Source organism: Spirillospora sp. NPDC048824, assembly GCF_043198455.1.
Lineage (GTDB): Bacteria > Actinomycetota > Actinomycetes > Streptosporangiales > Streptosporangiaceae > Spirillospora.
In genome coordinates this window covers 1-55,730 of sequence record NZ_JBICUS010000014.1, presented here as the reverse complement: position 1 = coordinate 55,730, position 55,730 = coordinate 1, and the positions used below count along the sequence as shown (strand labels likewise).

The following is a 55,730-nucleotide window of genomic DNA, read 5'->3' as shown; positions in this document are numbered from 1 at the left end:
GATCGAGCTGAGGCCGCGGCCGGTGCGGTGGCTCGGGGCGATCGCCCTGCCCGCGCTCGGCGCCGCCGGGGTCGCGCTGGGCTTCTTCGTGCGGCGACGGATCTTCGCGCTCCCCGCCGCGGGGCTCGCCGTCGCCGCCGCCGGAGCCGCCCTCGCTGTCCCGGTGGGACGGCAGGGCGACAACCTCGGCGTCGCGGGCCTGCTCGGCGGGACGGCACTGGACGTCGCGACCGCCGCGCCCCTGGCCGCCGTGCCGCTGGGGCTGCCCGCCGCGATGCTCCTGGCGACGATGCTCGCCCGCCCGCGCCGTCGGCCGGACGCCCGCGCCGGCCACGAGAGCCGGCCCCGGGACACCGGCGTGTTCTGGTGATGGTCCCCGGCGCGATACACAGGGTCGATTGATCGTAAACTGACGGTCATGTCCGGCGATCGCCCCTCATGCACCTGTGTGATCTGCCGTGACTACGGTGACCGCGACCGGCTCGACAACTTCCAGCTCCGCACCATCGTGCACATCACGCAGTACGGCTGGAGCGTCGTCCTCGTCCACCCCGACGGCGACGGACCCGGCTGGGCGTACACGGTCGGCCTGTGGCACAGCCACCGGTCGCCGGAACTGGCGATGTTCGGCGGCGACGTCTACGAGACGGAGGAGATCCTCAACACCCTCGGCCGGCACACCGCCGAGGGGCGCGCCCCCGCGGACGGCGAGCGCCGCGACGGACTCGTGCGCGGACAGGCCGCCGCCTTCCGGGAGATCGACCCGCGCTGGTACGACGCGCTGTTCGGCGGCGCCGTCGCGTTCTACCGGCGCCCCCCGCTGCCGATGCTCCAGGTCGTCTGGCCCAACCGGCAGGGCCTGTTCCCCTGGCAGCCCGGCACGGAACTGCCGTTCCGCCACTCCCAGCCGTGGCTGTGGCTCGACCCGAAACAGCACTCCACCGGCGTCTGGACACGCCGCCTCTGACCGGGCCCCGGCGGGCACGGGGCGCATACGATCGGCGGGTGTACGGGCCGCTCGCCGAGACCATCCGGACCCAGCGCCTCGTCCTGGAACCGCTGGCGGTCCATCATGCCGACGAGATGGCCCCCGTCCTGGACGACCGGCGCCTGCACCGCTACCTCGGCGGCGAGCCCCTCACCCGCGACGAACTGCGCGCCCGCTACGCGCACCTGGTCGCCGGGCCGGCGCCGTTCCACCAGGAGTACTGGCTGAACTGGATCGTCCGCCGCGGCCGCGACCGGCAGGCCGTCGGCTACGTTCGGGCGACCGTCACTCCGGCGGCGCGCGGCTTCACCGTGACGCCGCCCTCGACCGGCTCGACCGTCAGGCCGGGCCCGCCGCGCCGCATCGCGTCCGTCGCCTGGGTCATCGCGATGCCCTACCAGGGGTTCGGGTTCGCCACCGAGGCCGCCCGCGCCCTGCTGGACTGGCTCCTCGCCCACGGCGTCCACGACATCGTCGCCACCGTCCACCCGGACAACCGCCCGTCCGCGACCGTCGCCGCCAAGCTGGGCCTGTGCCGCACCGGCGAGACGACGGGCGACGGCGAAGACGTCTGGCGCCTCCCGCACGGAGCGTCGCCGACGTGACACCCTGATGGGGCCCAGTGGGTGGGGGCTGGAGGACGGTAGGTAAGCCACAATCGACGGGCGAGGATGGACCGGCCGAGGAGATGGAACATGCGGGAGGTTTGGCCCGGGGAGCCCTATCCGCTGGGCGCCACCTGGGACGGGACCGGCACGAACTTCGCGCTGTTCTCGGAGGTGGCCCGGCGGGTCGAGCTGTGCCTGTTCGACGCCGGCGGGCGCGAGACGCGGCGGGAACTGCCCGAGGTGGACGGGTTCGTCTGGCACGGCTACCTGCCCGGCGTCGGCCCCGGCCAGCGGTACGGGTACCGGGTGCACGGGCCGTTCGACCCGCGCGGCGGGCACCGCTGCAACCCGTCCAAGCTGCTGCTCGACCCGTACGGCAAGGCCTTCGAGGGCGAAGTCCGCTGGCACGAGTCGCTGTTCTCCTACCGGTTCGACGACCCCGACGCGCTCAACGAGGACGACAGCGCCCCGTACATGCCGAAGAACGTGGTGATCAACCCGTTCTTCGACTGGGCGGACGACCGGCCGCCGCGCGTCCCGTACCACGAGAGCGTCATCTACGAGGCGCACGTGAAGGGCCTGACGAAGCTGCACCCGGGCATCCCCGAAGAGCAGCGCGGCACGTACGCGGGCCTGGCGCACCCGGTGATGATCGACCATCTGCTCGACCTCGGCGTGACCGCCGTGGAACTCATGCCGGTGCACCAGTCGATCCCCGAGCACGCGCTGGTGGCGCGGGGCCTCGACAACTACTGGGGCTACAACACGATCGGGTTCTTCGCCCCGCACAACGCCTTCGGCTCGTCCGGGCAGTACGGCGAGCAGGTGCTGGAGTTCAAGGCGATGGTCCGCTCCCTGCACGAGGCGGGCATCGAGGTCATCCTGGACGTCGTCTACAACCACACCGCCGAAGGCGACCACCTGGGGCCGACGCTGTCGTTCCGCGGCATCGACAACGCGTCCTACTACCGGCTCCGCGATGACGACAAGCGCTACCACCTCGACTACACCGGCTGCGGCAACTCCCTGAACGTCCGCAACCCGCACGCGCTGCAGCTCATCATGGACTCGCTGCGCTACTGGATCCTGGAGATGCACGTCGACGGCTTCCGCTTCGACCTCGCCTCCGCGCTGGCCCGCGAACTCCACGACGTCGACCGGCTCGCCGCGTTCTTCGACCTCGTCCAGCAGGACCCGGTCGTCTCGCAGGTGAAGCTGATCGCCGAACCGTGGGACGTCGGCGAGGGCGGCTACCAGGTCGGCAACTTCCCGCCGCTGTGGACGGAGTGGAACGGCAAGTACCGCGACACCGTCCGCGACTTCTGGCGCGGCTCCTACGCGACGATGCCGGAGTTCGCGTCCCGCCTGACCGGCTCGTCCGACCTGTACGAGCACAGCGCGCGGCGCCCGTTCGCGTCCATCAACTTCGTCACCTGCCACGACGGGTTCACGCTGACCGACCTGGTCTCCTACGACCACAAGCACAACGACGCCAACGGCGAGGACAACCGCGACGGCACCGACGACAACCGGTCGTGGAACTGCGGCACGGAAGGCCCTGCCCGCGACCCGGCGATCCTGGCGTTGCGCGCCCGCCAGCGCCGCAACTTCCTGGCGACCCTCTTCCTCTCCCAGGGCGTGCCGATGCTCTCCCACGGCGACGAGCTGGGCCGCACCCAGAAGGGCAACAACAACGCCTACTGCCAGGACAACGAGATCGCCTGGGTGCACTGGGAGGACTCCGCCGACATGGAGTTCGTCCGGACCCTGTCGCGGCTGCGGCACGACCATCCCGTGTTCCGCCGCCGCCGCTTCTTCACCGGGAGGGGCACCGGCGCCGCCGCCGACATCGCGTGGCTGACGCCCGCCGGCGAGAGCATGACCGACCACGACTGGAACGTCGGCTTCGCCAAATCCCTCGGCGTCTTCCTCAACGGCGACGCCATCACCGAACCCGACCCGCGCGGCCGCCGGGTCCGCGACGACTCGTTCCTCCTCCTCATCAACGCCGGCTCCGACCCCGTCGAGTTCGCCCTCCCCGGCGGCGAGTACGGCGAACGCTGGGAGTTCACCCTCGACACCGCCGAACCCGGCACGGTCGGGGAACGCCCCCGCGTCAAGGCCCGCGACACGGTGACGGTCACCGACCGCGCCCTCACCGTCCTCCGCAGACTCCCCTAGCCCTACGCCCGGTGCGGTGGCGTCGGCGGGATCCGTCCAGGCGGCCGAGGCCGGACGGCTGCTCGGTGCGTCCGCCGCGGCGCGGCGGACGGTCCCGGTGCCTCTGGCCCGTCCGAACAGGCGGAGATCGACCGCATCGCGGCGGCGACCCGGTTCGGCGGCCGGCGTTAGGCGCGGGTCACTTCGATGGCGCTGAAGAAGACCAGGACGAACGTCGTGACGGCGAGCGTGCCGTGGACGGCCACGGCGGCGGCGGGGAAGTCCTGGTCCGCGCCGCGGGCGTGGCGGCCGTGGCGGCCGCCGCGTCCGACGAGCCAGCGGGTGAGCAGCATGAACCCCTGGACGGTGACGACCAGCAGCGCGGCGAACGCGAGCCAGGCGTACGCGGCCCGCCCGGTGACCAGGTAGGCGATCCAGATGACGAGCCCGGCGGTGCCGGCGAGGGGATGTCCCGCCACGACCAGGGCCGGGAACCGTGTCACCTTCGCCGAAGGCCCCCCGCCGGACATCCAGTTGATCAACAGGTAGGCGCCCGCGCCGGCGGCCAGGACCCACGCGCCCAAAGCGGCGAACTCCAACCCCCGCTCCTTCCATGAGATTCTCATCCCCGTCCCCGGCCCCAGTGTGGCCTCCGGACCCTCCCGCCATGACGAATTCGTCCAGATTGATGCGCGGACCGTCGTCCGCGTGGGGCGGCCGGGGCTGGAGTAGCTTGGGTCTCCTATGCGGACCCTTTCCCCGGAGGCCGGCGACGCCGACCTCCGCGAGCGCTACGCCTACCCGCCGGAGGGCCTGTGGCTGCGGGCCAACATGGTCGCCAGCCTGGACGGGGCGGCGCAGCGCGACGAGCGCAGCGGCGGTCTCGGCAATCCCGCCGACCGGCACCTGTTCCTGCTGCTGCGCGGCCTCGCCGACGTGGTCATCGTCGGCGCCAACACGGTGCGCGCCGAGGGCTACGGGCCGGTCAAGCCGAGCGAGGGCTGGGACGGCGTCCGGGACGGGCGCACCCCCGTCCCGCCGCTGGCGATCGTCTCGCGCACCCTCGACCTGGACTTCGACGCGCCGATCTTCACCGAGGCGAAGGCCAGGACGATCGTGCTGGCGACCGCCACCGCCGACCCGGCCCGGCTGGAGGCCGCACGGGAGCGCGCCGACGTCATCCTCGCCGGGGAGGACTCGCTCGACTTCGCCGCCGCCGTCGGGGAACTCGCGGCGCGCGGCCACAGGCGCCTCCTGTGCGAGGGCGGTCCGGGCGTCCTCGCGCAGGTGGTGGCGGCCGGGCTGCTCGACGAGCTGTGCCTCACGCTGAGCCCGCTGCTGCTCGGCGGGCATCCGACGCGGATCCTGGACGGGCCGCCCGTCCCCGTCCCGCCGGAGCTGACCCTCGCCCACGCCCTGCAGGACGAGGATTTCCTCTTCCTGCGTTACAGCCGCAGCCGGTAGCGGACGAACAGCACGCCTTCGTCCAGGTACAGGGCCGTGGGGTCGAGCGGCACCTCGGTTCGCAGGCCGTCCAGGAGGCGGGTGTGGCCGGGGCCGCCGAGGAGGGTCGGGGCGATGTTGAGGCACAGTTCGTCGACGAGGGACGCGCGGATCAGCGCGGTCGCCAGGGAGGGGCCTCCCTCGCAGAGGAGACGCTCGTAGCCGAGGTCTTCGCGGAGCGTCCTGACGGCGGCGGGAAGGTCGACGTCGTCCTCGCCTGCATCGACCACCTGGATGTGGCTCGGAACCCTGCTCCGGACGTTCTGTGATGTCACGACGATGGTGGGGGTCTCGGCCTGGGTGAAGAGCGGGAGCGTCCAGTCGAGGTCCAGGGAGCGGCTCACCACGACTATGGGGGCGGGCGGACCGCCGCGGCGCGCGCGCAGATCGGCGCGTAGGCGGGCGGGTCCGAGTCTTCCCGTACGGACGGTCGCGGCCCCCACGAGGATCGCGTCGGCGAGGGCCCGCAGGGTCCGGAAGACGCGGAAGTCGGCGTCGCCGCCGAGGGCGTCCGTCCAACCCTCGGCGTCGGTGACGGAGCCGTCCACGCTCATCACCATGCCGAGGCGGAGCGCCGGCGCGTCCCCGTAGGCGTCGAACGGGTCGATGCCCGCGACGGCGGGCTCGGGCAGCAGACGGCGCATGACCTGCACGCTATCCAACGGCCGTTTTGCGCCCGCGGGATGTCCTTTTGTCGGTGCCGGGGCGCAAGATGGGGGCATGGACCTGCCGATCAGCCCGCCGCTGCCGCCGATGCTGGCCAAGGCGGTCAAGACCATGCCCAAGGGCGACCTGCTGTACGAACCGAAGTGGGACGGCTTCCGCTGCATCGTGTTCCGCGACGGCGACGAGGTGGAACTGTCCAGCCGCGGCGAGCGGCCGCTCACCCGCTACTTCCCCGAGCTGGTCGAGGCGGTGAAACGCGAGCTGCCCGAGCGGTGCGTGGTGGACGGCGAGATCGTCCTGCCGAAGGGGGCGCGCCTCGACTTCGACGGCCTCCAGCAGCGCATCCACCCGGCCGCGTCGCGCATCAGGCTGCTGTCGGAGCAGACCCCGGTGTCGTTCGTGGCGTTCGACCTGCTGGCCCTCGGCGACGAGTCGCTGCTGGAGGTGCCGCTCGGCGAGCGGCGGCGGCGCCTCGTCGACACCCTCTCCGGGGTGCGGGCGCCGGTCTACGTGACGCCGGCGTCCGACTCCTACGACCTGGCGCTCCGGTGGTTCGACGAGTTCGAGGGCGCCGGGCTGGACGGCGTCATCGCCAAGCCGCGCGACACCGCGTACGAACCCGACAAGCGCGTCCTGTTCAAGGTCAAGCACGAGCGGACCGCCGACTGCGTGGTGGCGGGCTTCCGCTGGCACAAGTCCGGGCCGATCATCGGGTCGCTGCTGCTCGGGCTCTACAACGCCGAGGGGAAGCTCCAGCATGTCGGGGTGGCGGCCTCGTTCACGATGAAGCGCCGCGCCGAGCTGGTGGAGGAGCTGCAGCCGTACCGGCTGGAGGATCTGGCGGAGCACCCGTGGGCGGAGTGGGCGCAGCAGAGCGAGGCGACCGTCGACCGGATGCCGGGCGCGGTGTCCCGGTGGACGGGCAAGAAGGACCTCAGCTGGGTGCCGCTGCGTCCCGACCTGGTCGTCGAGGTGGCCTACGAGGCGATGGAGGGCGAGCGGTTCCGGCACACCGCCCGCTTCCGCAACTGGCGGCCCGACCGCAAGCCCGGCTCCTGTACGTACGAGCAGCTCGAAGTCCCGGTGGCCTATGACTTGAGCGACATCTTCAGCGGCGGAGCAACGAACGCACGGGTCGACCTCTGAAGACCAGGACGGCGCCGGGGGGTGCCCACGCGACTGCGGGGCACCCCCCGGCGTGTGCGGGGAGCACCGATGAGCTCACTCACCATGGCCGGGACATGAGTCGGGGCGTCAGGGCTGGGTCTCGTTCTCGATGGTCTGCCGGATGATCTCCTGGTCCGGCCGGGCCGACATCTTCGCCGACGCGTAGGGCCGCAGGTAGGTCTGGTTGACGCCGGGGACGCGGTCCTCGATGACGAACGTCGCCTTGACGGACGCCTCCGCGCCCGGCGTCCGGACGTAGGGCAGCGTCGTGAAGTCGGCCTTCATCTCGTCCTTGCCCATCTTCGTGATCACGTAGCCGCGCTGGTTGTTGTAGAAGCGCAGGTGCGGGTTGATCTCGAGGAAGGGGTGGTCGGCGGGGTCGGAGTCCCGGCCGTCTCCGGTGCTGCTGATGGACGTGCACACCAGCTCGGCGCCGACGGTCCTGGAGTCCGGGTCGTCATAGTCGGCCTTCAGGTCGCTCGCCCAGTGGGCGTGGACGTCGCCGGTGAGCACGACGGGGTTGCGCACCCCGGCGTCCAGCCAGCCCTTGGTGATGCGGTCACGGGACGCGACGTAACCGTCCCACCCGTCCATCGACGTCTTCTTCACGGGGCCGGCGGTGTTGTCGCGCTGCGCGAAGAACACCTGCTGGCCGAGGACGTCCCAGCGGGCGCGGGACCGGCGGAAGCCGTCGAGCAGCCACCTCTCCTGCGCGTCGCCGGTGATGGAGCGCTTCGGGTCGGCGGCCTCCGGGCAGTCCTTGTAGCCGTCGCCGCAGCTCTGGTCGTCCCGGAACTGGCGGGTGTCGAGCATGTGGAAGTTGGCGAGCCGGCCCCACTGGATCCGCCGGTAGAGCTGCATGTCCGGGCCCTTGGGGAGCGAGCGGCGGCGCAGCGGCATGTTCTCGTAGTAGGCCTGGAACGCGGCGGCGCGGCGTGCGCGGAACGCCTCGTGGGACGGGGTGTCGGAGTTGTTCTCGGGGATGTCGTCGGCCCAGTTGTTCTCGATCTCGTGGTCGTCGAACACGACGAGCCACGGCGCGGCCTCGTGGGCGGCCTGCAGGTCGCGGTCGGACTTGTACTGGGCGTGCCGCTGCCGGTAGTTCGCCAGAGTGACGGTCTCGGGGCCGTCGTGGTCGCGGACGTTGCCGCCGGGGCTGTTGTAGACGCCCTTCTTGTACTCGTACTGGTAGTCGCCGAGATGCAGGATCAGGTCGGGGTTCTCCTCGGCGAGCCGCCGGTATGCCGTGAAGTAGCCGTGTTCGAACTGGGAGCACGACACGAAGCCCATCGCCAGGGCGGGACCGAAGGTGGCCGGGTGCGGGGCGGTGCGCGTCCGTCCGGCCGGGGAGACGTGGTCGCCGGCGCGGAAGCGGTACCAGTAGTCGCGGCCGGGGCGCAGGCCGTTCAGCTCGACGTGGACGGAGTGGGCGCCGCTCGGCCGGGCCGCGGCGGTGCCGCGCCGTTCGATGCGGCGGAAGCGCTCGTCGGTCGAGACCTCCCACCGCACCGGGATCGTGCGGTCCGGCATCCCGCCGAGGCCGTCCTCGGCGAGGGGGTTCAGGGCGAGCCTGGTCCAGAGGACGAACCCGTCGTGGTCGGGGTCGCCGGACGCGACGCCGAGGGTGAACGGGTCGCCGGGCAGGGGCCGCGGGCGGGGGGCGGCGTTGGCAGGGAGGGGGGCGGCGGTCACGGCGGCGGCGGTGGCGAGTCCACCGGCGACGAGCAGCGTTCGCCGGTTGATCGGGTGTGCGGTGTCGGCCATGGAGAAAGCGACCTTTCGGAGGTTCCGGCAACGACTGCCGGAAAGCCTCACCACGGCCGGTGACCCCCAGGTACCGCGCGGGTGACATCCGCTACAACAACGATGATCTTTTGGGAGCGAGCTAGAAGATCATGCGCGGCGAGAAGAACGGATGGTAAGGTAGCGACTTACGAGTTGCGCACAGAAATTCCATCCTGAAAAGGAGTGTACCCGAGGCATGGGACTCCGTCAAGCCGACGCTGTCAACCCGGAACGGGATGAAAAAGCGCGTAAGTCCGCGATGCTCGCCGAACAGGAGTACGTGTCCCGCGTGTACGCACGGCTCGACGTCGAACGGGCGAAGGCCGAGGCCGCGCTGCGCGAAGGGCCCGCCACGGGCGGCGGCGGCGCGTTCCAGGCAAGGGTGGAGAGCGCCGTCGCCACCGACGAGGCGGCCCGCCGCCTGGCCGGGCTCGGCGGCGTCGAGCACGGCCTGTGCTTCGGCCGCGTCGACCACCGCGCGGACGCCGACGGCCCCGGCGACACGTTCTACATCGGCCGCATCGGCCTCCGCGACGAGGACCGCGAGCCGATGCTGATCGACTGGCGCGCCGCCGCCGCCCGCCCCTTCTACACCGCCACCCCCGGCGCACCCGGTACCCTCGCACGCCGCCGCCACCTGCACCTGCGCCGCCGCGAGGTCGTCCGGCTGGACGACGAGGTGTTCGACCTGGAGGGCCTGGACGAGTCCGAACGCGGCGGCATCGTCGGCGAGGCCGCCCTCCTCGCCACCCTCCGCCGCGGCCGGACGGGCCGCATGAGCGACGTCGTCGCCACCATCCAGGAGGAACAGGACCAGGTCATCCGTTCAGGCCTGCAGGGCGTCCTCGTCGTCCAGGGCGGCCCGGGCACCGGCAAGACGGTCGCCGCCCTGCACCGGGCCGCGTACCTCCTCTACACGCACCGGGACGTCCTCGAACGGCGCGGAGTGCTCGTCGTCGGCCCGAACGCCACGTTCCTCCGCTACATCGAGCAGGTACTTCCCGGCCTGGGCGAAACAGACGTCGCCCTCGCCACCGTCGGTGAGCTCTACCCCGGCCTCAAGGCAACCGCCACCGAAACCCCGGCGGTCGCCGTCGTCAAGGGCGACCTGCGCATGGCAGACCTGGTGCAGGCGGCCGTCCACGACCGGCAGCGCGTCCCCGCTGAGGGCCTCCACATCGAAACCGACGGCCTCACCCTGGTCGTGGACGCCGAAAAGTGCGAGGAGATCCGCGACCGTGCCCGCGCCATGCGCCTCCCCCACAACGTCCAGCGGCGCCGCTTCGTCCATGACGTCCTGGAGGCCCTCGCCATCAACAGGGCCGAGCAGTACGACCGCATCATGGACGAGCCCCTGGAAGAGATCGCCAAGAACGGCGGCCTCCCCGGCTGGCTCCAGGAACTCATCGACGAGGCCGAAGACGAACCCCTCCTGGACGAAACAGACCTGCGCCTGGCCAAGGAGGCCCTCTGGCAGGATCCCGCCGTCCAGTCCGCCCTCAACGAGCTCTGGCCCGAGCTGACACCCGAGCAGCTCCTGACCGACCTCTACGCCGCACCAGACGCCCTGGCCCGGGCGGGCGCGCAGGCCGGCCTCGACGGCGCGCTCCTTCACCGTCCCCCCAACGCCCCGTGGACGATCTCGGACATCCCCCTCCTGGACGAGGCGGCCGAACTCCTCGGCAAGGACGACTCCGCCGACAAGGCCCGCCTGCGCGCCGCCGAAGCCGCCCGCGCCCAGGAGGAGCTGTACGCCCGCGAGGTCATCGAATCCGCCGGCCCGGCGGAACGCGACAGGCTCTCCGCCGCCGACCTGCTCTCCGCCGCCGAACTGGCCGAACGCCACCACGACGACGGCCCGCCGCTCACCACCGCGCAGCGCGCCATCGCCGACCGCGAATGGGCGTACGGGCACGTGATCGTGGACGAGGCCCAGGAGCTGTCCGAGATGGCCTGGCGCACCGTCATGCGGCGCGTCCCGACCCGTTCCCTCACCGTCGTCGGCGACATCGCCCAGACCGGCAGCGCCGCCGGCGCCGCGTCCTGGGGCCAGATGCTCGACCGGTACGTCCCGGGCCGCTGGCGCGAGCAGCGTCTCCTGGTCAACTACCGCACCCCCGCCGCCATCATGAGGGTCGCCGCCGACGTCCTCGCCGCCGTCGCCCCCGGCCAGACCCCACCCGAACCCGTCCGCGACGACGGCCCCCCGCCCGCGGCGATCGCGATGCCGGTCACCGGACTCCCCACCCTCATCGAATCCGAACTGTCCCTCGTCACCGGAGGGACCCCCGACGACATCGGCGGCGCCTTCAAGGAGGGCCGCCTCGCCGTCATCACGTCCGCCGCCCGCCACGCCGCCGTCCTGGACGCCCTCCCGGACGCCGCCGCCGGCGCGACCCCGGAGGCCCTCGACTCCCCCGCCGTCGTCCTGACCGCCGAAGAGGCCAAGGGCCTGGAGTTCGACTCCGTCATCGTCGTCGACCCGTCCGGCATCCTCACCGAGTCCCCCAAGGGCGGCCAGGACCTCTACGTGGCCCTGACCCGGGCCACCCGCCGCCTGACCCTCATCCACGACAACGACCTCCCGCCCCTCCTCGCAGGCCTGGAGCAGGCGGGCCGGGAAGGCAACGGCAGGAGATGACCAAATCCGGCGCGAGTTCGTCGCGCGCCGCTCTTTACCCGGAGTCCGGGGGCGAGGAGCGTGTGCCCCCGTAGAGATCATTTTCCGATTTCCGGGAGGTGCGGGTTGGCCAGGCGATCCCTGAGACGAACCCGGCGGACGATGACGGTGGCCGTGCTGACCGGCGCGGCGATGACCGCGGCGGGCGGCGGTGCGGCGGCGCTGGCCCAGACGTCCCCCAAGATCGTGGTGAAGGGCGGCGCGACCCAGCCGGTCTTCTCCTACGAGGACGCGATCCGCGAGCACGTGTACGTCGAGTCCAGCGTGGACAGCGACCGTGACGGCGAACTCGACCGCGTCAACGTGGACATCATCCGGCCCAAGGAGACCGAGAACGGCCTCAAGGTGCCGGTGATCATGGATGAGAGCCCGTACTACGACAACGCGGGACGCGGCAACGAGAGCGAGCGCAAGACCTACGACGCCGACGGGAACCCGGTGAAGTTCCCCCTGTTCTACGACAACTACTTCGTCCCCCGCGGCTACGCGTTCCTCGCCGTCGACATGGTGGGGACGACCCGTTCCGACGGCTGCCCCGTCAGCGGCGGGCCGACCGACGTCCTCGGCGGCAAGGCCGTGGTGGACTGGCTGAACGGCCGCGCGAAGGCGTACCGGGCGGACGGCAGCCCGGTGGAGGCGGACTGGACCACCGGCCGCACCGCCATGATCGGCAAGTCGTACGACGGCACCCTGGCCAACGGCGTCGCCGCGACCGGGGTCGAGGGGCTGGAGACGATCGTCCCGATCGCCGCGATCAGCAGCTGGTACGACTACAGCCGCATGAACGGCGTGCGGTACTGGACGGACGAGCAGCCCTGGCTCGCGGGCTACGTCGACACCGACCCGCCGGAGAAGTGCGCCGCCGTCAACGCCGGCCTCGACGAGGGCGAGGACGACGCGACCGGCGACTACAACGCGTACTGGAAGACCGCCGACTACCGGCGCGGCACGATCGCCCGCGCGTCCCGCGTCCGGGCGAGCGTGTTCGCGGTCCACGGCGTCAACGACCTCAACGTGAAGGACAACCACTTCGCGCTGTGGTGGGACGCCCTCGTCCGGCACGGCGTGGAGCGCAAGGTGTGGCTGACGCAGCGCGGCCACGTCGACCCGTTCGACTTCCGGCGCGACCACTGGGTGGCGACCCTGCACAAGTGGTTCGACCACGAGCTGCACAAGATCCGCAACGGTGTGATGGACGAGCCGCGCGCCGACATCGAGACCGGCCCCGAACGGTGGACCACCCAGTCGAACTGGCCGTCCCGCGACGCCCGCGACATCACCCTGCGGCCCGGCGAGGACGGCACCCTCGGCCTGAAGCGCGCCCCGGAGGGGGCGACCGCCGCGTTCACCGACGCTCCCGGCCCGCGCGGCTGGGGCCACCCGGAGAGCGCGATGGTGAGCGACCCGACGGTGGAGCAGCCGTTCCGGGCCGCGTTCGTCTCGGGCCCGCTGCCGAGGACCGGACGGCTGTCCGGGACGCCCGAGGCGCGGCTCAGGATCAAGCTGGACAAGCCGACGTCCAACGTCACAGCGCTGCTCGTCGACTACGGCGAGGACACCCGCGTGGACCATCTCGGCCCGGGCTCGGGCATCCGCACCCTCGACACCGAGGACTGCCACGGTGAGAGCACCCCCGCCGACGACGCCTGCTACCGGCAGACCGAGGTCACGACGGTCACCTCACCGGTGAACGTGGTCGCCCGCGGCTGGCTCGACGCCCAGAACCACCGGTCGCTGAGCCACCCCAGACCGCTGGAGCCGGGCCGGTACTACGACGTCCGGTGGGAGACGCTCAGCCAGGAGTACCTGCTGAAGAAGGGCCACCGCCTGGCGCTGGTCCTGGCCGGCACGGACGCCGACTACAACACCGAGACGCCCACGGGCAGCAAGGTCACGGTGGATCTGCGCGGCAGTTCCATCAGCATCCCCGTGGTCGTCGGCGCGGAGGAGCCGGCCGCCATGGTCGCCCCGCCGCAGCCCGAAACCACGTGGCGCGGGCCGTCCGACGTCACCCTCCCCGTCCAGGAGCGCAGGTTCTACTGATCCCGCGCCGGGCCCGCCGCTCCACCCGAGCGGCGGGCCCCTGACCATACGGCGCCGGGGCCTTGTCAGGGATGGTTGTCGGTGTCCTTGCTGGGCTGGACGCGTTTGGGCTCGCCGGGCATTTTCGGATAGTTCGGCGGGTACGGCATGTCGCCGAGGCCGTGGTCCTGCTCGTCACGGTCGGCCAGGTCGAGGAGGCCGTCGAGGGAGAACGACTCGTCGTCGATGGACGCGTGCAGGTCGCCGAGTTCGGCGAAGCGGGCGGGCATCGTGGCGATGGTGAAGTCGCGGGGGTCGACGTCGGGCAGCTCGTCCCATGTCACGGGGGCCGAGACGGGGGCGTGCGGGGCCGGGCGGACGCTGTAGGCCGACGCGATCGTCCGGTCGCGGGCGTTCTGGTTGTAGTCGATGAAGATCTGCTCGCCGCGTTCCTCCTTCCACCATTTGGTGGTGACCTCGGCGGGAGCGCGGCGCTCCACCTCGCGGCCGAACGCGAGGGCGGCGCGGCGGACCTGGGTGAACGTCCAGCGCGGCTCGATGCGGACGTAGACGTGCACGCCGCCCTTGCCGGACGTCTTGACGTAGCCGGTGTAGCCCAGCTCGGACAGCAGGTCGCGGGCCGGGCCGAGCGCGACGCGGACGGCGTCGGAGAAGTCGGTGCCGGGCTGCGGGTCGAAGTCGATGCGCAGCTCGTCCGGGTGGTCGACGTCGCCCTTGCGGACGGGCCACGGGTGGAACGTCAGCGTTCCGAGGTTCGCGGCCCATGCGATCACGGCGGCCTCGGTGGGGCACACCTCGTCGGCGGAGCGGCCGCTGGGGAACGCGATCCGGGCGGTCTGCACCCAGTCGGGGGCGCCCTTGGGGATGCGCTTCTGGTAGAACGCGTCGGACTTGCCGGCGCCCGCGCCCATCTGGCCGCGGGCGTAGTCCTCCCGGGTGGCCATGCGGGCGCCCTCGAACACGCCGGCGGGCCAGCGCTCCAGCGTCGTCGGCCGGTTCCGGGTGGCGCGGACGATGCCCTCGCCCACGGCCAGGTAGTACTCCACCAGCTGCCGCTTGGTGTAGCCGTGCTCAGGGAAGTAGACCTTGTCGGGGTTGGTCACCTTGACGAGCCGATCCCCGACCGGGATCTCGATGAAGGGCGAGGCCATGACGGCACGTTAACCCACGGGCACGACAGTCCCCCGGAACGCCCCCGCCGGGTACCTTCGAAGGCATGGACAAGATCCGCAAAAGCGAGGATGAGTGGCGGGCCCGGCTCAGCCCGGAGGAGTTCCACGTGCTGCGGGAGGCGGGCACCGAGAAGCCGTTCACCGGCGAGTACACCGACACCAAGACCGTCGGGGTGTACCGGTGCCGCGCCTGCGGGACGGAGCTGTTCCGTTCGGCGACGAAGTTCGAGAGCCACTGCGGCTGGCCGTCGTTCTTCGAGCCGTCCGACTCCGAAGCGGTCACGCTGATCGAGGACCGCTCGCTCGGGATGGCCCGCACGGAGGTGCGGTGCGCGGTGTGCGACTCGCACCTGGGGCACGTGTTCCACGGCGAGGGCTACGACACCCCCACCGACGACCGCTACTGCATCAACTCGATCTCGCTCACCCTCGAACCCGCCGAGTAGGCAACCGGTACCGGCCCTCGGACGTCTCATGGACGACGCCATACCGCATGGGGGTCTCCATGAGCGAGTCCGGTCCCGACGAGTTGGGTCTCTACGAAGTCGCCCTGCTGTGCGGCGGGCGAGAGCGGGTCGCGCAGACGGCGCTGCTGGCCCTGTACGAGGCGCGCCGCATCAGAATCGGCCGGGGGACCCGGCGGGTCAGGGTCGTCCGGGATGAGTCCGACGACGCGGTGCAGGCCGCCGTCCTGGCGGAGATCCCCGACGTCGGGCGGCTGCTGGGCCAGGTGATCGCCGCGGCCGCCAAGGCGCCGCAGACGCGTGCCGCCGGGGACGGGCTGCGCGCGGCAGGGCTCCTGCGCGGCGGGCGGCTCCGTCCGACCCGCCGGGGCCGGGCGCTGCGCCGCCGCCTCGCGGACGAGCCCGGTACGTCCGGCCCCGAGCGCCTCGCCGCGCTCGGGCCGGCCGGAGTCGAGGACGCCTGGATCCGGGAGATCCTGGAGGCCGGCGACCCGAAGCCGATCAAGCTTCCGCGCAGCCGGGTGCGCGGCCACCGGTACAGCGGCAGCACGGCCGGCCATTACTACGGCGCGGAAGGCGCGGCCGACGGTGACGGCGGCGGCTACGACAGCGGCGGCTTCGACAGCGGCGGGGGCGGGGGCGGGGGCGGGGGGTTCTAGCGGGTCTCGCCGACCTCGCAGTCGTCCTTGTCGCTCTGCTTGTTGGCGAGGACGACGCTGCCGTTGCCGTCGCTCGTGCCGTGGACGAAGACGCGGGGCTCGTCGTCGCCGCCGTCGCGCAGGAACTCGGTCGTCCACTTGCACAGGTCGAGTGCCGGTTCGGAGTTCTCGTCCCCCTCGCCCAGGTCGGTGTAGACGCGGACGAACCGGCCGCTGCGGCGGACGTCGGTGACGTGCTTGACGACCTCGTCGTCCGGGTCCCTGGTCTCCAGGTAGGGCACCGCGTCGGGGATCTCGTCCGGGTCGCCGGCGGCCGCGGCCGTCTCCTGCGGTGCCGGTGAGGCGGCACCGGTGCGGGCGATGGCGGCGCGGGAGCCGGCGCCCGAGCCGCCGGTCAGCGTCAGCGCGGCGCCCGCGAGCGCCGCCGCCACCGTGAGCGCCGTCGCCGCCGCGGCCAGCCGGCGGCGCCGCGACTCCCGCAGCGACGCGGTCAGACGGTTCCAGCGGATCTCGATCCGGGACGGCGGCCGCGCGTGCCGTCCACGGGAATGCCTGGCGGGAGACTTGGTCACGGACGGCACCCTACTCAGGTTCCACCTCGTCCCAAGGCGGGTTGGCGATGTCCTCGGACAGGCTTGACGCCGTCCGAGGACAGGCGGGCCCTAGACGAGGTCGGCGACGAGTTCGGCGACCGGCTTGCGGCGGCCGGTGTAGAACGGGATCTCCTCGCGGGTGTACAGCCGCGCCTTCGCGCCGCGCAGGTGGCGCATCAGGTCGACGATGCGGTGCAGTTCGTCGGCCTCGAACGCCAGCATCCACTCGTAGTCGCCGAGCGCGAACGACGAGACCGTGTTGGCCCGGACGTCGGGATAGTCGCGCGCCATCTTGCCGTGCTCGGCGAGCATCGCGCGGCGCTCCTCGTCCGGCAGCAGGTACCACTCGTAGGAGCGCACGAACGGGTAGACGCACACGTAGGCGCGCGGCTCCTCGTCGGCGAGGAACGCCGGGATGTGGCTCTTGTTGAACTCCGCCGGGCGGTGCAGCGCCATCTGCGACCACACCGGTTCGCTGGCGCGGCCCAGCGCCGTGCGGCGGAACCGGGTGTAGACCTCCTGCAGGTCGTCCGACGTGGGCGCGTGCCACCAGAACATGTAGTCGGCGTCGGCGCGCAGCCCGGCGACGTCGTAGACGCCGCGGGTGGTCACGTCCTTCTGGCCCGCCTGGTCGAGGAGGGCCTGGACTTCGGCCGCGTCCTGCTCACCGAGCGTGCCCGGGTTCGCGACCCGGAAGACAGACCACATGGTGTAGCGGATGACGTTATTGAGTTCGCGTGCCTTCGGCTTGCCCGCCGGCTGCGTCATGGTCTGCTCCTTCTCGGCTGCGCAGATGGTCCAGTACCCGGGCGGCCGCCGCGCGTGCCGAGGCGATGCACGCGGGGATGCCCAGGCCGTCGTAGGCCGCGCCCGCGACGGCGAGCCCCGGCTCCCCGGCGACCGCGGACCGGACCCTGGCCACGCGGTCGGCGTGGCCAACGTTGTACTGCGGGAGGCCGCCGCCCCACCGGGTCACCCGTGTCTCGGCGGGCAGTTCGGTGACGCCGCACGTCGCGGCGAGCTCGGCCATCGCGGCGGCGGTCAGCTCCGCGTCGGTCCGCTGGAGCAGGTGCTCCTCGCCGAACCGCCCGATGGAGCAGCGCACCGCGATGACGTCGGGGTCACGGTCGCGCAGATGAGGCCATTTTACCGAGCTGAACGTGACGGCCTTGACCCCCCGCCCGCCGTTCTCCGGCGCGCTCTCCACGGCGGGGACGAGGTAGCCGCTGCCCTTAGGGAGCCGCGGGAACGCGGTGGCCCGGTAAGCGAGCGTGATGATCGCCATGCCGGCGTACTCGATGCCCTCCAGTTCCCGGGCGGCGGCCGGGACGTCGTCCTTGAGCAGCCGGGACGCGGGCGCCGCGGGCACCGCGATCAGCACGGCGCCGGCGTCGAGGTACTCCGGGTCGCGGGTGGGGCCGATGGTCAGCCGCCATCCGTCCGGGCCGCGGCGCAGTTCGCGGACCATGGCGCCGGTCCGGACCGTCCCTCCGGCGGCGGCGACGTCGTCGGCGACGAGGTGCGGGAGCGCGCCGAGGCCGTCCGGCAGGGTGGCGAACACGGGGCCGGGGTCCTTGGGCGCGGCGTCCCGGATGCCCTGGACGGCGTGGAGCAGCGAGCGGTGCGTGCGCGCGGAGGCGGCGACGGCGGGCAGCGTCGAGTCGAACGAGAGCCGCTCGACGAGACCCGCGTAGACGCCGCCGAGCAGCGGTTCGACGAGGCGGTCGACGACCTCGCGGCCGACGCGGGCGCCGATGTAGTCGGCGACGGACACGTCGGCGCCGCGCGGCGTCCCGGGCAGGACGAGGTCGAGCGGGACGCGCGCCAGCCCGGCCGGGGACAGCACCCGGGAGGCGGCCAGCGCCCGCAGGTCGGACGGGACGCCCATGACCTGCCCGGACGGGATCGCGCGCAGTGCGCCGCGGCTGAAGATCGCCGAGGAGGTGGTGCCGGGGTTGACGAGATCGCCGAGGCGGCCGAGGTCTCCGACCAGGTCCAGGCCCTCGGGACGGCGGGCGAGCATCGACTCGGCGCCCTCGTCCACCGGGATCCCGGCGATCTCACTGACCCGCAGCTTGCCGCCGATGTGGGGAGAGCCCTCCAGGACGGTCACCCGCACGCCGGCGCGGGCGAGGACGCGCGCGGCGGCGAGACCCGCGATGCCGGCCCCGACGACGACGGCATGGGACCTGTTCATGCCCACCAGCCTCCCAGACGCTCCAGGAAACCGTGCACCGGGTCGGGGCGACGCGGCGGGCTTCGGGTGCGGTCTCCCCGCCGGCTCCCGGTCGCGGAGTTCGTGGCCGGATTGACAAGACCTCCCGCACCGCGCCAGTGAATACTGGCATACATGATCTCCTGGAAGTCTCCACTCCTGGGCGCCGGCGCGATCGCCGCCGCCACCGTGCTGGCCGCCGGACTCGCCGCCCCCGCCTCCGCCGCGGCGCGGGGCGGCTTCGAGCGGGTGCCGCTGCCGTTCTTCTGGCCGAACAACAACCTCTACGACGTCGCGGCCGCCTCCCCCGACAGCGTGTGGATCGCCGGAAACCAGGGCGAGCTGGTCATTCCCGGCCCCATCCCGGGGACGGGCACGCTCATCCACGGAAACCCGGTCGTGCGCCGGTGGAAGAACGGCGGCTGGACGGAGTACGACCTCCAGGGCCTGGCCGGTCGCGGCACGATCATGGACGTCGACGCCGTCGGCCCCGAGGACGTGTGGATCACCGGCCCCGCGTACGGCTCCGGCGACACGGCGACCACCTACCTGGCGCATTTCACCGGCTCCGCCTTCACCCGGGTGGCGCTGCCCCCGGGCACAGACCGCGCCGACCTGCAGGCCCGCGCGTCCGGTGTGTGGCTCAGCACGGCCACCGACGTCCACCGCCGGACAGGCGGCACGTGGACGCACGTGACCGCCATCCCCGAAATGGAGCAGGACACCACCCATATCCGCGCCGATGACGACATCTGGGTCCTCGGCTCCGCCTCCCGGGAGGACCGGGCCCTCATCGCCCGGCACTGGGACGGGCGGTCCTGGCGGACCGTCCCGATGAACCTGCCGTCCGGGAACGATGCCGGCATCACCGACATGGTCGCGGTGTCACCCATGGACGCGTGGGCCATCGGCTTCGCATCTCCCGGCGCACCCGGCTCGCCCGTCCTGACGCACTGGGACGGAACCGCCTGGACGACCGTCACACCGCCCGCCGGCCTCAACAGCTTCAACAGGATCGTCCAGGGAGAGGACGGGACGCTCTGGATCATCGGGCACGCGGCCGACGAGCCCGCCAAGCCCGGCCTGCTCCGGTACAGCGGCGGGACCTGGGAGCGGGTGCCGACCACCGCCGTGCCGAACCGGAGCACCATCAACGCGACGGCGCTGGCCGTCGTCCCCGGCACGGGCGCCCTGTGGACGCTCGGCCCCGTCAACATCGGCGGCCCCGTCGTCCTCACCGACGGCTGAGCTCCCACGGTGGATCACGGCCCGAGCAGGGGCCGGGCCGTGACCCCCGCGTGCCTTTTTCGTGCCCGGATCGCGATGGGCCCGGGGAACGGTGATTTGTATCACCACGTCCAAGCCTCATGCGGATAGCGAGAAGCGTCAGGCACGCGACATGCGCGTTCATCGTCCTCCTGCTCGCCGGAATGCTGGCCGCCTGCGGGGGAAGTGACGGCGCGTCCGACGAATCCGGGTCCGCGGGCGGGACGGCCGCCCGGGCGCCGGCCGCCACGAGCGACGGCCGCGGCCAGGCGGGAGAGACGGCCGACGAGCGGGGGTCCGGAGGCGGCCGGGAGCCGGGGACCCGGACGAAGCCGCAGGCGCCCCTGGCCGCCGCGCGCGAGGTCATCCACTCGGCGGAGCTCCGGGTCAGGGCCGATGACGTCGACGCGTCCGCCGCCAAGGCCAAGCAGATGGTCACCGGGGCGGGCGGCTACATCGAGCGCGAGTCCAGCAGCACCGAGCCGTCGCCCCGCGCGGAGATCGCGCTGAAGATCCCGTCCGACCGCTACACCGACCTGCTGAACCGGCTCGGGACGCAGCTCGGGACCAGGCTGTCGCTGCGCCAGGAGGCCGAGGACGTCACCGGCGAGGTCGCCGACGTCGAGGCGCGGGTGCGCTCCGCGGAGGCCGCGCTCACCTCGTTCCGCAAGCTGTACGAGAAGGCGAACTCCATCGACGAGATCATCAACCTCGAAGGGGAGATCGCGGAGCGGGAGTCCGACCTGGAGTCGCTCCAGGCGCGCCAGAAGTCGCTCCAGCACCGCACCCGGTTCGCGACGGTGACCGTGACCCTGGTGGGCAAGTCCGCGCCGGCCGAGGAACCCGACGACGAGTCCGGCGGGTTCCTCGGCGGACTGCAGAGCGGCTGGGGGGCCTTCACGGCGTTCGCCGGAGGCGTCGCCACCGTGGTCGGCTGGCTCCTGCCGTTCCTCGTCACCGCCGCCGTGCTGGGCCTTCCGGTGCTGGCCTTCCGGCGTCGCCTCCGCGGCCGACTCCGGCGGGGAACCGCCCCGGCGGGCGGCGGCACCGGGCCGCACCCGGAGCCCGAGCCTGAGAGGGCCGCCGTCGGCGCAGCCGGGAACCCCGCGGAAGCGGGCCGGCCGGCCCCCCCGCCCGAGTAGGGCGTCCGGCGCGGCTAGCGCGTGTCCTCGGTGCTCGCCTCGTGGACGAGGTCCGCGAGGCGGGCCAGCACGTCCGGGTCCGTGGACGGCAGGACGCCGTGGCCCAGGTTGAAGATGTGCCCCTCGGCGGTGCGGCCCCGCGCCAGCACGTCGCGGGCGCGGCGCTCCACCGTCTCCCACGGCGCGAACAGGATCGCCGGGTCGAGGTTGCCCTGCAGCGCCTTGCCGGGCTCGACGCGGCTGACCGCCTCGTCCAGCGGCACCCGCCAGTCGACGCCGACGACGTCCGCGCCGGCCTCGCCCATCAGGCCGAGCAGCTCGCCCGTCCCGACGCCGAAGTGGATGCGCGGGACGCCGAGCGGCTCGATCTCGTCGAAGATGCGGCGCGCGTGCGGCAGCACCGATTCGCGGTAGTCCTGCGCGGAGACCGCGCCGGCCCACGAGTCGAAGACCTGCACGGCGCTCGCCCCGGCCGCGACCTGGACCTTCAGGAACGCGATCGTGAGGTCGGCCAGGCGGCCCATGAGGTCGGCCCACAGGTCGGGCTCGCCGTACATCATGGCCTTGGTGCGCTCGTGGTTCTTGGACGGGCCGCCCTCGATCAGATACGAGGCGAGCGTGAACGGGCCGCCCGCGAACCCGATCAGCGGCGTCGGCCCCAGCTCGCCGACCAGGCCCTCGACGGCCTCGGTCACGTACGGGACGTCGCCGGGTTCGAGGGGGCGCAGCGCCGCCATGCCCTCGGCGTCCCGGATCGGGTCGGCGATCACCGGCCCGACGCCCGGCTTGATGTCGAGGTCCACGCCGATGGCCTTGAGCGGCACCATGATGTCGCTGAAGAAGATCGCGGCGTCCACCGAGTACCGGCGCACCGGCTGCATCGTGATCTCGACGATCATCTCGGGGCGGGCGCAGGACTCCAGCATCGGGACGCCCTCGCGCAGCCGCAGGTACTCCGGCAGCGAACGCCCCGCCTGCCGCATGAACCACACGGGCGTGTGCGGCACCGGCCGCCGGCGGCAGGCCAGCAGGAACGGGCTCGTGGCGAGGCCGCCGTTGTCAGGCGGACTCGAAGCGACGTCGTCGGGACGGGCAGCGTCAGCGGTCACGTTGTGATGGTCCCACGAAACCCCGGTGACAGGGCACGGGGGTGGCACAGGACGGAAGCCGAGCGGAGCTCGTCGATTGAATGGTGGCGGGTGGTGGGTGGTGGGTGGGGGCTGGAGGACGGTGGCACGAACTTCCGGACACGCCGAGCGAAGTCCCGCATTCTGTCACCGGCGCGTGCGAACGTGATGCGTGTCATAGCCGAGGGAGGTCCCCCTTGTACTGCTCCACCTGCGGTGATGAACGTGTGTTCGAGCAGCCGCCATGTCCGGACGGTCACGGTGAGGAGTGCCCTGAGCGAGCGTGCATCGAGTGCGGCGCGGCCGTCCTGATCGGTTCGCCGCCACCCGCCCTGGCCGCCGCCCCGGCCATCACGACCGCCGCCGCCCCGGCGCGCGGAGCGGCCGCCGGCCGCGCCGCCAACGTGCGGGCCGTGGCCTGACCGGCCCGGCCCCCGAAACGAAACCTGTGCTGTGCCTGTTTCCCCTCCGCATCCTCTCGCCGCCCATGGCGGCGCCCCGCACCGGCATACCCGACCCGAGTCACACCCCCGCACCCAGGCCGGTCCACCTATGAACCCACCTGCCTTCCAGCGGGCCCAGGACACGCTGCGCGAGATCCTCGACGGCCCCGGCTTCCGGCCGGAACTCGACCTCGAGGACATGCCCGCGCCGCAGAGCCTGGCCCCGTACGCGGCGGCGATGTCCGGAAGCGTCTACCGCGACGACGACACCGAGGTCGCCATGGGCCGCCTCATCGTCCTGTACGACCCGGACGGCCGCAGCGGCTGGACGAACGGCTTCCGCATCGTCGCCTACATCCGCGCCGACCTGGAGCCCGACATCGCCGCCGAAGAGCTGATCGGCCCGGTCGCGTGGGACTGGCTCCTCGAGGCGCTGGAACCCGCCGGCTACGCGGACGTGTCCGGGACGATCACCCGCGCGGTGTCGGAGAGCTTCGGCGACAAACGCGGCGAGCCGTCCACCACCGAACTGGAGCTGCGCGCCTCCTGGTCGCCGACCGGCGAGGATCTCGCCGGGCACGTGACGGCCTGGTGCGAGGTGATGTGCACCACTGCGGGGCTGCCGCCGTCCGGTGTCGCCGCGCTGCCGAACGGTCCGGGCGGCTGAGCGACGTACGGTAGGGGACGTGAGCAGAGCGTCCGAAACCGAGGCGGCGGGGGAGAACACGGAAGAAGCGCACCTTTCTCGCCGGCCCGTGTCCCCGAGGCCCCGGTCGGACCGCCGACCCGAGGATGAAAAGGGTTCAGCAGGAGTGTCCGAAACGCGCGCCACCGGCCCCCAGGGGGATACCGGTACGGAGAAGACCACCGCCACGGGGCGGCCCGGGACCGTTCCAGCACAGCCCGCGGCAGCGCCCGGCCCGGCAGCGCCCCGCCCGGCGGAGCCCGGCACGGCGGAGGAGGAGGCCGGCACCGGTCCCCCGCCCGTTCCGCTGCTGGAACCGCGTGAGGGCGTCCCGTCGGTGGTCACCGAACCGGCCGAACTGGAACGTGTCATCGCGGCGTTCACCGCGGGCGGCGGCCCCGTCGCGGTCGACGCCGAGCGCGCCTCCGGTTACCGGTACGGCCAGCGCGCCTATCTGATCCAGCTGCGCCGCGCCGGCGCGGGCACCGCGCTGATCGACCCGATCGCCTGCCCCGACCTCTCCGTCCTGGACGCCGCGCTCGCCGACACCGAGATGGTGCTGCACGCCGCCAACCAGGACCTGCCGTGCCTGGCGGAGGTCGGTCTCCTCCCGCGGCGGCTGTTCGACACGGAGCTGGCCGGGCGGCTGCTCGGCTACCCGCGCGTCGGGCTCGGCTCCATGGTCGAGAACGTGCTGGGCTTCCAGCTGGAGAAAGGGCATTCGGCGGCCGACTGGTCGACGCGCCCCCTCCCGGAGGACTGGCTCCGCTACGCCGCCCTGGACGTCGAGCTGCTGGTCGATCTTCGCGACGCGCTGCAGGAGGAGCTGGAGTCGGCGGGCAAGCTGGAGTGGGCGCTGGAGGAGTTCACCGCGATTCTGGCGACGCCGCCGAAGCCGCCGCGTCCCGACCCGTGGCGCCGCACGTCCGGCATCCACCGCATCCGGAACCGGCGGGCGCTCGCCACCGTCCGCGAGGTGTGGGAGGCCCGCGACAAGATCGCCCGTGAGCGGGACCTGTCCCCCGGCCGGGTGCTGCAGGACGCCGCCATCATCGAGCTGGCGCAGAAGACCCCCAAGACGCCCGCCGAGCTGCAGGCGCTGCCCACGATGCGGGGACGCGGCGCCCGCCGGCACCAGTCGGCGTGGCTGCGCGCCGTGGCCCGCGCCCGCGACCTGTCCGACCGCGGGCTGCCCGAGTCCAACATCCCCGGCGACGGGCCGCCGCCCGCGCACCGCTGGGCAGACCGCGACCCGGAGGCCGCCAAGCGCCTCACCGCCGCCCGCGCCGTCGTCGCCGCGCTCGCCGACGAGCATTCGATGCCGTCGGAGAACCTCATGCAGCCCGACTCCGTCCGCCGGCTGGCCTGGACGCCGCCGGACGAGGCCTCCGCTTCGGCGATCGGCGCCGCGCTCCGCGACCTCGGCGCCCGCCGCTGGCAGGTCGAGCTCACCGCCCAGCCCATCGCCAGAGCGTTCTACCGCCTCGAATCCAAAGGCGACCTGTGAGCCGCCGGACGAGTCGCCCCGGGGAGTACGCCGTCCGCGGACGGGAGCGTGGTCCGCGAGCGGCGGCTACAGGTCAGCGCTCGCCGTAGAAGTCGGCGTACTCCTCGCGCAGGACCTTCTTGTCGAGTTTGCCGACACTGGTCATCGGCAGGTGGTCGACGACGAGGATCTCGTCGGGCAGCTGCCACTTGGCGAACGTGGCGGCCAGGTGGGTCCTGAGCCGGTCGAGGTCGACGTCGTGGCCGGGCTCGGGCACGACCAGGGCGACAGGGCGTTCTTGCCACCGGGGGTGCGGGGCGCCCACCACGGCGGCTTGGCGGACCGCGGGATGGCCCGCCAGGGCGTTCTCCAGGTCGATGGAGGAGATCCACTCCCCGCCGGACTTGATCACGTCCTTGAGCCGGTCGGTGATCTTCAGGTACCCCTCGGTGGTGATCACTCCCATGTCGCCGCTGCGCCAGTAGCCGCGGTGGAACTTGTCCGCGTCGTCGGACTTCCAGTAGCTCTCGGTGATCCACGGGCCCCGGATGCAGATCTCCCCCACCGACGTCCCGTCGTGGGGCAGGAAAGAGCCGTCGGCGCCCAGCAGCCGGACGTCCACACCGGCGACCGGCAGGCCCTGGGAGCGTTTGAGGTCCCAGAACTCCCGCTCACTCAGGCGCCCTTCCAGCGAGGGCTTGGGCCGGTTGGACGTGACCAGCGGCGTGGTCTCGGTGGCGCCGTACCCGTGGATGATCGAGGCGCCCGTCAGGTCGTGGTAGCCCTTGATCAGGCTCAGCGGCGGTTCGGTGGATCCTGAGATCATCCGCGCCCGGGACAGGTCCGGCGGCTCGGGCAGGGAGCGCAGGTACTCCAGCATCGGCGCGAAGATCGCCGGTGCCCCGTTGGTCACCGTGACCTCGTAGTCCACCATCGCGCGGGCCAGCACCCCGATCTCCTCGGCGGTGTAGCGCCCCGGCAGGACCACCCGCGCCCGCGCGTACACCGCCACCTGCGGCAGGCCCCAGCACTGGGCGTGGAACATCGGCGTCGTCAGCAGCACGTTGTCGTGGTCGCCCACCGCCTGGTCGGCCGCCCACATCATCGTGTGCAGCACGATCCCCCGATGGGAGTAGAACACCCCCTTGGGACGCCCCGTGGTGCCGGTGGTGTAGCACGCGCTGTAGGCCGAGGTCTCGTCGATCACCGGCCAGTCGAACTCGTCGCCCTGCCGGGCCAGCAGCGCCTCGTGGTCCACGGGATCCGGCAGCGAGGTTTCGATCTCCGCCAGCGGCCGGTCGCTCATCACCACCCAACGCCGCACCTGCGGGCACCGTGCCGCCAGCTCCTCGGCCTGCCCCAGCAGCGACTCGTCGACGCACACCACCGTGGCGCCCGCGTGGCGCACCACGTACGCGAGGTCGTCGGCGGCCAGCCGCAGGTTCATCTGCAACATCACGGCGCCGACCCCGGGGATCGCCCAGTACAGCTCGAAGTGCCGCAGGTGGTTCCAGTCCAGGACGCCCACCACGTCACCCGGACCCACGCCGATGCCGGCCAGCGCGTGCGCCGTTCGCGCCACCCGCCGCCACGTCGCCGCGTAGGACGTACGGTGCCAGTCGCCGGCCGCGTCCCGGAAGACGATCTCCTGCTCCGGATGGGTCACCACCGCCTGGCGGAACAGGTGCGTGGTGTTCAACTGGTAACTGTCCCCGTGCGTCGACGGGTGACCGGTCACGAGCTCGGACAAGGTGACACCTTCCTCCCCGGCGCGCGCCGGAACTGGAACGGGGGTCGTCCTGGACTTCGGACAGCAGCGCGAGTTCTCTTGATATCAGAAACGTTCTCCTTGACACGGGAAGACCCCGCGGCCAGAATACATTTCTGGCTTACAGAAAGAGGTCTCCGTGTCCGTCCCCCCCGACGTCGTCGGCCATGTGCGCAACGGGATGCTGCCGGCGCACATCTACAACGACTCCGAGATCTTCGCCGCCGAGCGGGACGCGATCTTCTCGCGGTCCTGGGTCTTCCTGGCGCACGAGTCGGAGATCCCCCAGGTCGGTGACTACGTGGTCCGCCGCGTCATGGAGAACTCGTTCATCGTCAGCCGCGCCAACGACGGCGCGGTGCACGCCATGTTCAACATGTGCCTGCACCGCGGCATGCAGGTGTGCCGCGCCGAGCAGGGCAACGCCTCGCACTTCCGCTGCCCCTACCACGGGTGGTCCTACCGCAACGACGGCCGCATCGTGGGCCTGCCCTTCCACCGGGAGGCGTACGGCGGCGAGGCCGGCTTCAACAAGCGCGGGCAGCGGCTCCTCCCCGCACCGGCGATGGACACCGTCAACGGCCTGATCTTCGTCTCCCTGGATCCCCAGGCGCCTCCGCTGCGCGAGTTCCTCGGCGACTTCGCGTTCTACCTCGACTACTACACCCGGCAGAGCCCGAGCGGGGTCGAGGTGCTCGGGCCCCAGCGGTGGCGGATCAAGGCCAACTGGAAGATCGGCGCGGAGAACTTCGCCGGGGACATGTACCACACCCCCCAGACCCACGCGAGCGTCGTGGAGATCGGACTCTTCCGCGAGCCGAAGGCCGAGAAGCGCAAGGACGGCGCGACCTACTGGGCCACGAGCGGCGGGGGGACCACCTACAAACTGCCTCCGGGGACGCTTGAGGAGCGCCTCCGCTACGTCGGCTACCCCGACGAGATGATCGACCGGATGAAGCGGTCGTGGTCGGCGCGGCAGCTCGACCTGATCGGCCGCGACGGTTTCATGGTCTCCGCGGCGTCGCTCTTCCCGAACCTCAGCCTCGTCCACAACTGGCCCAGGGTGGCCGACTCCGACGACGTGCTCCCCTTTGTGTCCCTGCGCCAGTGGCAGCCGATCAGCAAGGACGAGACCGAGGTGCTCTCCTGGTTCGTCGTCGACAAGGAGGCCCCGGAGGAGTTCAAGGCACTGTCCTACAAGGCCTACCTGATGTGCTTCGGCAGCAGCGGGATGTTCGAGCAGGACGACGTGGAGAACTGGGTCTCACTGACCGCCACCGCCGCCGGCACCATGGCGCAGCGGCTTCTCCTCAACGGCCGCATGGGCCTGCTGCCCGACGGTTCGACGATCGCCCCGGCCCTGGGCGTCGACGAGTGGTCGGGCCCGGGCGAGTCCCGGGTCGGGTACGGCGAGTACAACCAGCGCCACCTGATGAACCGCTGGGCCGACCTCATCGAGGCGGGGCCCGTCGAGGCGGCCGACGTCACGGTCGGCGTTCCGGGGCGGGAGGACGCCCGATGACCGCGCACATCCCCATCGACTCCGCCGACAGCCCCCTCGGCGCCCGGGCGACCCCGGCCGTCCCGGTGGGCGGTCCGCTCCCGTTCTCCGATCCCGTGCATCTGGCCGCCCACCAGTGGCTGGTCGACGAGGCCTACCTGCTGGACCGGCGGGAACTCGACAAGTGGCTCGCCCGGATGACCGAGGACGTCCACTACTTCATGCCGATCCGGGTCACGACCTCCCTGGGCAGCGGCTACGACACCGCCCGGCGCATGGCGCACTTCGACGAGGACCTCTACTCCCTGGAACGCCGGGTCGCCCGGCTGCGCACCGAGCACGCGTGGACCGAGGACCCGCCGTCACGGCTGCGCCACCACCTGTCCAACGTGCGCACCTTCGCCACCGACGTGCCCGGCGAGATCCTCGTGGAGTCGGCGGTGCTGCTCTTCCGCAGCCGCGGCGACGTCAACGAGCCGTCCCTGCTCTCTGCGGGGCGCAGCGACGTACTGCGGAGCGTCGACGGCGCCTGGCGGCTCGCCCGCCGCCACATCGCGGTCGACGAGTCGGTGCTCCGCACCCAGAATCTGGCGGTCTTCCTGTGAGCCTGCACTGGGAGGGCGAACTCCGGGACCAGGACCGCGCCCAGGCGGCCGCGGACGAGTTGGCGGCCCTGCGGGCGGGGCAGGTCGGCGAGCCCCTGATCCTGGGCAACGAGTTCTCCGAGATCCGGGTGAGCCTCGTCCGGACCCGCAACGGCGTGCGCCTGCTGGTCGAGGCGGCCAAGTCCGGGCAGTGGGTCACCCTGGACCCGCTGGAGCTCGAGGCCCTCACCTGGCAGGGGCCCGCGACGTTCTCCGCGATGGTCGGCCGTCCGTTCTCCTCCCTGTTCCCCGAGCAGGACGACGCGGGGGAGCCGGCCTCATGAGCGCCCCCGTGCTCGACGGCCGGCGAGCGCTGGTCGTCGGCGCCGGGTCGGGCATCGGCCGTGCGGTGGTGGAACGGTTCATCGCCGAGGGCGCGGCGGTGGTGGCCGTGGAGCGCGACGAAGCCAAGTGCGATGACCTGCGCAGCGCGGTCCCCGGCATCGAGGTCGTCCACGGCGACGCCTGCGAGGCGTCGGTCAACCACGACGCGGTGAGCCGGTGCCGGGAACTGCACGCCGGGCTGGACGTGCTGGTCCACTGCGTCGGCATCTTCGACTTCTACCGTCCCCTCGACGCCGTCGCCGAGGACGCCTTCGACGACGCGTTCGACGAGATGTTCTCGGTCAACGTGCGAGCGGCCATGCACGGCGTCCGCGCCGCGCTGCCGGAGCTGCGACGCAGCCGCGGGAACATCGTCCTGACGGAATCGACCTCCGCCTACCAGCCGGGCCGGGGCGGCGCGCTCTACGTCTCCACCAAGTTCGCGATCCGCGGACTGCGCATCGCGCTGGCCCACGACCTCGCCCCCGATGTCCGCGTCAACAGCGTCGCCCCCGGCGGCACCGTCGGCACCCGGCTGACCGGCGCGCGATCCCTGGGGCTGGACCAGCAGCGTCTCGACGGCCCCGGTCGCGCCGCAGGCATCGCCGCCCGGGTCCCTCTGCAGGTGGCGCTCTCCGGCGAGGACCACGCCTGGAGCTACCTGTTCCTGGCGTCACCGATGTCCCGAGGGATGACGGGCACCGTCCTCCACAGCGACGGCGGCGCCGGCGTCAAAGGCTGACAGCGACACGAGAACGGGGAGTGCCGAGTGCACATCGTGAAGGCGAACACCGAGGCCTGCCAAGGCTATGCCAGCTGCGTCATCGCGGCTGACGACTACTTCGACATCGACGACGGCGGCCTCGTCGTGCTGCTGGCCTCCGAGGTGCCCGAGGCCGACCGCGAGCGCGTCGACCGCGCGGCCCGCAGCTGCCCCGCCGCGGCTCTCCGGCTCGAGGGAGCATGACCGGCGACCTGGTGATCGTCGGCGCCTCGGTGGCGGGAGTCACCCTGGCCCGGACCCTGCGCTCCCGCGGCTTCACCGGCCGCGTCCGGCTGGTCGACCGGGACGCGGAGGAGCCCTACGACAAGCCGCCGCTGTCCAAAGGCCGGCTGGAGGAGCCCGTCCGGCTCCTCACCCGTCCGGAGGCGGAACGGCTCGGGCTCGAACTGCTGCTCGGCGTCGAGGCGACCGGCCTGGACACCGGGGCCCGCCGCCTCGCCCTGTCCGACGGAAGGCGGCTCCACTACGGCGCGCTGGTGATCGCCACCGGGGTGCGGCCGAGGTCGCCGGCCTGGACCGGATCCGGTGTCCACGTGCTGCGGACGCTGGCCGATGCGCGTGCACTGAATGCCGCCCTCGCCCGTGGCGGTGACCTCGTCGTGGTCGGCGCCGGCTTCATCGGGGCGGAGGTCGCCAGTACCGCGATCTCCCAGGGGTGCCGGGTCACGCTGGTGGATCCGCTGCCCAACCCTCCTGCCCGGGTCGTCGGCCGGCGCGTGGGCGACCGGATCCTCACCTGGCACGACCGGGCAGGCGTGAACCTGAGGTTGGGCAGGGTCGTCGAGGCTCTGGACCATCTCGCCGACGGGATCGGGGTCCGGCTCGACGACGGGGAGGTGCTCCGCGCCGATCACGTGCTGGCGGGCATCGGAGCAGAGGCCGACGTGGAATGGCTGGCCGGGTCGGGCCTGCACCTGGAGGACGGCATCGCCTGTGACCGGCACGGCCGCGCCCTGGGGGCCGACCACGTCTTCGCCGCCGGCGACATCGCCGGGTGGGCGACCGCGGACGGAGGTTCCGGCCGGCGGATAGAGCACTGGAACTCCGCCCAGGAGCAGGCCAGGTGCCTCGCGGCGACCCTGCTCGACCCCGAGCGCCCGCAGGCCCCCGGCGACGTACCCATGGTGTGGAGCGATCAGCACGGCCGCACCATCCAGATTCTCGGTGCCGTGGACCCCGCCGTCGAGCCCCGGCTGGTGGAGGACGCGGACCGGCTGCTCGCCCTGTGGGACGCCGACGGACGCGTGATCGGCGCGGTCTCTCTGGCGTGGCCGCGCGGCTCCCTGGCCGCCCGCCGGGCCATCGCGGGCGGCGCCCCGGTGACCGCGGTCCTCGACGCCCTGGCTCCCCTGGAGGCCGCCCGATGACGGCGGACGTCCACGACGGCGACCTCTGGGAACTGCGGGACCGGCTGGCGGCGGGATGCCGGGTGCTGGCGGCCCGCGAACTCGCTCCGGGGTTCCTCGGCCACATCAGCCTCCGCCTCGACGACGAGCGGATCCTGGTGCGGTGCCGCGGCCCCCGGGAGTCGGGCCTGGCCCACACCACTGCGCAGGACGTGCGGGTGGTGACCCTCGACGGCGAACCCGGCCTGCCCGGCGAGCTGGACGGCTGGACCGTCCCGCACGAACTCCCGCTGCACACCCGGATCCTGCGCCGGCGTCCCGACGTCCGGTGTGTCGTGCACGCGCACCCCCGGCGCACGGTCGCCGCCGATCTGGCCGGCCTGGTCCTGGAGCCGCTCGTGGGGGCCTACGACATTCCGGGCTCCGCACTGCTGGAGAGCGGCGTCCCCGTGTATCCGCGCTCGGTGCTGGTGTCCAGCGACGCGCTGGGGGACGAGGTGGCCGGGCACCTCGGCGGCCATGCCGCGGCGCTGCTCCGCGGGCACGGCGTGGTGGTCACCGGCGGCTCGGTCCCCGAGGCGGTGCTCCGCACCGTCTCCATCGACGAGATCGCCCACCTCTGCCTGCTCGTCGCCTCCGCCGGGGGACGCCCCCGTCCCATCGACGCGGCCGACCGCGCCGAGCTCCCCGACCTCGGGGAGAGCCTCAACCTGGACGTCGCCTGGCGCCACGAACTCTCCCGGCTGCCCGAGCCTCCCCACCGTCCTCCAGCCCCCGCCCACCGCCATTCACCGGACGAGCCCGGCTCGGCCGGGCATTCCTGATCCGACCGACCGGTTCCACGAGGAGCGTCCCGTTGTCCGACCACATCACCGCCATCACCCAGCTCTACGCGCGCTACAGCTTCGCCATCGACGCCGGGGATCTGGAGTCCTTCCGCGACTGCTTCACCGCCGACGGCCGCATGGAGATCACCGGCGGACCCGTCTTCGCCGGCGCCGAGGGACTGGCCAAGGTGATCGCCGGCCGTACGGCGGAGTCGCCGCGCCACGAGAACAGCAACGTCCTCGTGGACCTCGTCGACGACGCGCGCGCCACGGGCCGGGCCTACTTCGTGCTCCGGGGAACCGACGGCCGACCGGCCGGTGCGGGAGATTACGTCGACCGCCTGGTCCGCCTCGATGCGGGATGGCGTTTCGCCTCGCGACACATCACGTTCAGCTGGCGAGCCTGACGCGACCTCGCTCCAACGCTGTGACCCGCAACGATGCCGCAGCAACGCCCCGAATCGGGTTTTCTCCAACTTGCAGAGTCCCTCTCTTCTATTTCTGTTTAGTCTGGTCTAATCTTTGTGAGCCGTGTCACCGAAGCACGGGTCCCCCGACCGAGAGAGACACAACCCCATGCTCAAGAAGTCCATGACCGCGCTGGCGGTCGCCTCCCTGATGACCCTGGCCGCCTGCGGCAACGGCTCGGGCTCCGGCAAGGCCGACACAGGGGCCGACGGCGTCGCCATGGGCCCCGGGGTCACCGACGACGAGATCAGCGTGACCGTGATCAGCGACTTCTCCGGGCCCATCGCCCAGGGCGGCATCGCCGGCTCGCTCGGTGTCGAGGCCAAGATCGACCAGGTCAACCGGGCGGAGGGCGGCATCTGCGGACGCAAGGTCGTGGTCGACAAGCGCGACACCAAGTACGACCCGCAGATCACCACCCAGCAGTACCGCGCCGCGGCGCCCAAGAACCTGATGGTGGCCCAGTTCGTGGGCACCGCCGGCCTGAACGCCGTCCAGGCCAACATCAAGCGGGACGACATGCCGACGCTCTCGGCGTCCATCAACACCCAGACCCTCGATCTCCCCAACGTCTACGTCGCCATGCCGCCCTTCGAGGTCGAGCTCATCAACGGCCTGGTCTGGGCCGCCGAGAAGGCCGGCGCCTCGTCCGCCAAGACGGTCAACGTCGGTTTCGTGACGTCGGCCGACGAGACCGGCAAGATCTACCTCGACGCCCTCAACCACGCGGCGAAGGCCACCGAGGGCGTGAAGGTCGTCGCCCAGCCGACCTACACCAACGCCGACACCGACTTCACGGCCCAGATCAACGACCTCAAGAACGCCGGGGCCGAGATCGTCATGCTGGGCGTCACCCCCGCCCAGACCGCCGGCATCATCGGCCAGTCGGCCCAGTTCGGCTACAAGCCGACCTTCGTGTCCAGCTCGGGCGCCTGGGCCTCCAGCCTCGGCAAGCCCCTGGACGGCCTGCTGGGCAACTACTTCATCTCCGGCGGCTACGGCACCCTCAATGACGACAACGCGGGCATCCAGGCACTGACCAAGGCGCGCGACGCCTACGCACCCAACGCGAAGCCGGACAACTTCCAGGTCGGCGGCTGGATCAACGGGACCGTGGTCGTGGAGGCGCTGCGCAAGGCGTGCAAGGCCAAGGACCTCACCCGCGAGGGCGTGAAGAAGGCGATGGTCGACCTCAAGGTCCCCTTCGACGGCATCCTTCCGGCGATCGACCTCGGTGACGGCGACTCGATCGTGAGCTACCAGTCCCGCATCAACAAGATCGGGAAGGACGGCGTCCAGGAGCCGGTCGCCGAGTTCTTCGAGTCCGGGGCCGCGAAGTCCTGGGACGCCTCCAGGGGCAACTGACGACGCGGGGCGTGTGCGGGCTCAAACGGGCCCCACACCCCCCGCTCCATTCCCACCACCCCGACCCAGGATCTCCAGATGACCCTCTTCCTCCAGCTCGGCTTCCAGGGCGTCGCCCTGGGCCTGGTCTACGGGCTGATCGCGCTCGGGTTCGTGATCATGTTCAAGGGCTCCCACACCTTCAACTTCGCGCACGGCGGGTTCGTGGCCATCGGCGCCTACGTCGTCCTGACCCTGCTGCCCCGGATGCCCTACCTGTTCGCCTTCCTCGGAGCCGTGGCGATCACCGTCGGCCTCGCGCTGGTGGTCGAGCGGATGCTGATCCGCGGCCTGATCGGCCGCTCGGTGACCGTCGTGGTGCTCGCCACCCTGGGCATCTCGACCATGCTGCACAACGCCATCCTGATGGTGTGGGGCGTCGGCAGGCACGACTCGGTGGGACCGGTCGGCTCCGGCACCACCACGGTGGGCTCGGTCGTGCTGCCCAACAGCGCCCTGGCCACCGTGGTCGTCTCCGTCGTCGTCCTGGCCGCCGTCGCGTTGTTCTTCCAGCGGACGCGGCACGGGCTGGCGCTGCGCGCGACCGCGAGCAGCCAGGAGGCGGCCCTGGCCCAGGGCATCGACGTAGGGCGGATGTTCGCGCTCTCCTGGGCCCTGGCGGCCTTCCTCGCGGTGACCGCGGCGATCTTTCTCGCCTCGTTCCCCCGCGTGGTCTCCCCCAGCATCGGCGACCTCGCACTGATCGCGATCCCGGCGATCGTCATCGGAGGCATGGACTCACTGATCGGAGCCGTGGTCGGTGGCCTGGTCGTGGGGCTCACCCAGGTCCTGGGCTCCAACTACCTCAGCGACATCGGCGGCGGCCGCCTGCACGACGTACTGCCCTATGTGCTCATGCTCCTGGTCCTCCTGGTCCGGCCGTACGGCCTGTTCGGCAGCCGCAGCATCGAAAGGGTCTGAGCCTTGTCAGTCCTGACCAGCCCCCCGGGCGCCCCCGGCGCCGCGGCTTCCCGGCCGCGCCCGCGCCGCCTCCTCACCCGCGGGCGGACCGGCGTCGGCCTGTGGGTCGCCGCCATGCTCGTGCTGCCGCTGGTGCTCCGCTCCGAACTGTGGCTCGGCATCGGCATCTTCACCCTGATCGTCGGCGTCGGCGCCTTCGGCATGCAGGTGATCACCGGGCTCGCCGGCCAGATCTCGCTGGGCCACGCCTTCTTCATGGGCATCGGCGCGTACAGCTCGGCCTGGCTCGGCGCCGACAAGGGCCTGCCCTGGTGGCTCTGGTTGCCGGCGGCCGGCCTCGTGGCCGCCGTGGCCGGCGCCCTGGTCGCGCCCGTCGCCGTCCGCATCCGCGGCCTCTACCTGGCCGTCGCCACCCTCGCCCTGGTCTTCATCGGCCTCTACGTGTGGGAGACGTGGACGGGCCTCAGCGGTGGCGTGAACGGGCGTCCGGCGGCACCGGTCCTCTTCGGCGACCAGGACCTCAGCCTGGGCGTCATGGCCGGGGACCAGATGATCCTGGACGCCTTCCAGGCATGGTGGTACTTCGCACTGGCGATCCTGCTGGTGGTCATGCTCCTGACCCACAACCTCAAGCGTTCGCGGCTCGGCCGCGCCTTCATGGCCGTGCGGGACAAGGACGTGGCGGCCGCGGTGGTGGGCGTCCCGGTGACCCGGACCAAGACGATCGCCTTCGTCATCTCCTCCTTCTTCGCCGGCATCTCCGGGGCGCTGCTGGTGTCCTACATGGGCTACTTCACCCCCAGCCAGTGGCACCTGATGCTCTCGGTCGACTTCATCGCCATGATCGTGATCGGCGGTATGGGCACGGTCTCCGGGGCCTTGCTGGGTGCTCTCTTCGTGCGCGCGATCCCCGAGGTCGTGAACCAGACCTCGGGCTTCCTGCCCTTCGTCCGCAAGGGCATGAGCACCGACGGCGGCATCACGGCACCGCTCCTGTCCGGGTTCCTCTACGGGTTGGTGATCGTGTTGATCCTGCTCTTCGAGCCCAACGGGATCCGGGCGCTCGCGCTCCGGGCCTGGCGGCGCCTGCCCGGACCGCTGGGCGGCCCACGCGAAAGGCGGAAGACGTCATGAGCCGCAAGGCCCCGAAAGCGTCCGACGGTGCGCCCGCCCTGCAGGCGACGGACGTCAGCGCCGGCTACGGCGCCGCCGGAGACGCCGTGACCGAGCTGACCCTGCGGGTCCCCCAGGGGCAGGTCGTCAGCCTGCTCGGCCCCAACGGGGCGGGCAAGAGCACCACGATGCGGGCGGTCTCGGGCCTGCTCGGGCTGCACCGCGGACGCCTCACCGGCGGGCGGGTGGAGCTCTTCGGCAAGGACATGACCGGGTCCCGCCCGTCGCAGCGCGTCCGCGCCGGGCTCGCGCAGTGCCTGGAGGGCAGAATGGTCTTCCCCGGCCTCAGCGTCGCCGAGAACCTCGCCAGCGGGGGGCACACGCGCCGCTACCGCCGTGCCGCGCTCACCGAGGCCCGCGACGAAGTCCTGACGCTGCTGCCGCCCCTGCGCGGCCTGCTGGACCGCAAGGCGGGCTACCTGTCCGGTGGCGAGCAGCAGATGCTGGCGATCGCGCGGGCCCTGATGTCACGGCCGAAGCTGCTGCTCATGGACGAACCGAGCCTGGGCCTCGCGCCCCGGATCGTCGAACAGGTCCGGGACATCATCGTGTCCATCAACGAGCGGGGCACCTCGATCCTGCTCGTCGAGCAGAACGCGCGCATGGCCCTGTCGATCTCCGGCTACGCCTATCTCCTCGAAGGCGGACGGATCTGCGCGGAGGGCACCCCGGCAGAGCTGGAACAGGACAACGACATCGCTGCGGCCTACCTCGGCGCCGCACCCGCCACCGCCCCGGGAGCCGACTCGTGAGCCCCGCACTCCTGGAGGTCGAGGACCTCACCCTGTCGTTCGCGGGAGTCCGCGCACTGGACGGGGTCACCTTCACCATCGACGAGGGCGACCTCTTCGCCGTGATCGGCCCCAACGGCGCCGGCAAGTCCACGCTGTTCAACTGCATCTCCGGCATCTACCGCCCGGAGTCGGGGAGCATCCGGTTCGCCAGCAGGGAGATCCTGGGCACCGCCCCCCACCGGATCGCCGGCGCCGGGATCGCCCGCACGTTCCAGAACGTCGACGTCTTCCCGGCCATGACGGTGCAGGAATGCCTGCTCCTGGCCCGGCACCGGCATCTTCGCTCCGGGCCGGTGGCCGGCATGATCCGATGGGGCCGCAGCGCGCGTGAGGAGCGCGCGGCGCTTCGGCACGTCACCGAAGTGGCCGACCGCCTCGGGCTCGGCGGCCTGCTGCAGCACACGGTCGGCCCGCTGCCCCACGGCGTGCAGAAACGGGTCGAGCTCGCGCGCTCGCTGTGCATGGAGCCCCGGCTGCTGCTGCTCGACGAGCCGGTGGCGGGGATGAACCACAAGGAAACCGCCGAGATGGCGGCGACCCTGAGCGAGGTGAACTCCGACCTGGGCATCACCATGCTCCTGGTCGAACACGACATGTCGATGGTGATGGGCATCTCGAGCCGGGTCTGCGTGCTCGACTTCGGGCGCCGCATCGCCCTCGACGTCCCGGCCAACGTCGTCCGCGACGAGGCCGTCATCGACGCCTACCTGGGAGGAGCACTGTGAGCACGGCGGACATCACCGTCTACGGGATCGTCGGGAGCCTGCGCGAGCGCTCGTGGAACCGGCTGCTGCTGGAGTCCGCGGCGCGTCTGGCACCGGACGGGGTCACCGTCGCCATCAGCGACCTGGTGGGGCGGTTCCCGCTCTTCAACGAGGACCTGCTCGGCCAGGAGCCGTGGGCCGTCACCCGGATGCGCGAGGAGATCGCCGCCGCGGACGCGTTGATGATCGCCACGCCGGAGTACAACGGCGGGGTCCCGGGCGTCCTGAAGAACGCCCTCGACTGGATCTCCCTCCCCCTGGGCGCCTCCGTCCTCCAGGGCAAGCCGGTCGCCCTGATCGGCACCTCTCCCGGACGGCTGGGCACCGCCCGGTGCCAGTTCGAGCTGAGGAACATGTTCGTCTTCTCCCAGTCCCCGGTGATGCCGGGACCCGAGGTGGTCATGCCCTTCGCCCACGAGTGCTTCGACGAGGCCGGGCACCTCACCGACCCGGTGGCCACCGAGCGCCTCGGGATCCTCTTCGAGAAGCTCCGCAGCCATGTGGCCGCGAGCCGGATCGAGGTGGCGGCCCAATGATCACCCGCACCTTCGTCTCCCGCCCCTCCGCCGACGCCCCGCGGGCGGGCGCCGGCGGACATCCCTGCCAGGGCCTCTACCACGCGCCGGAGGGCGTCCGCCCGAGAGTGGCGCTGATCGCCACCCATTATCAGATCGACTTCGCCGAGCACTATCTCGCCGGTCTGATGGCCGAGCGCGGCATCGGCTTCCTGGGATGGAACACCCGGTTCCGCGGCTACGAGTGGAACTTCCGGCTCGACCAGGCACTGGTGGACATCGGCGTCGGCGTGCGCTGGCTGCGCGAGGAGGCCGGGGTCGACTCGGTCGTCCTGCTGGGCAACTCGGGGGGCGGCTCCCTGATGGCCGCCTACCAGGCCCAGGCCGTCGACCCGGCCCTGCGGCCCCCGATCGGCCACGGCCCCGTCCCGGGCGTGGACGAGCTGCCCGCCGCCGACGGCTACGTGTCCCTGGCGGCGCACCTGGGCCGTCCCGACGTCCTCACCGCCTGGATGGACGCCGCGGTGGTCGACGAGTTCGACCCCGTGGCCACCGACCCCTCCCTCGACCTGTTCAACCCGGAGAACGGTCCGCCGTACAGCGCGGAGTTCATCGAGCGCTACCGGCGGGCGCAGGTCGACCGCAACCATCGGATCACCGCGTGGGCCAAGGCCGAGCTGGCCCGGCTCACCGAGGCCGGCTACTACGACCGCCACTTCACCGTGCCCCGGACCTGGGCCGATCCGAGGATGGTCGACCCCGCTCTGGAGCCCACCGATCGGAAGCCGAACAGCTGCTACCGTGGTTCCGTCGAGGCCGCTAACCGAGGCGACCGAGGGATCGCCGGGGAGACGACGGTGCGCAACTGGCTCAACATGTGGAGCCTGAGCGAGTCGCCCTGCCGCGGTGAGGCCAACCTGACCAAGGTCACGGTCCCGTCACTGATCATCAATCCGACCGGGGACACCGGTGTCTTCCCCAGCGACGCCGACCGGATCGCCGATGCCCTGGCCGGCGAGGACAAGACCCGTCGCGACCACCTCGGTGACCACTACTTCCTGGAGCCCGAAGGCGCCCGCGACGCGGTCGCCGACACGATCGCCGACTGGCTCGCCACGCGCTTCGGGAGTGAGAGCACGCCATGACGGCGTTCGCGGCGATCCAGGGCGCTCGGGCCGCGAGATGGAAGGATCGATGAAAGCGTCCACGGATAAGGTCCGCTGGGTGGACAGCTCCTCCCCCGCTCAGCCTCGCAAGCCGCAGTATCCGATCGAGTCGGTCGACAACGCGCTGCGCATCCTGCTGCTGCTGGGCGAGCGGAAGAGCCTTCGCCTCACCGAGGTGAGCGAGTACCTCTCGGTGGCGTCGTCCACCGCGCACCGGGTGCTGGCGATGCTGCAGTACCGCGGGTTCGTCCGCCAGTCGGGCAGTTCGCGGGCCTATGAGCCGGGTCCCGCGCTCACCGAGATCGCCTTCTCGGTGCTGCGGCGGATCGACGTCCGCGAACAGGTCCGTCCGATGCTGGAGGACCTCGCCAAGCACTACGGCGAGACCGTCCACCTCGCGCGCCTCGACGGCTCGCTGGTGTCCTTCGTCGATGCCGTGGAGAGCAGCCGGGCCGTGCGGGTCGGGTCGCGCATGGGCAAGACCCTTCCGGCCCACGTCTCGGCCTCGGGCAAGGCGCTGCTGTCGCTGCTGCCCGACGAGGCCGTGGTCGCGCTCTATCCCCAGGAGGAACTGGAGCAGCTGACCCCCCAGTCACTGAGCACCCGGACCGCGCTTCTGGAGGATCTGAAGCGCATCCGGAAGCGGGGCTACGCCACCGGGCTGCAGGAGAGTGAGGACGGGGTCATCGCGGTGGCCGCACCGCTCGGCACCCATGCCGGCGCCCGGTACGCGGTGAGCATCTCGGCGCCCAGCCACCGCAGGCAGGATTTCACCGAGGTGTCCGTGGCGGAGGACCTGCTGCGCTTCGCCGAGGAGAGCCGCAGCTTCTTCTCCTGACCGGAGAGGCGGACCCGGGTCCGCCTCCCGGCTCAGGCCGCGAGGACGACGGCGAGCTGGCTGCGATCGAAGTACTCCTCGATCCGCCGGATCCTGCCGTCCTCGACGTACACGCGCAGGATCGCCGGGATCGCGGCCGACCGGCCGTTGCGCTCGACCTCGATCACGTGTTGGCGGAGGAAGCCGTCCTCCAGGGCGACGTGCCGGGGCTGGGCGTAGCCGAACCTGTCGTAGCGGCTGGAGATGCTTCCCAGCGTCGCGAGGTTCTCTTCCTTGGACTGGTCGACGTCGTCATAGTTGTGCCAGACGGTGACGTCGTCGTGGTAGAGGGCGGAGACCGCTTCGATGTCACCGGCTTCCACGAGCCGGAAGAACCTTTCGGCGTACTCCACCATCGGCTCCCCGCTCATGCGGAGGCGCTCTGGGTGGCAGGGATCCCCGCGGCGGTCATCGGCGCGAGGTTGACGTCGTCTTCGTTCAGCTCACGCGTCCAGGCGGCGAACTCCAGCAGGACCCCGTCCGGGTCGAAGAAGTACATCGAGCGGACGTAGACGCCCTCGTGGAACGTCTCCGCCACACCGCGCGGGCTGTCGTCGTGCTCGAGGACGGGACCGGTCTCGACGCCCTTGGCGTCCAGCTTGGCCTTGTACTCCTCGAACCTGTCGAGCGGGATCTTGAACGCGACGTGGTTCATCGAGGCGTGGGCCGTGGCGATGTCACCGAGACCGGGCAGCACTGCGGAGGAGGCGATGCCGGGGGCGCGCTTGGGCGCATCGGGGAACCAGAAGAAGGCCAGGAACTGGTCACCGCCCATGTCGAAGAAGAAGTGCTGCCCGCCGTTGGGCATGCTGATCGTCTTGCTCAGCTTCATGCCGAGGACGTTGGTGTAGAAGTCGACGGTGCGCTCCATGTCCTCGCAGACCAGCGCGAGGTGGCAGAGCCCCTGGAGCTCGAACTCGGAGTTGGCGCCCATGGTGATCCTCCCGTGAAGTGACCCGGCCCACGTTATAGGAAAGTGTTTCTGTCCACCAGACTTTTTCTTGAACGGTCTGGACAATTGGACTGAGGCGACACACCCGTCCCCGGTCTCCGCAGACTACGTCAGCCGCGGCCGCGCTCCAGGTCAACCGCATACTCGAACCGATCGGCGGGGTGCACCGAGACCGTGATCTCGAACGGGTCCCCGGCGCGATCCAGGTACCGCCGCATCATCTGCAGCACCGGCGAACCGGCGGTGGTGCGCAGCAGATCGACCATGGCGTCCGGCACCGTCGCCGCCCGCATCCGCTGCTCGATGGTGTGCACGGTGCGGCCGGTCGCCTGCTCGACCATGTCCGAGATCAACCGCTTGGGGTCCAGGACCTGGTCGCCCACGGCCTCGGCGATGCCGGGCTCGAGGTAGACGTCGGTGCAGCACAGCGGCCAGCCGTCATCGGCCGGATCGATGCGCAGCATCCGGATCTTGGTCCAGCGCTGCCCGGGCCGGCAGCCCAGGACCAGGGCGTCGACCTCGTCGACCACCACATCGGCGATCGACAGCACCTGGCGGTCCGTCTCCGCGGAGTACTGCATCAGGTCGCCCACCGAATGCACGGAACGGGCGAAGACCGAATGCGGCTTGAGGCGTTCGACGCGGGTGCCGCGCCGGGGCCGGCGGGAGACGAGCCCCAGATCCTCCACGATGTCGAGCGCGGCTCGGATCGTGCCCCGGCTGACGTCGAACTCCGCCGCCAGGTCCACTTCGGGCGCGAACTGCCCGCCGATCGGCCAGCGTCCCGACTGGATCTGCCGGACCAACTCCTCCGCGACTTCCTCATAACGCCTCATTGCCCTCTCCCGTCCTCGGGTCCACCGTCCGCAGGACCGAAAAACATTGTGACCTGTCGCACCAGGGCGAAGCCCCCGCAGAGCCGCCCGCGCCGGGCTCCTGCCGGCCACCGGGCAGACGGGACCCCGGGGGCAGGGGACGGTGATTAGACTAGACAATTCGAACGGTCTAGATCATAGTTTGAGGGCCATGCGCATCACCGACATCCGCGAGGTCGCGATCCCCCTCCGCGGGGACATCAACAACTCCGTGGTGAACTTCGCCGAGCACACCGTGTCCCTGGTGGCCGTCCGGACCGACGTCCGCCGCGACGGGGCCCCGCTCACCGGCATCGCCTTCAACTCGATCGGACGCCATGCCCAGGGCGGCATCCTACGGGAGCGGATGATCCCGCGGCTGCTGGCCGCCGACCCCGGCGCCCTCCTCGACCCGTCCACCGGGCTGCTCTCCCCCGCCCGCGTACTCGAACGCGCCATGCGGGACGAGAAGCCCGGCGGCCACGGCGACCGCGCCGCGGCGGCCGGCGCGGTCGAGCTCGCGGTGTGGGACCTGCTGGCCAAGCACCGCGACGAGCCGGCCCATGCCACCATCGCCCGGGCCTTCGGGCGCCGGCCCGCGACCACCGGTGTGCCGGTCTACGCCGCGGGGGGCTACTACCACCCCGCCGACTCCCTGGACCGGCTCCGCGACGAGCTCACCGGCTACGCCGACCAGGGCTACCGTACGGTCAAGATCAAGATTGGCGGCATGCCGCTACCCGAGGACGTCGCCCGGGTCGAGGCGGCCATCGACGTGATCGGCGGCGGGGACGGGGTGGCCGTCGACGCCAACGGACGCTTCGGCCGGGACCAGGCCCTGGCCTACGCCGCGGCTCTGGCCGGTCTCGGCCTGCGCTGGTACGAAGAGCCGGCCGACCCCCTGGACTACGCACTGCACAAGGAACTGACCGAGGCCTACCCGGACGCCGTCGCCACCGGCGAGAACCTCTTCTCCTACCAGGACGTGCGCAACCTGCTCACCTACGGCGGAGTGCGGCCCGACCGGGACGTCTTCCAGATGGACGCCGGCCTCAGCTACGGGCTGACCGAGTACGCTCGCATGCTCGAGGCCATGGAGTCGTGCGGCGTCGACCGGTCCCAGGCGTTCCCGCACGGCGGGCACCTGATCAACCTGCACATCGTGGCCGGTCTGGGGCTGGGCGGCTGCGAATCCTATCCGGGGGTCTTCGAGCCCTTCGGCGGTTACAGTCCGGACTGCCGGCTCTCCGGCGGGCTGGTCCACCCCGGCCAGGCGCCCGGGTTCGGCCTGGAGGCCAAGCCGGGCCTCGGTGACGAGATCGCCAAACTCCTCAAGGAGATGGGCTGATGAGGATCTGCGTCGTCGGCTGTGGAGCCATGGGCTCGGTATACGCCGCACGCCTGGGCCGCGCCGGCCACGAGGTGTCGGTGGTCGACGCGTGGCGGGCCCACGTCGAGGCCATCGCCCGCGACGGGCTGCACGTCCACGGACCGGACGGGGAGTTCCGCGCCGCGGTCGCGGCCCACGCCGCCGTGCCCGCCGAACCCGTCGACCTCGTGGTCCTCGCCGTCAAGGCCGCCGACGTGCCCGGGGCCGCAGCCGGACTCGCACCGCTGCTGGAACCGGGGACCACCGTGCTGACCATCCAGAACGGCCTCGGTTCGGCCGATGTCGTGGCCGGCGCGGTGGGCGCCGGACGCCTGGCCGTCGGTATCGCCAGCGGCTTCGGCGCCGGCCTGCGCGGGCCGGGCCGCGTGCACCACAACGCGATGCGGGCCCTGAGGTTCGGCGCCTACGGCTCCCTGCCCCCCGAACGGGTCGAGGAGGTCGCGGCGGCCTGGCGGACGGCCGGGTTCGACGCGGAGGCCGTGCACGACATCATCGCGATGCAGTGGGAGAAGCTCATCTGCAACGTGGCTTACAGCGCTCCGTGCGCCCTGACCGGGCTGACCGTGGGCGAGATCCGCGACCACCCCGAACTGGGCCGGACGAGCCGGGCCGCGGCGACCGAGGCCTGGGAGACCGCGCGGGCGCGCGGGGTGGCCATCGACGTGCCGGACCCCGTGGAACTCGTGCGCGAGTTCGCCGCCCGGATGCCCGGTGCCGAGCCGTCGGCGCTGCTGGACCATAAGGCCCGCCGGACCAGCGAGATCGATGTGATCAACGGGGCGGTCCCGCGGGAAGCGGCCAAGGTGGGCCGCACGGCACCGGTCAACCAGGCGCTGACCGCCCTCGCCCGCCATCGCGAGGCCGCCTGGCGGCGGTGACGTCGCCCCCGCCGGGCAGACGAGCGGCAGGGCGTCGTCCTCGTCCGGAAATCGCCTAGAGATCCGGCAGGGGGTCCTTGGGCAGGCTGTCGCGGTCGAAGATCTCGGCGTCGGCCGCGTTGACGACCGCGGCGTACTCGTCGTCCACCTCGAACACCGAGCCGGCGAACTCGAACGACGCGCCGACGCCGGTCTCCACCGGCCCGATCCGGGTGCCGCGCGGGTAGCTGCCCCAGACGGACTTCGGGGTGGTGCGGCTCATCACGCCGGTGGAGACCACCGCGATCTGGTCGTCGGTGACGACGAAGATGAAGCTCGCCCCACCGCCGTAGGCCATCGCGGGGAAGATGTAGCCGATCTCTCCGTCGATCCCGAGGAACTCGCGGCAGCGTTCGCGCAGCGGGCGTGGCACCGGCATGACTGTTGGGGCACCTCCCAGAAGGAACGTTGTCTGCCCTCACAATCATGCCCCGGTTCGTCACGGCGTGGCCAGAGTCAGGCGGTCGCGAGAGCCGTGGTCGGCGGCAGCCGCGCCGCGCGCATCGCCGGATACAGGCCCGCGACCGTCCCGATCGCCAGGGTCGCGGCGAGCGCGCCGCCGAGCGCCCAGGCGGGCACGACCGGCGGCCAGCCCTTCCACAGCGCGAACCCGGCGGTGACCGCCGCGCCGAGCACGACGCCGGCGGCACCGCCGAACGCCGACAGCAGCAGCGACTCGGCCAGGAACTGCACCCGCACCTGCCCCCGCGTCGCACCGAGCGACCGGCGCAATCCGATCTCACGGCGCCGCTCCAGGACCGAAATGACCATGGTGTTGGCGACGCCGACCCCGCCGACCAGCAGCGCGACGGCGCCGAGCCCGAGCAGCAGCCCGGTGAACGCCCCGTCCGCGGCGGCCTTCGCCTCCAGCGCGTCCGAGGGACGGCTGACCTCGACCTCCTCGGGACGCTCGGGGCTGACCGTCCGCGCGAGGACGTTCCGGACGTCGCCGACCGAGGCGTCGGCCGACCGCTCGTAGATCGTCGTCGGATGCCCGCCGAACCCGAGGTACTTCTCCGCGGCGTCCCAGCCGACGAGCGCCGACCGGTCGATCTCGGGCGCCAGCTCGGCGGGCCGCAGAACACCGAGGACGGTGAACCACCGCCCGCCGATCCACACCTGCCCGCCCGCCCGGTCCAGGCCGAGCCGCCCGGCCGCCTGGTCGCCGAGCACGACGCCCGGGTAGCGGCCGGTTGCCGCGTTCAGCCACCCGCCGCTCGCCGTCTCCACCTCCAGGGTGCCGAGCAGCCCGACGGTGGCAGCCTGCACCGCGATCCCGTGCGTGACCTCCTCGGGGATCCTGTCGGTGCGGCGGACGGTCGCGTCCACCGACCCGGTCGCCCCCACCGCCGTGACGGGCCCGATCCTGCCGACCATCTCCGGCGCCGCCTCGGGCAGCTCGGCCTTCGCACCGAACAACGTGTCACCGGGCCCGGCCGTCAAAAGGTTCGTCCCGAGATGATCGAGTCGCCGCAGCAGATCCTCCTTGCTGGACGACGAGATCCCGATGACCGCGACCATCGTCGCGATCCCGATCGCGATGCCCAGCGCGGACAGAACGACCCTCGCCGGACGCGCCCGCAGCCCGCCGAGACCGACACGCAGCACATCGCCCACGCCGAGCCGCGCGGGCACCAGCGCGGCCCTCACCGGCTTCCCGCCCCCGCCCGCTCATCGGCCACGACCAGGCCGTCGCGCATCCTCACCCGGCGCGGCGCCCTGCCCGCGACCTCCAGGTCATGCGTGATGATCGCGACGGTGGTGCCCGCGCGGTTCAGCTCGTCCAGCAGGGCCAGCACCTCGGCGCCCGCATTCGAGTCGAGGTTCCCGGTCGGCTCATCGGCCAGCAGCAGGTCCGGCTCCCCCACCACGGCCCGCGCGACCGCGGCCCGCTGCTGCTCACCCCCCGAGAGCTCATGGGGCCGGTGCCCGGCCCGCTTCCCGAGCCCGACCCGCTCCAGCGCGGCCCGCGCCCGCTCCCGCCGCTCGTCCAACCCCGCACCGCTGTAGAGGAGCCCGTCGGCGACGTTGTCGAGAGCACTCACCCCCGCGGCCAGATGGAACTGCTGGAACACGAACCCGATATGCCGCGCCCGGAGGGCCGACAACTCCCGGTCGCTCAGCCCCGACACCTCATGCCCGGCGACCTTCACACTCCCCGCGGTCGGACGGTCCAGCGTCCCGATCATGTGCAGAAGCGTCGACTTCCCGGACCCGGACGGCCCCACGATCGCCGCCATCTCCCCCGGCGCGATCACCAGATCGACACCCCGGAGCGCCGCCACACCGGTGTACTCCCTGGTCACCCCGGCCAGCTCAACGATGTCCGCGCCCCGTCCGCCGATTCCGAGCGTGTTCATTCGGCGGGCACCCCGACCTTCACACCTTCACGCAGCCCGGACCCGCCGACCTCGACGCGCCCGCCGCCGAACGCCCCGGCATCCACCGGGACGAGCCGCCGCCGCGTCCCGTCCACGACCTCGACACCGAAGCCGCCCTCACGCAGCGCCAGCAGCGCCTCCACCGGCACCGACAGGACGTCCTTCCTCCGCTCGCTCTCCAGCTCCACACTCACGGGCGCCTCGTCCAGCCGTCCCGTCCCGGCGTCGCCGAGGGAGATCTCGACGTCGACCGTGGTCTTCTTCTCCTGCCCCGACCCGCTGCTCTCCGCGACCTTCCCCACCTCGGTGATCTCCCCCTTGACGCTCCTGCCACCGGGCAGCTCCACGACGACCCCGGCGCCCTCCTCGGCGAGATCCTGCTTGTCGGCATCGAGATCCACGTGGACGATGCGCCGCGTCCCCGCCACCGTCAGAACCGGCTGCCCTCCGGCGATCCGCTTCCCCTCGGGCGCCGTGACCTCCCGCACGAGCACGGCCCCGCCCAGGAAGACGACCTGATCCGGGCCGACCGCCCCGGACTCCTCCAAACCCCGGTCGTCCTGCCACTTCTTCACAGCGGCCTCGGTCGCACCGGTGAACTCCGTGTCCACGGTCATGCCGCCGTACCCGAGCGCCCGCAGGTTCTGTTCGAGCTGCCGCACGTCCTTGCCCGAAGCCCCGTTCCCGAGCGTCCGGTACATGGGGCTACCGCCGTACATGAGCGTGACCGGCCTGCCGGCCACCCTCAGCAGCGTCCCGCCCCGCTTGACCGTCGCCCCCTGCTCCGGCGTCCACGTCACCACTCCCGACGCGCCCGTCCACACCTCACGGACGCCGTCATAGGTCAGCTTCCCGTCGACCGTCTCGGTATCGACGAGATCGCCCCGGCTCACCTCCGCCGTGGCCGGCCGCACCTCCTGCCCCGCCTCCGCCTCGTCGCCGTCCGCCGTCCAGGCCAGCGCACCTCCCCCGCCGGCCACCACCAGGCCGGCGACGCCGCCCACGACCAAGAGCCGCCTCACTTCCCGAACCCCGGCAGGTCGAGCCTGCACTTCTCCCGGGCCTTCTCCAGCGCGCCCCGGTCGATGTCCCCCGACGGAAGCCTGAGCTCCCCGTCCGGCCCCGGATCCGGGATGTCGACCCCGTGCTCGCGCATGCACTGCGCGAACTCGACGTACTGATCACGCACCTTCGGATCCTTCAGGTCGGGCATCCTCCCGCCCGCCTGAAGCCACGACCGGCACTTCTCCAGCGCCGCCTCCAGCTTCTTACGCTCGGTCCCCTCCCCCAGCCGCTTCGCCGCCGCGTCCCCGCTGCCCGGGTCGGGGACGTCCACCCCGTTCTCCCGCATGCACTGCGCGAACTTCAGCTCCGCGTCCTCCGCCGAAAGCGACGCACTGGGCGACGCCGAGACCGCGGCCCCCGTCCCTCCGGCACTGGCCACCCCACTCCCGCCACCGTCGTCCCCGCATCCGGCAAGCCCGAACAAGACCGGCACCACGACCACCGCGGCCCAAACCCGAAACCCCATGACGTCCTCCCCGCCGAGGACACCCGCCCCGGCGAGAAGCCACAAAACCCACCCCAGGGTTAAACCCGCATTAGTCGTGTGGCCTCTGCGGAGATCGGACCAAGTCGGGAGACGTCGCCGAAAGAGCCTTTTACCAGCAGAAACGTCTGGAGGAGTCGCGGCGAGTCGGAGCGGATCGAGCCCCGTTGGCTCCCCGCTCTGGCTCCCGTGGCTCCCCCGGCAGAGAGGAGGCGAACATGTCCCTAGTGATCACGGAAGACACGATGACCGCCATCCTGGACGGCGAGGTCATCGCCACCGGCACCCGTACCGACTCCGGATGGCACGTCACCACATGGCCGCGCCCGCTCGACCGCAACGCCGCCATCACGGCCCTGTCTCTCGCCGAACGCGTCATCACCCACGGCGAGGATGACCCGTGCGTCATGGAGTGGCTGAAGGAGTTGGCCCGTGGTTGACCGGCTCACCCGCATCACGACGGCTCTGGCCGTCGTGGCGGTCGCCGTGGTGGCCGCGATCATCTCCTATCGCCACGCGTTCGAACTCGTCCACTCCCACGGCGAGTCCGGTACGACGGCGCGCCTCGTCCCGTTCACGGTGGACGGCCTCATCTGGGCAGCGTCCATGGTCATCCTGGACGCGAGCCGCCGCAAGCAACCCGCGCCCGCTCTGGCCAAGTGGAGCCTCGCCGTGGGCATCGTGGCGACGGTAGGCGCCAACGTGGCGCACGGCGCGTCCTACGGCGTCATCGGTGCCCTCGTGAGCGCATGGCCAGCACTCGCCCTCGTGGGTTCCTTCGAGCTACTCATGACTCTCACCCGCAGCGCAGCAACCGGCTCGTCCGTCGTCCCCGACGGGGAACGCACCAACGCGGTACAGCCCGCACCACTATGCGCCGAAGTGGAGCGGACGCCGGAGCAGGCAGTCTTGGACGAGTACAGGGCGAGCTTGGACGGTCCGGGCCGTCCGCTCTCTCAGCGCCATCTCGCCGAGAAACACGGCATCGATCGGCGCAAGGTCAAGCAGATCATCACCGAAGTGGAGCAACCCGCCTCACCGTGAACCAGAAAGCCCCAGTCACGCCCCCATCCGGGCCGTGGCTGGGGCTTTCGCATGCCCACTAAGCGACCGGCGAAGCGCCCGCCCACACCCGCTCAAAGCTCTCCAGGTACGTGCTTGCAATGTCGCCATCTTCGCCCCGCCGCAAGTGGAGGACGGGAGCATGTGACGCGGCGATGCCGTAGGCATGCGGGTTGATCAGTAGGTCGTCATCGGCGCGGTAGACCGAGTTATAGAGCACGGTGTCATGCAGCCGGATCTCTACTCCGTCCACGTCCCGCAGAGCCCGATAGTGGACGAGGGCGTTGCGGATCTTCGCAGCCATGGACTCGCCAACGCCCTCGTCGCTTCCGCGCTCCGCAACGCACGTCCCGTCCGGATCCCCGAGCAGTATCCGCACCGAAACGCCACCACGCGCCCTCTCTGCGAGCGCGCGCATGATGCCCGTGTCCTCAGCGAGGAAGAGCCCGGCGTAGGCCAGAACGCCGATCTCATGCCGCGCGCTCTGGAAGAGCTGTTGCCACACCGGACGAGGGACGGCCCACCGATGCGGATAGGTCGCGAGGATCTCGACCGCAGGCGATTCCATTTGGACGCTCGGCACGGCGAGTTGAGGCCACAAGTCCGCCTCATCGCGCCCGACCAAGGTGGCGACCCTAGCCCGATGCCGTGGGTAGGGCACGCGCCCGGACACCCACCGGCGGACGGTCTTGGGGTCAACGCCCAACCGGGCGGCAAGACCAGCCTCAGTCAGGCGCGCATCGGCAAGGGCACGCCGCAACAAGTCGTTCACCGGACCTCCCGCACACGCAAGTGAGAACGACGCACGAACGACGGTAACAGAAGACGTCCCTAGACGTCCCTAGATGCCGATGGAGAGGTCCCAACCCGGACGGAAGGCTCAAGACACACGGCGAAGACACCACTTCGCCCCGAAGAACCCCACGCGAGCCAAGGAGTCACCATGTCCACCGAATGGCCCCAGAAGGCCACCCCGAACCCGTCCGAGACCGACACACGAGCGGCGGACGAGGCACTCGCCGCGTTGCGTCGGGACTTCACCGGTCACCGGATCTGGCGCGCCACGCGGTGGGACGGACGTCTCGGGGACTGGGTGGCGAGCCTGCACGACCCGCACGCCGGTGTGGACCCCACGGTGATCCGATCGAGCCCCGCCGCGCTGCGCGAGGCGCTCGTCAGCGAGGCCGCGCGTGCCGAGGTCGCGCGCGTCGGGACCTGGTGATGGCGCGGGCACGAACCCGGCACCCTTCATCAGGCGGGGCCGCTGAGGGGAGCGCGGCCCCAAGGGGTGGGGCGGAGGCGGCGCGGTCGGTGCGTGTTCCCCCGAATGCACCGGCCGCGCTCCCTCTGCCCACCTACGGCGGCCCATGGCGAGCGCGCTGGCACCTCATGCGCCTCGCCCTGGTGATGCGCTGCGACGGCTGGACGACCGAACTCAGGACAACCGGGCCGCGCCACTTCCTCCGCGTGCACTCCAAGTGCACCCCCACCATCCGCGAGAGCGTGTCCGTGGCATGGGGCAACGGTGTCTGGTGGTACCAGTCCAGCACCGGCCTATGGCTCACGCCATGCAGGCACGTCGATCTCGCCGCCGGGAAACTGCGCATCTTGCTCACGCCATGGGTCTCAGCGGCATTTGACCCCCTGCGAGACGAGCAGTTCTGACATGACCCGCCGCACGGCATGGGGCGCGTACGTCGAGATCACCAACGCGCTACGGCAACGCATCACAGACGGCATCTACGCCCCCGGCGCCCGACTACCGGGCGAGGCAGCCCTCTGCGTCGAGTTCGGCGTTGCCCGCAACACCGTGCGGCGGGGTCTGTCCACCCTGCAAGCCGAAGGACTCGTCACCGTCCGTACCGGCGTGGGACGCTTCGTCCAGGACGAGGCCACCCAACCGCGCACCCGTTCCGAACACATCGCCGCGGACTTGCGCCACCAGATCGAGACCGGCCACTTCCAACCGGGCGACGCGCTCCCCAGCGAAGCTCAAATCTCCCGACGCTACGGCGTATCCCGCTCCACAGCCCGCGCAGCCCTCATCGCCCTCGAAGCCGCCGGCCTCGTCACCTGCGTCCACGGCAAAGGACGCTACGTCCGCTAAGACGTCCCCAGATGAGCCGCATACGCCCGTGGACGTCCACGCGCACCCTCGTACCGTCGCAACCATGAAGAAGAACACCGCAGCATGGGCACGTGACCTCGCACGCAAGCACCTGGAGACCCCACTCCCCCGCCGCTGGGCACACACTCAGGGCGTAGCCCGCCAAGCCCGCACCCTCGCCCCCATCCTCGGCGACCAAGCCGACCTTCTGGAAGCCGCCGCATGGCTCCACGACATCGGCTACGCCCCCGACCTCGTCAGCACGGGTTTCCATCCTCTCGACGGCGGCCGCTACCTCCGCGACACCCATAACGCCAACGACCACTTGTGCCAACTTGTGGCTCACCACTCTTGCGCCCTAATCGAAGCCCGCGAGCGGAGCCTCGCCGGTAGGCTGATACGAGAGTTCGGCCCCGAGGCTCCACCACTGAGCGACTCTCTCGTCTATTGTGATATGACAACCGGCCCAGACGGGATGCATGTGTCCGTAGAACAGCGCCTGACAGAGATCCTCTCTCGCTACGGAACAGGCCACCTCGTCACACTGGCAATCACCAATGCCGCTCCCAAGCTGGTCGCGATGGTACATGCAGTTGGAGAAGACCTCACAAAATCTGGAGTTGATTAATACAATTAGACACATCACAAACATTGCATGCCCAATCCACTCGAACGCATCAGTTGACGTCATCCAAAGAAGGGCTTATGGCTAACCGAAAGAAAGAAAGTCGGCGAATGATAACTGCCGGCCCTCATGGGGTCGAGTCACTAATGCGCAGTATGGGTGTAATCTTGAGCGATCTACACCCCGGGGAATCTCTGCACAACTATGCGGACAGAAGTCAGGAAGTAATCCAAGCTGAAATTTCAAAGATCTGCGATCTTGTCGGCCCGTACGACGCTTTTGACGTAGTCGAATTACTGCGTCAACGAGAAATGCCGTTCAGTCTAGCAGGATTTGCAGAGAGCCAGCATGATGGACTTGCGGCAATAATTGAGGTCGTCAGCTTGATTCTGATATCAAGAAACACGAGAAATCCGGTCTCGGCCAGCGCATCAACTTCCGCTCCAAATGAGATAATTGATTCTCTACATCAAAGCGCTAGATCGCTTCTACAAGCGGCCGCATTCGGGATTCTCCAGGCTGGCGAGAAAGGAGAATATGGCCCACTTACAAGTCTATCAGCGGAATATCGAAGCAGTGAACTCTTTATACGATACAAGCAATACGCTCATATTCACGACAGCTTCAACGAGGAACTCTTCGGCACAGGAGATCCCCGGAACCTTACCAAAAATGCTCTTGGGTTCACCTATGTCGATTTCAAGAGCGTCAGAGACGCTATAGCAGAGATCTATCAGCACAAGTTGACGGTAGGAGGTGACCAACTTGCCGAAATTATGCACAATTGGCCCGATGGAGACACGAATAACATGCCGGAACAGGAAAGGAACAAGGCAGCTCAAATTTTGAGCGACTGGTTCGCATATCCGGGACAACGTGCATCATTTACAATTGAAGACATTGCCCAAAGAACTAGCATTGATAAAGATACTGTCGGCAAGGTCTTGAACCTTTTCAGTACTTCCTTCAGAACTTCGGATCCTGCAGATGAAATCCGCGGCCTTATCGCCGGAGATAATCCATTTTTGCGAACCAATCTTCTGAAGGACGACCAAGGAAATTTCATTTCCGTCCATCTTCCGATCGGCACGGACTGTTTTCGACTTCTCATGGAAGAGGTACTCAAGTCAGGTCCGCAATGGGCTAAATACGATAAGCATAGGACCCGGGTCAGCGAAAGGCTGGCGGTCGAGTACTTGGAACAACTCTTTGCTACTGCAGCGACACATACAGAATTCAAATACTACGCTCCCAAAGAGGACAACACACCTCCAAACCTTGGATCAAAAGCGACTGCTATTACCTCAATCGGAAAAGAGGTTGAGGCGGACGCATTTTTCCTAATCGAAGATGTCGCAATTTGCGTCGAAGTTAAGGGCCGAAGTATCTCGGAAGGTGCCAAACGTGGGCACGTCAAACGACTAACAGTCGACCTCGAAAGAACTGTAGGGGAAGCTACTTTTCAAGCCCGCCGGCTCGAGAAACTGATTACGCAAAACCATGGACTTTGGCTAGCTGATCGGACCTGGCTTGACCTTAGCCAAGTGCGTGAAGTGCGGTCCATCGTCGTCTGCCTTGATGATTTCGGCCCACTAGCAATCGGGCTCGATGAACTGGTTCGAGGCAACATCCTCAAGGAGGAGAAATTTCCCTGGATTGTTTCACTTCACGACTTGGCAACGATAGCAGAGGTGACAGAACGACCTGCAGAGTTCCTACTGTATCTGAGACGTCGAACTGAGTCTGATGTGTCCAAGCGTTTCCGAGCCCAAGATGAACTCGACCTGTACATGCTGTTCCTTTCAGGCGGGCTCTACGTGGACCCGGATCCAGAAAAGGTTTATGACGAATATCCTACATCCGGAAAACCTACTACAGCATCCATAAGGCGCTACCGACGCCAGAACGTGCCAACCCGAGTACACACGCATACTGACTCACTTGACGCTTGGATCTACCATCAAGAAGGTGCAAGTGACGTTGCCGTGACAAAGCCGTCTTTTGGTGCGAACCCGCGCATTCTTGATATCGTAGACTTCCTACAGGATGGGAAGAAGCCCGGTTGGCTACGCGCAGGCTCCGACCTTCTAAATCCCTCATCTGAAACTCAGAATAAATTCGCACGCGACTTCGATCAAGTTATTTTCGCCACCCAGAGGGACCATGCCTTTCATTCGGCACTTCACTGTTATGCTGGATGCTGGGGTTTTTCAATCTTCTTCGTCTGTTCATGTCCCGATACCATGACCCTGCATGCCGCTAGAGACCGTATGGCTGCCTACATGATTGCCAAGAAGCACCAACTTCAATCGGACAGGGCGCTCGGGCTCTTGGTCAATGAACAGGGGGAAATGATTGGCGTCCACTACATCAATGACCCGTACGAACAAAATGCGGAACTCGACCAAGTGGTGCAAGATATGGGCTTGGTCTCTCCCGAGGTCATGAGAAGAGTCGTGCCACCTTCAGCCCTTAGGTCAACTCATAGACTTCGCGGAAAGAAATCAAAAAAGAACAAGAAGCGATGAATCAACCTCCACAAAGTCACAGATGCACTGTGACGACACCTTCGCTTCGATAACACCCGATTCGACGCCTCATGGATTGATCCAATGACAGGCTATCGATGTCGTTAAATGGAATCCAGCGAACTTCGCTCGATTCAACGCTCGATGAGAGATTTCCCCCGAGGGGGCGACCCGCCATTACGATAGAGAATTCCTGACGGACTTCGTCGTTACTGGTGTAGTGGATCACATGTTTTGGGTCGCTGTAGATGCCGACGAGTCCGGTTATCTCTACATCGATCCCGGTTTCTTCCTTGGTTTCACGTATGGCGGCTTGCGTTATGGACTCGCCGAGATCAATGGCACCGCCTGGAACGGCCCAGTTGTCGTTATCTGTGCGGCGAATCATTAGGATTTCGCCCTTGTGGTTCTCGACGACGACATTGACGGAGGGGACGAGACTGTTTGCCCGGGGTGCGTTCGGATCGTCGTAATAGTCGATTCTGCGGCCCATGGTCAGTCCCCCGGTATGGGTGTGGCGCCTTCCCAGACGCGTTCGAAGCTTTCTAGGTACGTGTTGACCAGGTCGCCGCCGGCTATGCGGCGTAGGTGCCAGACGGGGGCGTGGGGGGCTGTGACGCCGTAGACGTGAGTGTTGACGAAGAGCTGATCGTCCGCGCGATAGATCGAGTTGTAGAGCACTGTGCGGTGAAGGCGAAACTCTATGCCGTCTCGTTTGCGGAGTTGCTTGTAGAGGACGAGAGCGTTGCGGATCTTTGCGGCCATGGCGTCGTCTACGCCCTCGTCTGTGCCGCGTTCGGCTACCTGTGGGCTATCGGGGTCGCCTAGAAGGATTCGGACGCGTACGCCTGCACGGGCTTTCTCAGCAAACGTGCGTTGGATGCCAGCGTCTTCGGAGAGAAACAGGCCGGAGTAGACGAGAACGCCGATGTCTTCCTTGGCGGTAGCGAAGAGACGTCCCCAGGCGTCCCTTGGGACCGCTGTGCGGTGCGGGTAGATGGTTACCAGTTCACTGCCGGACGCTGCGGTCACTTGCTCGTTCGTGAGCGCGTCCGGCCAAAGGAAGGTCTCATCAACCCCCAGGCGTGAAGCTACTGCGTAGCGGTGCCGTCGGTAGGGGGTGCGGTCCTTGGTGATCCACCGTAAGCATTCAGCTCGGGTGCTTTGAGGCATGGCGAATTAGCGTTGCGTGACCGCAACGCTGGATGGGGCGTGCTCAGGCCGGGGCCGGGTCGGG

General features: G+C 70.3%; 59 protein-coding genes (1 of these 59 running past the window's edge). 39 read left to right on the top strand and 20 right to left on the bottom strand.

The features are described 5' to 3' along the window. From ACGFIS_RS26005 to glgX, 4 genes are all read left to right on the top strand, one after another. Positions 1–370 carry the 3' portion of a hypothetical protein gene (locus tag ACGFIS_RS26005; RefSeq protein ID WP_392898517.1) on the top strand. It extends 491 nt beyond the left edge of the window, so 370 of the gene's 861 nt are visible here — the last part of the coding sequence; its start codon lies beyond the left edge, outside the window; its stop codon occupies positions 368–370. Between the two features lie 48 nt (positions 371–418). Further along, on the top strand, positions 419–967 hold the full coding sequence (locus tag ACGFIS_RS26000) for a DUF4262 domain-containing protein (RefSeq protein WP_392898520.1): 549 nt from the start codon (positions 419–421) through the stop codon (positions 965–967). Between the two features lie 38 nt (positions 968–1,005). Then, positions 1,006–1,593 carry a GNAT family N-acetyltransferase gene (locus ACGFIS_RS25995; protein ID WP_392898522.1) on the top strand — a complete coding sequence of 196 codons (588 nt, stop codon included), beginning with the start codon at positions 1,006–1,008 and terminating at the stop codon, positions 1,591–1,593. 90 nt (positions 1,594–1,683) lie between these two features. Then, complete coding sequence (gene glgX, locus ACGFIS_RS25990) at positions 1,684–3,777, top strand: glycogen debranching protein GlgX (protein WP_392898525.1); 2,094 nt, start codon at positions 1,684–1,686, stop codon at positions 3,775–3,777. A 167-nt stretch (positions 3,778–3,944) separates the two neighbouring features. On the opposite strand, the gene ACGFIS_RS25985 is transcribed toward glgX, so the two are convergent. Further along, complete coding sequence (locus ACGFIS_RS25985; RefSeq protein ID WP_392972856.1) at positions 3,945–4,355, bottom strand: hypothetical protein; 411 nt, start codon at positions 4,353–4,355, stop codon at positions 3,945–3,947. Positions 4,356–4,500: 145 nt separating this feature from the next. Here ACGFIS_RS25985 and ACGFIS_RS25980 point away from each other — a divergent pair, with 145 nt between their 5' ends. Continuing rightward, positions 4,501–5,220, top strand: a complete 720-nt coding sequence (locus ACGFIS_RS25980) for a pyrimidine reductase family protein (RefSeq protein ID WP_392898531.1) — start codon at positions 4,501–4,503, stop codon at positions 5,218–5,220. On the opposite strand, the gene ACGFIS_RS25975 is transcribed toward ACGFIS_RS25980, so the two are convergent. After that, positions 5,202–5,903 (bottom strand): dihydrofolate reductase family protein, encoded by a 702-nt coding sequence (locus ACGFIS_RS25975; protein WP_392898533.1) that lies wholly within the window; start codon positions 5,901–5,903, stop codon positions 5,202–5,204. The genes ACGFIS_RS25980 and ACGFIS_RS25975 overlap by 19 nt on opposite strands. A 76-nt stretch (positions 5,904–5,979) precedes the next feature. On the opposite strand from ACGFIS_RS25975, the gene ACGFIS_RS25970 reads away from it, so the two are divergent. Next, entirely contained in the window at positions 5,980–7,071 is a 1,092-nt protein-coding gene (locus tag ACGFIS_RS25970) for an ATP-dependent DNA ligase (protein ID WP_392898535.1), read from the top strand. A gap of 108 nt (positions 7,072–7,179) precedes the next feature. On the opposite strand, the gene ACGFIS_RS25965 is transcribed toward ACGFIS_RS25970, so the two are convergent. Beyond that, complete coding sequence (locus tag ACGFIS_RS25965; protein ID WP_392898538.1) at positions 7,180–8,856, bottom strand: alkaline phosphatase D family protein; 1,677 nt, start codon at positions 8,854–8,856, stop codon at positions 7,180–7,182. Between the two features lie 217 nt (positions 8,857–9,073). Between ACGFIS_RS25965 and ACGFIS_RS25960 the strand changes: the two genes are divergently transcribed. Further along, positions 9,074–11,518, top strand: a complete 2,445-nt coding sequence (locus tag ACGFIS_RS25960) for a HelD family protein (protein ID WP_392898541.1) — start codon at positions 9,074–9,076, stop codon at positions 11,516–11,518. Between the two features lie 141 nt (positions 11,519–11,659). Continuing rightward, complete coding sequence (locus tag ACGFIS_RS25955; RefSeq protein WP_392972854.1) at positions 11,660–13,600, top strand: Xaa-Pro dipeptidyl-peptidase; 1,941 nt, start codon at positions 11,660–11,662, stop codon at positions 13,598–13,600. A 65-nt stretch (positions 13,601–13,665) separates the two neighbouring features. Here ACGFIS_RS25955 and ACGFIS_RS25950 read toward each other — a convergent pair whose 3' ends face one another. After that, positions 13,666–14,751 (bottom strand): DNA polymerase domain-containing protein, encoded by a 1,086-nt coding sequence (locus ACGFIS_RS25950; RefSeq protein WP_392898545.1) that lies wholly within the window; start codon positions 14,749–14,751, stop codon positions 13,666–13,668. A gap of 65 nt (positions 14,752–14,816) precedes the next feature. Here ACGFIS_RS25950 and msrB point away from each other — a divergent pair, with 65 nt between their 5' ends. Both msrB and ACGFIS_RS25940 read left to right on the top strand, forming a co-directional pair. Continuing rightward, positions 14,817–15,218, top strand: a complete 402-nt coding sequence (gene msrB / locus ACGFIS_RS25945) for a peptide-methionine (R)-S-oxide reductase MsrB (RefSeq protein WP_392898548.1) — start codon at positions 14,817–14,819, stop codon at positions 15,216–15,218. 59 nt (positions 15,219–15,277) lie between these two features. Further along, positions 15,278–15,895, top strand: coding sequence for a TIGR04222 domain-containing membrane protein (locus tag ACGFIS_RS25940; protein WP_392898550.1), 618 nt, complete (start codon positions 15,278–15,280; stop codon positions 15,893–15,895). On the opposite strand, the gene ACGFIS_RS25935 is transcribed toward ACGFIS_RS25940, so the two are convergent. The 3 genes from ACGFIS_RS25935 to hemG form a co-directional block, all read right to left on the bottom strand. Beyond that, complete coding sequence (locus ACGFIS_RS25935; RefSeq protein WP_392898552.1) at positions 15,892–16,467, bottom strand: hypothetical protein; 576 nt, start codon at positions 16,465–16,467, stop codon at positions 15,892–15,894. The two genes, ACGFIS_RS25940 and ACGFIS_RS25935, sit on opposite strands and share 4 nt — an antisense overlap. Before the next feature lie 90 nt (positions 16,468–16,557). Beyond that, entirely contained in the window at positions 16,558–17,256 is a 699-nt protein-coding gene (gene hemQ / locus ACGFIS_RS25930; protein WP_392898554.1) for a hydrogen peroxide-dependent heme synthase, read from the bottom strand. Further along, positions 17,213–18,685 carry a protoporphyrinogen oxidase gene (hemG, locus tag ACGFIS_RS25925; protein ID WP_392898557.1) on the bottom strand — a complete coding sequence of 491 codons (1,473 nt, stop codon included), beginning with the start codon at positions 18,683–18,685 and terminating at the stop codon, positions 17,213–17,215. The genes hemQ and hemG overlap by 44 nt, the downstream gene beginning before the upstream one ends. Positions 18,686–18,838: 153 nt before the next feature. Here hemG and ACGFIS_RS25920 point away from each other — a divergent pair, with 153 nt between their 5' ends. Both ACGFIS_RS25920 and ACGFIS_RS25915 read left to right on the top strand, forming a co-directional pair. After that, positions 18,839–19,951, top strand: coding sequence for a hypothetical protein (locus ACGFIS_RS25920; protein ID WP_392898560.1), 1,113 nt, complete (start codon positions 18,839–18,841; stop codon positions 19,949–19,951). Between the two features lie 119 nt (positions 19,952–20,070). Beyond that, positions 20,071–21,111, top strand: a complete 1,041-nt coding sequence (locus ACGFIS_RS25915; RefSeq protein ID WP_392972852.1) for a DUF4349 domain-containing protein — start codon at positions 20,071–20,073, stop codon at positions 21,109–21,111. A gap of 14 nt (positions 21,112–21,125) precedes the next feature. Here the strand turns inward: ACGFIS_RS25915 and hemE are convergent, their stop codons facing one another. Beyond that, positions 21,126–22,142: a uroporphyrinogen decarboxylase gene (gene hemE, locus ACGFIS_RS25910; RefSeq protein ID WP_392899581.1), complete on the bottom strand. Its 1,017-nt coding sequence runs from the start codon at positions 22,140–22,142 to the stop codon at positions 21,126–21,128. A 323-nt stretch (positions 22,143–22,465) separates the two neighbouring features. Here hemE and ACGFIS_RS25905 point away from each other — a divergent pair, with 323 nt between their 5' ends. The 3 genes from ACGFIS_RS25905 to ACGFIS_RS25895 all read left to right on the top strand — a co-directional run bounded on the left by ACGFIS_RS25905 (position 22,466) and on the right by ACGFIS_RS25895 (position 24,873). After that, entirely contained in the window at positions 22,466–22,660 is a 195-nt protein-coding gene (locus tag ACGFIS_RS25905; RefSeq protein WP_392898565.1) for a hypothetical protein, read from the top strand. Positions 22,661–22,790: 130 nt separating this feature from the next. Then, a complete protein-coding gene (locus ACGFIS_RS25900) occupies positions 22,791–23,348 on the top strand; it encodes a DUF3000 domain-containing protein (RefSeq protein WP_392898568.1) in 558 nt (185 codons plus the stop codon). Between the two features lie 325 nt (positions 23,349–23,673). Next, positions 23,674–24,873: an HRDC domain-containing protein gene (locus ACGFIS_RS25895; protein ID WP_392972986.1), complete on the top strand. Its 1,200-nt coding sequence runs from the start codon at positions 23,674–23,676 to the stop codon at positions 24,871–24,873. 73 nt (positions 24,874–24,946) lie between these two features. Here ACGFIS_RS25895 and ACGFIS_RS25890 read toward each other — a convergent pair whose 3' ends face one another. Further along, positions 24,947–26,602, bottom strand: a complete 1,656-nt coding sequence (locus ACGFIS_RS25890; RefSeq protein WP_392972850.1) for a long-chain-fatty-acid--CoA ligase — start codon at positions 26,600–26,602, stop codon at positions 24,947–24,949. A gap of 157 nt (positions 26,603–26,759) precedes the next feature. On the opposite strand from ACGFIS_RS25890, the gene ACGFIS_RS25885 reads away from it, so the two are divergent. The 16 genes from ACGFIS_RS25885 (at position 26,760) to ACGFIS_RS25810 (ending at position 40,089) form a co-directional block, all read left to right on the top strand. Beyond that, positions 26,760–28,142, top strand: a complete 1,383-nt coding sequence (locus ACGFIS_RS25885; protein WP_392898573.1) for a Rieske 2Fe-2S domain-containing protein — start codon at positions 26,760–26,762, stop codon at positions 28,140–28,142. Continuing rightward, the gene (locus tag ACGFIS_RS25880; protein ID WP_392898576.1) at positions 28,139–28,726 is read left to right on the top strand and encodes a 3-phenylpropionate/cinnamic acid dioxygenase subunit beta; all 588 of its coding nucleotides are present in this window, start codon (positions 28,139–28,141) and stop codon (positions 28,724–28,726) included. The genes ACGFIS_RS25885 and ACGFIS_RS25880 overlap by 4 nt, the downstream gene beginning before the upstream one ends. Next, entirely contained in the window at positions 28,723–29,049 is a 327-nt protein-coding gene (locus ACGFIS_RS25875; RefSeq protein WP_392898578.1) for a hypothetical protein, read from the top strand. The genes ACGFIS_RS25880 and ACGFIS_RS25875 overlap by 4 nt, the downstream gene beginning before the upstream one ends. Further along, on the top strand, positions 29,046–29,831 hold the full coding sequence (locus tag ACGFIS_RS25870) for an SDR family oxidoreductase (RefSeq protein WP_392972848.1): 786 nt from the start codon (positions 29,046–29,048) through the stop codon (positions 29,829–29,831). Before ACGFIS_RS25875 ends, ACGFIS_RS25870 begins: the two co-directional genes overlap by 4 nt. A gap of 27 nt (positions 29,832–29,858) precedes the next feature. Continuing rightward, positions 29,859–30,056 carry a ferredoxin gene (locus ACGFIS_RS25865; protein ID WP_392898583.1) on the top strand — a complete coding sequence of 66 codons (198 nt, stop codon included), beginning with the start codon at positions 29,859–29,861 and terminating at the stop codon, positions 30,054–30,056. Next, complete coding sequence (locus tag ACGFIS_RS25860; protein WP_392898585.1) at positions 30,053–31,240, top strand: NAD(P)/FAD-dependent oxidoreductase; 1,188 nt, start codon at positions 30,053–30,055, stop codon at positions 31,238–31,240. The genes ACGFIS_RS25865 and ACGFIS_RS25860 overlap by 4 nt, the downstream gene beginning before the upstream one ends. Continuing rightward, complete coding sequence (locus tag ACGFIS_RS25855) at positions 31,237–32,043, top strand: class II aldolase/adducin family protein (RefSeq protein ID WP_392898588.1); 807 nt, start codon at positions 31,237–31,239, stop codon at positions 32,041–32,043. The genes ACGFIS_RS25860 and ACGFIS_RS25855 overlap by 4 nt, the downstream gene beginning before the upstream one ends. A gap of 32 nt (positions 32,044–32,075) precedes the next feature. Then, a complete protein-coding gene (locus ACGFIS_RS25850; protein ID WP_392898591.1) occupies positions 32,076–32,453 on the top strand; it encodes a nuclear transport factor 2 family protein in 378 nt (125 codons plus the stop codon). A 169-nt stretch (positions 32,454–32,622) separates the two neighbouring features. Further along, on the top strand, positions 32,623–33,879 hold the full coding sequence (locus tag ACGFIS_RS25845) for an ABC transporter substrate-binding protein (RefSeq protein ID WP_392898594.1): 1,257 nt from the start codon (positions 32,623–32,625) through the stop codon (positions 33,877–33,879). Between the two features lie 78 nt (positions 33,880–33,957). Further along, complete coding sequence (locus ACGFIS_RS25840; RefSeq protein ID WP_392898597.1) at positions 33,958–34,839, top strand: branched-chain amino acid ABC transporter permease; 882 nt, start codon at positions 33,958–33,960, stop codon at positions 34,837–34,839. A gap of 3 nt (positions 34,840–34,842) precedes the next feature. Next, positions 34,843–35,973: a branched-chain amino acid ABC transporter permease gene (locus ACGFIS_RS25835; RefSeq protein ID WP_392972846.1), complete on the top strand. Its 1,131-nt coding sequence runs from the start codon at positions 34,843–34,845 to the stop codon at positions 35,971–35,973. After that, on the top strand, positions 35,970–36,764 hold the full coding sequence (locus ACGFIS_RS25830; protein WP_392898602.1) for an ABC transporter ATP-binding protein: 795 nt from the start codon (positions 35,970–35,972) through the stop codon (positions 36,762–36,764). Before ACGFIS_RS25835 ends, ACGFIS_RS25830 begins: the two co-directional genes overlap by 4 nt. After that, the gene (locus ACGFIS_RS25825) at positions 36,761–37,531 is read left to right on the top strand and encodes an ABC transporter ATP-binding protein (protein ID WP_392972844.1); all 771 of its coding nucleotides are present in this window, start codon (positions 36,761–36,763) and stop codon (positions 37,529–37,531) included. Before ACGFIS_RS25830 ends, ACGFIS_RS25825 begins: the two co-directional genes overlap by 4 nt. After that, entirely contained in the window at positions 37,528–38,106 is a 579-nt protein-coding gene (locus ACGFIS_RS25820) for an NADPH-dependent FMN reductase (RefSeq protein ID WP_392898607.1), read from the top strand. The genes ACGFIS_RS25825 and ACGFIS_RS25820 overlap by 4 nt, the downstream gene beginning before the upstream one ends. Beyond that, positions 38,103–39,230, top strand: coding sequence for an alpha/beta hydrolase (locus ACGFIS_RS25815; protein WP_392898608.1), 1,128 nt, complete (start codon positions 38,103–38,105; stop codon positions 39,228–39,230). The genes ACGFIS_RS25820 and ACGFIS_RS25815 overlap by 4 nt, the downstream gene beginning before the upstream one ends. Before the next feature lie 79 nt (positions 39,231–39,309). Further along, a complete protein-coding gene (locus ACGFIS_RS25810) occupies positions 39,310–40,089 on the top strand; it encodes an IclR family transcriptional regulator (RefSeq protein WP_392898611.1) in 780 nt (259 codons plus the stop codon). A 32-nt stretch (positions 40,090–40,121) separates the two neighbouring features. Here the strand turns inward: ACGFIS_RS25810 and ACGFIS_RS25805 are convergent, their stop codons facing one another. The 3 genes from ACGFIS_RS25805 to ACGFIS_RS25795 form a co-directional block, all read right to left on the bottom strand. Further along, positions 40,122–40,499, bottom strand: a complete 378-nt coding sequence (locus tag ACGFIS_RS25805; RefSeq protein ID WP_392898613.1) for a nuclear transport factor 2 family protein — start codon at positions 40,497–40,499, stop codon at positions 40,122–40,124. Further along, entirely contained in the window at positions 40,496–41,062 is a 567-nt protein-coding gene (locus ACGFIS_RS25800) for a VOC family protein (RefSeq protein WP_392898615.1), read from the bottom strand. The genes ACGFIS_RS25805 and ACGFIS_RS25800 overlap by 4 nt, the downstream gene beginning before the upstream one ends. 128 nt (positions 41,063–41,190) lie before the next feature. Continuing rightward, complete coding sequence (locus tag ACGFIS_RS25795) at positions 41,191–41,916, bottom strand: GntR family transcriptional regulator (protein WP_392898618.1); 726 nt, start codon at positions 41,914–41,916, stop codon at positions 41,191–41,193. 190 nt (positions 41,917–42,106) lie between these two features. Here ACGFIS_RS25795 and ACGFIS_RS25790 point away from each other — a divergent pair, with 190 nt between their 5' ends. Next, positions 42,107–43,282, top strand: a complete 1,176-nt coding sequence (locus ACGFIS_RS25790) for an enolase C-terminal domain-like protein (protein WP_392898620.1) — start codon at positions 42,107–42,109, stop codon at positions 43,280–43,282. Then, entirely contained in the window at positions 43,282–44,202 is a 921-nt protein-coding gene (locus ACGFIS_RS25785; protein WP_392898623.1) for a ketopantoate reductase family protein, read from the top strand. The genes ACGFIS_RS25790 and ACGFIS_RS25785 overlap by 1 nt, the downstream gene beginning before the upstream one ends. Positions 44,203–44,257: 55 nt before the next feature. Here the strand turns inward: ACGFIS_RS25785 and ACGFIS_RS25780 are convergent, their stop codons facing one another. From ACGFIS_RS25780 to ACGFIS_RS25760, 5 genes are all read right to left on the bottom strand, one after another. Beyond that, positions 44,258–44,620, bottom strand: coding sequence for a hypothetical protein (locus ACGFIS_RS25780; protein ID WP_392898626.1), 363 nt, complete (start codon positions 44,618–44,620; stop codon positions 44,258–44,260). A gap of 77 nt (positions 44,621–44,697) precedes the next feature. Then, a complete protein-coding gene (locus ACGFIS_RS25775; protein ID WP_392898629.1) occupies positions 44,698–45,891 on the bottom strand; it encodes an ABC transporter permease in 1,194 nt (397 codons plus the stop codon). Then, positions 45,888–46,601 carry an ABC transporter ATP-binding protein gene (locus ACGFIS_RS25770; RefSeq protein WP_392972842.1) on the bottom strand — a complete coding sequence of 238 codons (714 nt, stop codon included), beginning with the start codon at positions 46,599–46,601 and terminating at the stop codon, positions 45,888–45,890. The genes ACGFIS_RS25775 and ACGFIS_RS25770 overlap by 4 nt, the downstream gene beginning before the upstream one ends. Beyond that, positions 46,598–47,644, bottom strand: coding sequence for a peptidoglycan-binding protein (locus ACGFIS_RS25765; protein ID WP_392972840.1), 1,047 nt, complete (start codon positions 47,642–47,644; stop codon positions 46,598–46,600). The genes ACGFIS_RS25770 and ACGFIS_RS25765 overlap by 4 nt, the downstream gene beginning before the upstream one ends. Further along, positions 47,641–48,066 carry a hypothetical protein gene (locus ACGFIS_RS25760; RefSeq protein WP_392972838.1) on the bottom strand — a complete coding sequence of 142 codons (426 nt, stop codon included), beginning with the start codon at positions 48,064–48,066 and terminating at the stop codon, positions 47,641–47,643. Before ACGFIS_RS25760 ends, ACGFIS_RS25765 begins: the two co-directional genes overlap by 4 nt. A 323-nt stretch (positions 48,067–48,389) precedes the next feature. Here ACGFIS_RS25760 and ACGFIS_RS25755 point away from each other — a divergent pair, with 323 nt between their 5' ends. Both ACGFIS_RS25755 and ACGFIS_RS25750 read left to right on the top strand, forming a co-directional pair. After that, entirely contained in the window at positions 48,390–48,611 is a 222-nt protein-coding gene (locus ACGFIS_RS25755; protein ID WP_392972836.1) for a hypothetical protein, read from the top strand. Continuing rightward, positions 48,604–49,215 carry a DUF2637 domain-containing protein gene (locus ACGFIS_RS25750; protein WP_392972834.1) on the top strand — a complete coding sequence of 204 codons (612 nt, stop codon included), beginning with the start codon at positions 48,604–48,606 and terminating at the stop codon, positions 49,213–49,215. The genes ACGFIS_RS25755 and ACGFIS_RS25750 overlap by 8 nt, the downstream gene beginning before the upstream one ends. Before the next feature lie 58 nt (positions 49,216–49,273). Here the strand turns inward: ACGFIS_RS25750 and ACGFIS_RS25745 are convergent, their stop codons facing one another. Then, complete coding sequence (locus ACGFIS_RS25745; RefSeq protein ID WP_392972832.1) at positions 49,274–50,005, bottom strand: DUF5919 domain-containing protein; 732 nt, start codon at positions 50,003–50,005, stop codon at positions 49,274–49,276. Positions 50,006–50,176: 171 nt separating this feature from the next. Here ACGFIS_RS25745 and ACGFIS_RS25740 point away from each other — a divergent pair, with 171 nt between their 5' ends. From ACGFIS_RS25740 to ACGFIS_RS25725, 4 genes are all read left to right on the top strand, one after another. After that, entirely contained in the window at positions 50,177–50,455 is a 279-nt protein-coding gene (locus ACGFIS_RS25740; protein WP_392972830.1) for a hypothetical protein, read from the top strand. A gap of 444 nt (positions 50,456–50,899) precedes the next feature. Next, positions 50,900–51,340 (top strand): GntR family transcriptional regulator, encoded by a 441-nt coding sequence (locus ACGFIS_RS25735; protein ID WP_392972828.1) that lies wholly within the window; start codon positions 50,900–50,902, stop codon positions 51,338–51,340. A gap of 64 nt (positions 51,341–51,404) precedes the next feature. Next, a complete protein-coding gene (locus ACGFIS_RS25730; protein WP_392972826.1) occupies positions 51,405–51,968 on the top strand; it encodes an HD domain-containing protein in 564 nt (187 codons plus the stop codon). Positions 51,969–52,132: 164 nt separating this feature from the next. Continuing rightward, positions 52,133–54,493: a hypothetical protein gene (locus ACGFIS_RS25725; protein WP_392972824.1), complete on the top strand. Its 2,361-nt coding sequence runs from the start codon at positions 52,133–52,135 to the stop codon at positions 54,491–54,493. Between the two features lie 16 nt (positions 54,494–54,509). Here the strand turns inward: ACGFIS_RS25725 and ACGFIS_RS25720 are convergent, their stop codons facing one another. Continuing rightward, positions 54,510–54,986, bottom strand: a complete 477-nt coding sequence (locus ACGFIS_RS25720; protein WP_392972822.1) for an NUDIX hydrolase — start codon at positions 54,984–54,986, stop codon at positions 54,510–54,512. A 2-nt stretch (positions 54,987–54,988) separates the two neighbouring features. Next, positions 54,989–55,525 carry an XRE family transcriptional regulator gene (locus ACGFIS_RS25715; RefSeq protein WP_392972820.1) on the bottom strand — a complete coding sequence of 179 codons (537 nt, stop codon included), beginning with the start codon at positions 55,523–55,525 and terminating at the stop codon, positions 54,989–54,991. Positions 55,526–55,730: the final 205 nt, after the last annotated feature.

Excerpts from the sequence above, each read along its gene's own strand:
- ACGFIS_RS26000 (WP_392898520.1), top strand. The coding sequence starts at position 419 with ATGTCCGGCGATCGCCCCTCATGCACCTGTGTGATCTGCCGTGACTAC.
- glgX (WP_392898525.1), top strand. The coding sequence starts at position 1,684 with ATGCGGGAGGTTTGGCCCGGGGAGCCCTATCCGCTGGGCGCCACCTGG.
- ACGFIS_RS25980 (WP_392898531.1), top strand. The coding sequence starts at position 4,501 with ATGCGGACCCTTTCCCCGGAGGCCGGCGACGCCGACCTCCGCGAGCGC.
- ACGFIS_RS25975 (WP_392898533.1), bottom strand. The coding sequence starts at position 5,903 with ATGCGCCGTCTGCTGCCCGAGCCCGCCGTCGCGGGCATCGACCCGTTC.
- ACGFIS_RS25970 (WP_392898535.1), top strand. The coding sequence starts at position 5,980 with ATGGACCTGCCGATCAGCCCGCCGCTGCCGCCGATGCTGGCCAAGGCG.
- ACGFIS_RS25965 (WP_392898538.1), bottom strand. The coding sequence starts at position 8,856 with ATGGCCGACACCGCACACCCGATCAACCGGCGAACGCTGCTCGTCGCC.
- ACGFIS_RS25960 (WP_392898541.1), top strand. The coding sequence starts at position 9,074 with ATGGGACTCCGTCAAGCCGACGCTGTCAACCCGGAACGGGATGAAAAA.
- ACGFIS_RS25955 (WP_392972854.1), top strand. The coding sequence starts at position 11,660 with ATGACGGTGGCCGTGCTGACCGGCGCGGCGATGACCGCGGCGGGCGGC.
- ACGFIS_RS25950 (WP_392898545.1), bottom strand. The coding sequence starts at position 14,751 with ATGGCCTCGCCCTTCATCGAGATCCCGGTCGGGGATCGGCTCGTCAAG.
- msrB (WP_392898548.1), top strand. The coding sequence starts at position 14,817 with ATGGACAAGATCCGCAAAAGCGAGGATGAGTGGCGGGCCCGGCTCAGC.
- ACGFIS_RS25940 (WP_392898550.1), top strand. The coding sequence starts at position 15,278 with ATGAGCGAGTCCGGTCCCGACGAGTTGGGTCTCTACGAAGTCGCCCTG.
- hemQ (WP_392898554.1), bottom strand. The coding sequence starts at position 17,256 with ATGACGCAGCCGGCGGGCAAGCCGAAGGCACGCGAACTCAATAACGTC.
- hemG (WP_392898557.1), bottom strand. The coding sequence starts at position 18,685 with ATGAACAGGTCCCATGCCGTCGTCGTCGGGGCCGGCATCGCGGGTCTC.
- ACGFIS_RS25920 (WP_392898560.1), top strand. The coding sequence starts at position 18,839 with ATGATCTCCTGGAAGTCTCCACTCCTGGGCGCCGGCGCGATCGCCGCC.
- ACGFIS_RS25915 (WP_392972852.1), top strand. The coding sequence starts at position 20,071 with ATGCGGATAGCGAGAAGCGTCAGGCACGCGACATGCGCGTTCATCGTC.
- ACGFIS_RS25900 (WP_392898568.1), top strand. The coding sequence starts at position 22,791 with ATGAACCCACCTGCCTTCCAGCGGGCCCAGGACACGCTGCGCGAGATC.
- ACGFIS_RS25880 (WP_392898576.1), top strand. The coding sequence starts at position 28,139 with ATGACCGCGCACATCCCCATCGACTCCGCCGACAGCCCCCTCGGCGCC.
- ACGFIS_RS25870 (WP_392972848.1), top strand. The coding sequence starts at position 29,046 with ATGAGCGCCCCCGTGCTCGACGGCCGGCGAGCGCTGGTCGTCGGCGCC.
- ACGFIS_RS25860 (WP_392898585.1), top strand. The coding sequence starts at position 30,053 with ATGACCGGCGACCTGGTGATCGTCGGCGCCTCGGTGGCGGGAGTCACC.
- ACGFIS_RS25855 (WP_392898588.1), top strand. The coding sequence starts at position 31,237 with ATGACGGCGGACGTCCACGACGGCGACCTCTGGGAACTGCGGGACCGG.
- ACGFIS_RS25845 (WP_392898594.1), top strand. The coding sequence starts at position 32,623 with ATGCTCAAGAAGTCCATGACCGCGCTGGCGGTCGCCTCCCTGATGACC.
- ACGFIS_RS25840 (WP_392898597.1), top strand. The coding sequence starts at position 33,958 with ATGACCCTCTTCCTCCAGCTCGGCTTCCAGGGCGTCGCCCTGGGCCTG.
- ACGFIS_RS25830 (WP_392898602.1), top strand. The coding sequence starts at position 35,970 with ATGAGCCGCAAGGCCCCGAAAGCGTCCGACGGTGCGCCCGCCCTGCAG.
- ACGFIS_RS25815 (WP_392898608.1), top strand. The coding sequence starts at position 38,103 with ATGATCACCCGCACCTTCGTCTCCCGCCCCTCCGCCGACGCCCCGCGG.
- ACGFIS_RS25805 (WP_392898613.1), bottom strand. The coding sequence starts at position 40,499 with ATGAGCGGGGAGCCGATGGTGGAGTACGCCGAAAGGTTCTTCCGGCTC.
- ACGFIS_RS25800 (WP_392898615.1), bottom strand. The coding sequence starts at position 41,062 with ATGGGCGCCAACTCCGAGTTCGAGCTCCAGGGGCTCTGCCACCTCGCG.
- ACGFIS_RS25795 (WP_392898618.1), bottom strand. The coding sequence starts at position 41,916 with ATGAGGCGTTATGAGGAAGTCGCGGAGGAGTTGGTCCGGCAGATCCAG.
- ACGFIS_RS25790 (WP_392898620.1), top strand. The coding sequence starts at position 42,107 with ATGCGCATCACCGACATCCGCGAGGTCGCGATCCCCCTCCGCGGGGAC.
- ACGFIS_RS25785 (WP_392898623.1), top strand. The coding sequence starts at position 43,282 with ATGAGGATCTGCGTCGTCGGCTGTGGAGCCATGGGCTCGGTATACGCC.
- ACGFIS_RS25780 (WP_392898626.1), bottom strand. The coding sequence starts at position 44,620 with ATGCCGGTGCCACGCCCGCTGCGCGAACGCTGCCGCGAGTTCCTCGGG.
- ACGFIS_RS25770 (WP_392972842.1), bottom strand. The coding sequence starts at position 46,601 with ATGAACACGCTCGGAATCGGCGGACGGGGCGCGGACATCGTTGAGCTG.
- ACGFIS_RS25755 (WP_392972836.1), top strand. The coding sequence starts at position 48,390 with ATGTCCCTAGTGATCACGGAAGACACGATGACCGCCATCCTGGACGGC.
- ACGFIS_RS25740 (WP_392972830.1), top strand. The coding sequence starts at position 50,177 with ATGTCCACCGAATGGCCCCAGAAGGCCACCCCGAACCCGTCCGAGACC.
- ACGFIS_RS25735 (WP_392972828.1), top strand. The coding sequence starts at position 50,900 with ATGACCCGCCGCACGGCATGGGGCGCGTACGTCGAGATCACCAACGCG.
- ACGFIS_RS25730 (WP_392972826.1), top strand. The coding sequence starts at position 51,405 with ATGAAGAAGAACACCGCAGCATGGGCACGTGACCTCGCACGCAAGCAC.
- ACGFIS_RS25720 (WP_392972822.1), bottom strand. The coding sequence starts at position 54,986 with ATGGGCCGCAGAATCGACTATTACGACGATCCGAACGCACCCCGGGCA.